We start from the raw sequence: 55,561 nt of genomic DNA on the forward strand, positions 1-55,561 counted from the left end.
GAGCAGTTGACTTTTAATCAATTGGTCGCAGGTTCGAATCCTGCACGACCCACCAAATTCAACATTTATCTCAGATGTTGAGCGTGAAGTATAACGTTGCATCAGCAACGATCCACCAATGTAAAAAGGCGCCCTAAAGGCGCCTTTTTGCTATGCGTCATTCTCCACAATCAACTCCATGTTCGCACTACGCTTACCGTGACTCCATAGCGCACGAACCGGTAGCCCGGGAAGATGCGAGCATCGTCCCCGGGGAATACAAAATTCATCACGACATTTCGCTTGCGATCGGCTATCTTGTTTAGCATATAAAACATAGTGACCGTATTAAGGCGATACAAAGCGATATTTACGGTTTCAAAGTTAAGCCAGTAAAACGAGATTGCATGATGAGCGTAATGTTTGATCCTGAAACGGCGATTTATCCTTTCCCGCCAAAACCACAACCGTTGAACCGTGACGAAAAAGTGTTTTACCGCGAGAAAATTAAACGCCTGCTGCGTGAACGCGACGCCGTGATGGTGGCGCATTACTACACCGATCCTGAAATTCAGCAACTGGCCGAAGAGACCGGCGGCTGTATTGCCGACTCGCTGGAAATGGCGCGTTTTGGCGCGCGTCACCCGGCCTCCACGCTGCTGGTTGCCGGAGTACGTTTTATGGGCGAAACGGCCAAAATTCTTAGTCCGGAAAAGACCATTCTGATGCCGACGCTGAATGCGGAGTGTTCTCTGGATCTCGGCTGTCCCATTGATGACTTTAATGCATTTTGCGATGCTCATCCGGATCGCACCGTGGTGGTCTATGCCAATACGTCAGCGGCGGTAAAAGCGCGCGCCGACTGGGTAGTGACTTCCAGCATCGCCGTGGAATTGATTGAACATCTCGATAGCCTCGGACAAAAGATACTTTGGGCGCCGGACCGCCATCTTGGCCGCTATGTACAGCGCCAGACCGGGGCCGACGTGCTGTGCTGGCAGGGCGCCTGCATCGTCCATGATGAATTTAAAACCCAGGCGCTGGCGCGCATGAAGGGGCTCTACCCCGACGCGGCGATCCTGGTGCATCCTGAATCACCGCAGGCGATTGTCGACATGGCGGATGCGGTAGGATCAACCAGCCAATTAATTGCTGCGGCGAAAAGCCTGCCGCAGCGTCAGCTTATCGTGGCCACCGATCGCGGGATCTTCTATAAAATGCAGCAGGCGGTACCGGAAAAAGAGCTGCTGGAAGCGCCTACGGCAGGTGAGGGCGCAACCTGTCGTAGCTGCGCCCATTGTCCGTGGATGGCGATGAACGGCCTGAAAGCGATAGCGGAAGGGTTAGAGCAGGGCGGCATTGAACACGAAATTCACGTTGACGCCAAACTGCGTGCCGGGGCATTAATTCCGCTTAACCGTATGCTGGAATTTGCGGCTACACTACGGGGATAACTCATTACCGCGTCGCGTTACGCTTAGGGGATAAAATGGATTTTTTCAGTACGCAGAATATTTTAGTGCATATACCGATCGGCGCCGGCGGCTACGATCTGTCGTGGATTGAGGCGGTGGGGACCATCGCCGGCCTGTTGTGCATCTGGCTGGCGAGCCTGGAAAAGATCAGCAACTATGCCTTCGGCTTAGTGAACGTGACGCTTTTTGCGATCATCTTCTTCCAGATCCAGCTGTACGCCAGCCTGCTGCTGCAGCTGTTTTTCTTCGCGGCGAACGTTTACGGTTGGTACGCGTGGTCAAGGCAGACCAGCGATAACGAAGCGGAACTGAAAATTCGCTGGCTGCCGTTGCCAAAAGCGCTGGCCTGGCTGGCGGGCTGCGTAGTGGCTATCGGTCTGATGACGGTGTTTATTAACCCGGTGTTTGCCTTCCTGACCCGTATCGCCGTCAGCCTGATGCAAATGCTCGGGCTGCAGGTGGCGATGCCGACGCTGGAACCCGATGCTTTCCCATTCTGGGATTCCTGCATGATGGTGCTGTCGATTGCCGCTATGGTATTGATGACGCGTAAATACGTTGAGAACTGGCTGCTGTGGGTGATCATCAACGTCATTAGCGTGGTGATATTCGCTCTACAGGGCGTGTATGCGATGTCGCTGGAATATTTGCTGCTGACGTTCATTGCCCTGAATGGCAGCCGGATGTGGATTAACAGCGCGCGTGAGCGGGGTTCTCACGCGCTTTCACGTTAATGGTGATGATGATGCTCATGTCCGGAATGCGCCAGATTCAGGTGGCATTCCGGGCCGCTGCAGGGGCGGTACTCCATCTGTACCGTCACATGCTCAATTTCATATTTATGCTCAATAAAATGCTGGATGCTATCAAGTAGCGCATCGTGATCGTGCGGCGGCACGACCTGTACGTGCAGCGTCATCACCGGTTTTTCCCCCACCAGCCAGACGTGAACGTGGTGAACGTCGCGGACTTCAGGAATTGAGCGGCGTAGATCGCGGCCTAATGCTTCGACATCCAGCGAGCGCGGCGCGCCCTCCAACAACTCATTCATACTCTCCTGCAGCAGTCGCCAGGCGCTGCGCAGTACTAAACACGACACCAGCACCGAGAGGATCGGGTCAATCGGCGTCCAGCCGGTCATCAGAATGACGATAGCGGCCACGATGGCGCCGACGGAACCCAATAGATCTCCCAGCACATGCAGTGCCGCCGCGCGGACGTTAAGATTACTTTCGGCGCTGCCGCGGTGCAGGATCCAGAAGGCGAGGATATTGGCCAGCAGTCCGGCGACGGCGATGACCATCATGGTTTTTCCCGCCACCGGCTGCGGATGGTTAAAACGCTGTACCGCTTCCCAGAAGATGAAAATGGTAATGACCACCAGGGCGATGGCGTTGACGAAGGCGGCGAGAGTAGTTAAACGCAGCCAACCAAAAGTGTGGCGGCTATTTGGCGGCCGGCTGGCGAAGCGCACCGCCAGCAGAGCGAACAGGAGGGCGGCGGAGTCGGTGAGCATATGTCCGGCATCGGCGAGCAGGGCCAGGGAACCGGAAATGACGCCGCCGATGGCCTCAATAATCATAAAACCGGCGGTTACGATAAAAGCCCAAAGCAGCCGGTTGGCGTTACTGTTTTCGCCAGCAGGGGTCGGTGAATGTGCATGCGCCATGATGTCATCCCTTAATAGTTATCATTATTACACTATGACATCTTACCGAAATTCAGCGAACAAAGGGATCAAGGTGAGCACTGCCACCTCGATCCCTTATCTCATCCTTTGAATTATTGCGAGGTGCCATCCGTTTTGCTGGCATCGTTGTTCATGCCATTGCCGCTTTCCATTTTTTTATCCGTGTCCGGACAGCGTCCATCTTTGCACATGCTGTTTTTATGGACCTCGTCGCTCGACATCCCGTCATGATTCATCGTCGAACCATCAGGATGAAGCATGGTGCCGCCGGAGTTAATTTTGTCGTTATCGACATTATTTGGCGCCACGTTTTCACGGGCATCGGGCGCAACCTGTCCGGCATCAGCGGCGGAATTGGCCTGACCGTTGTTCGATTGCGCGCCGCTATCGGCGGCCAACGCGGCGCCGCTGGCTAAGCTTAAGGTGGCGGTGAGAAGTAGAGCTGTGAGTTTATTCATATTCATCGGATACTCCTGCTTAGTCGATTTGTTGGCTAAACGCGGCCAACATAGATGTGCCAGGGATCTGCGGTGCTATGGTTTAACACTCCGCCTTAGCGTGAGGATTTAAAATATAATACTGAAAATAAACATTTAATTGGATGTTGCAGTTAAAAATTGTAGTTGGCTGGCAGGATTTCGCTACTTTATGGCGTATTTTTCCCTAATTCCAGGATTATTCCATCGTCAGTGTAAAATCACGTTTACACTTTTTGACCGAAGAGATAGATTGGAAGGATTGCATTTCATTGTATAAGTATGGCAACGCCTGGAAAGAAGATGAATTATCAGAACGACGATTTACGCATTAAAGAGATCAACGAATTATTACCTCCCGTTGCGCTCCTGGAAAAATTCCCCGCTACCGAAAATGCTGCTAATACCGTTGCACATGCTCGCAAAGCGATTCACAACATCCTCAAAGGCAACGACGATCGTCTGCTGGTGGTAATTGGTCCGTGCTCTATTCACGACCCTGCCGCGGCGAAAGAGTATGCCAGCCGTCTGCTGACACTGCGTGAAGCGCTTAAAGGCGAGCTGGAAATCGTTATGCGCGTCTATTTTGAAAAACCGCGCACCACCGTCGGTTGGAAGGGGCTAATTAACGATCCGCACATGGATAACAGCTTCCGCATTAACGACGGGCTGCGTATCGCGCGTAAGCTGCTGCTGGAAATCAACGACAGCGGTTTGCCAGCGGCTGGCGAGTTCCTTGACATGATCACCCCGCAATATGTGGCGGACCTGATGAGCTGGGGGGCAATCGGCGCGCGTACCACTGAATCCCAGGTGCATCGTGAACTCTCTTCCGGCCTCTCATGCCCGGTTGGCTTCAAAAATGGCACCGATGGCACCATCAAGGTCGCTATCGATGCGATCAACGCTGCTGGCGCGCCGCACTGTTTCTTATCGGTAACGAAGTGGGGCCATTCCGCTATTGTGAACACCAGCGGCAACAGCGATTGCCATATCATTCTGCGCGGCGGTAAAGAGCCGAACTATAGCGCTCAGCACGTTGCCGAAGTGAAAGTGGGTCTGGCAAAAGCCGGTCTGCCGGCGCAAATCATGATCGACTTCAGCCACGCTAACTCCAGCAAGCAGTTTAAAAAGCAGATGGAAGTCGGCGCCGATGTGTGCCAGCAGATTGCCGGCGGTGAAAACGCGATTATGGGCGTGATGATTGAAAGCCACCTGGTGGAAGGCAATCAGAGCCTGGAAAGCGGCGAACCGCTGACCTACGGCAAGAGCGTAACCGACGCCTGCATCGGCTGGGAAGATACCGAGACCATCCTGCGCCAGCTGGCGGATGCGGTTAAAGCGCGCCGCGGCTAGCCTGTACTTTGCCATTGTTGGCTGCGTTCGCGTTAGGCCTGCAATGGCTAAAAATAAAAAAGCGTGGGAAATCCCACGCTTTTTTTATGGCTGAAATTATTCAGTCGCTTATTACTTCGCTTTACCCTGGTTAGCGACAGCCGCGGCCTTCGCAGCGATTTCGTCAGCATTGCCCAGGTAGTAGTGTTTGATCGGCTTGAAGTTTTCATCGAACTCATACACCAGCGGTACGCCGGTCGGGATGTTCAGTTCGAGGATCTCGTCTTCGCCCATGTTGTCGAGGTATTTCACCAGCGCACGCAGGGAGTTACCGTGAGCGGCGATAATGACGCGCTCGCCGCTTTTCAGGCGCGGCAGAATGGTTTCGTTCCAGTAAGGTACGACACGGTCAATGGTCAGCGCCAGGCTCTCGGTGGTCGGCAGTTCCGCATCGGTCAGCTTCGCGTAACGCGGATCGTGGCCCGGATAACGTTCGTCATCTTTGGTCAGTTCCGGCGGGGTGACGGCAAAGCCGCGACGCCACTGTTTAACCTGCTCGTCGCCATACTTCTCAGCGGTTTCGGCTTTGTTCAGGCCCTGCAGCGCGCCGTAGTGACGTTCGTTCAGTTTCCAGGATTTCTCAACCGGCAGCCAGGCCTGATCCAGTTCGTCCAGCACGTTCCACAGGGTGTGGATGGCACGTTTCAGCACGGAGGTATAAGCAAAATCAAAGCTGAAGCCTTCTTCCTTCAGCAGTTTACCCGCCGCTTTCGCTTCGCTAACGCCTTTTTCAGACAGGTCAACGTCGTACCAACCGGTGAAACGGTTTTCGTTGTTCCATTGGCTCTCGCCGTGACGAACTAGTACCAGCTTAGTTACAGCCATTCTCTTACTCCTCCTACACGCAACCCGACTACTGTGGTGTATGTGTTTATTGATTGATAACTATTCTCATTATATTGCCGTGATTTGCCTCACGGCAATGCTTATCCCTAACCATAGCGAAAATAGTGACGCAGTGTAAGATGCTTGTAAAACACCGGTTAGTTTTTTGTCTTTTAGCGGTGCAAATTACAGCAAAAAGGCGAAAAAAAACCCTCCGTAGGGAGGGTTATGACGTTATCCGGCGATAAACTGATATTCCGTCAGGCTAACGTATTCGGCGCCGGGCCGTAATACGCAATCTGGCTGCGGCCAGTGCGGATGATTGGGGGAGTCCGGCAGGAACTCGCTTTCCAGCGCCAGCCCTTGCCAGTCGCCGTAAGGTTGACTGCCGCGCGATGGCGTGCCGCCGAGATAGTTACCGGAATAAAACTGCAGCGCCGGGGCCGAGGTGTACACCGTCAGCTGTAGCTTTTCATCCTGCGACCAGACATGCGCCGCCGGCTGGTGGGCGTCGCCTTTGGCCTGCAGCAGAAAGGCGTGATCGTAACCTTTCACTTTTTGCTGGTCAGCATCGGCAAGAAACTCTCCAGCAAGCACCTTCGGCGCGCGGAAATCAAAGCTGGTGTACTCCACGTCGCGCAAATCGCCATACGGAATACCGTCGCTCTCCACCGGCAGATACTGGTCGGCCAGGATCTGCAGGCGGTGGTGGCGCACGTCGCCCTGCGCGCCGTCGAGGTTAAAATAGACATGGTTAGTCATATTGACCGGGCAGGGCTTATCAACGGTAGCGCGGTACTCAATGGCGATACGATTATCGTCTGTCAGGCGATAGCGCGCGGTTGCCTGAAGATGACCCGGGAAGCCCTGATCGCCATCGGCGGAGTCAAGCGCAAACAGCACCTGGCTGTCGTCGTGGCTGACAATTTGCCAGCGGCGTTTGTCGAAGCCGTCCGGCCCGCCGTGGAGCTGGTGGCCGGCCTCGTTCGACGGGGTTAAATTCACGATCTCACCATCGAGCGTGAAGCGGCTGTTGGCGATACGGTTAGCGTAGCGGCCGACGGATGCGCCCAGAAATGCCGCCTGCTGGCGATATTGCTGCGGCGTGGCGCAGCCAAGCAACGCTTCGCGCAGGCTGCCATCGGCAAGAGGCACTTGCGCGGAGAGTAGCGTCGCGCCCCAGTCCATCACCGTTACGGTCATCCCGGCGTTATTACGCAGCGTTATCACGTTCCACGGCTGTCCGTCGGGCGCGAGTTCGCGAGTTGGCGTTAGCATTGGCCGGCTCCCTGGGATGGTTTGCAGACATAAAAAGTCTCTTTAATGCCGGTTTTCGCTTCATACTGAGCGGCTACCGCCTGCTGTACTTTTTCGACCAGTGCTTCCGGCATCAGGGCAACGATGCAGCCGCCAAAGCCGCCGCCGGTCATGCGCACGCCGCCCTGGTCGCCGATAACCGCTTTGACAATCTCAACCAGCGTATCAATTTGCGGTACGGTGATTTCAAAATCATCGCGCATGGAGGCGTGAGACTCCGCCATCAGTTGGCCCATGCGCTGCAGGTCGCCGTTTGCCAGCGCGCTCGCGGCTTCGACGGTACGGGCGTTTTCGGTTAACACATGGCGCACGCGTTTTGCCACAATCGGGTCCAGCTCGTGGGCCACGGCATTAAATTGCGCAAGCTCAACGTCACGCAGAGCGGGCTGCTGGAAGAAACGCGCGCCGGTTTCACACTGTTCGCGACGGGTGTTGTATTCACTGCCCACCAGCGTGCGTTTAAAGTTGCTGTTGATAATCACCACCGCGACGCCTTTCGGCATCGACACCGCTTTGGTGCCAAGGGTACGGCAGTCAATCAGCAGCGCATGATCTTTTTTACCCAGCGCCGAAATAAGCTGGTCCATAATGCCGCAATTACAGCCGACGAACTGGTTTTCCGCTTCCTGGCCGTTAAGGGCGATTTGCGCGCCGTCGAGCGGCAGATGATACAGTTGCTGGAACACGGTGCCGACGGCGACTTCCAGCGAAGCCGAGGAGCTTAAACCCGCGCCCTGCGGTACGTTGCCGCTGATGACCAGATCGGCGCCGCCGAAGTGGTTATTGCGCTTCTGCAGGTGTTTGACCACGCCGCGTACGTAGTTTGACCACTGTTGGGTATCGTGGCTAACGATAGGCGCATCGAGGGAAAACTCGTCGCGCTGATTATCGTAATCGGCGGCAATGACCCGCACGATACGGTCGGAACGCGGCGCGCAGCTGACAACGGTTTGATAGTCAATGGCGCACGGCAGCACGAAACCATCGTTGTAATCGGTATGTTCGCCAATCAGGTTGACGCGGCCCGGCGCCTGAATGACGTGACTGGCAGGGTAGCCAAACTGTTCAGCAAACAGCGCCTGGGTGTTCTCTTTCAGACTCATTATTCAACTCCTGATTCACGAAAATGGATATCGCTAACGGCACGTAACTTTTCGGCGGCTTGCTCCGCCGTGAGATCGCGCTGGGTTTCGGCTAGCATTTCGTAGCCGACCATAAATTTGCGCACCGTGGCGGAGCGCAACAGCGGCGGGTAAAAGTGAGCGTGCAACTGCCAGTGTTGATTATCTTCATTATTAAACGGCGCGCCGTGCCAGCCCATGGAGTAGGGGAAGGAGGTCTGGAACAGGTTGTCGTAACGACTGGTCAGCTTTTTCAGCACCAGCGCCAGGTCGTGGCGCTGGGCTGCGGTTAAATCGGTCAGACGCTGTATGTGCGTTTTTGGCAGCAGCAGCGTCTCAAATGGCCAGGCCGCCCAATACGGGACCACGGCCAGCCAGTGTTCGGTTTCTACAACGGTACGGCTGCCGTCGGCCAGTTCGCGTTGCACATAATCCACCAGCATCGGTGAACCCTGCTCAGCGAAATATTTCTTTTGCAGACGGTCTTCACGTTCCGCCTCATTGGGCAGGAAACTGTTGGCCCATACCTGGCCGTGAGGATGCGGGTTGGAGCAGCCCATCGCCGCACCTTTATTTTCGAAGACCTGGACCCAGGGGTAACTTTTCCCAAGGTCCGCGGTCTGCTCTTGCCACGTTTTAACCACGCCTTCCAGTGCTTCAATGCTCAGTTCCGGCAGCGTTTTGCTGTGGTCTGGCGAGAAGCAGATAACCCGACTGGTGCCGCGCGCGCTTTGACAGCGCATCAGCGGATCGTCGCTCTCCGGAGCGTCCGGCGTATCGGTCATCAATGCCGCAAAGTCGTTGGTAAACACGTAGGTGCCGGTGTAATTCGGGTTAGTGTCGCCGGTGACGCGGGTATTGCCCGGGCACAAGAAACAATCCGCATCGTGCGCGGGCAACGTTTGTTTTGCCGGCGTCTCCTGCGCCCCTTGCCAGGGGCGCTTGGCGCGATGCGGGGAAACCAAAATCCACTGCCCGGTTAACGGGTTATAACGACGGTGCGGATGGTCGACGGGGTTAAATTGCGTCATGGTATTTCCTTAGAGCCTTACCTTTAGGCTATTAGTCCGGATAACCCTGCGGATGACGGGACTGCCAGTGCCAGGTGTCCTGCGCCATTTCGTCAAGGTTGCGCGTCACGCGCCAGTTCAGCTCGCGGTCGGCTTTGGCGGCATCAGCCCAGTAGGCCGGGAGATCGCCATCGCGGCGCGGCGCGAAGTGATAATTAATCGGTTTACCGCAGGCTTTGCTGAAGGCGTTGACCACGTCCAGCACGCTGCTGCCGACGCCTGCGCCGAGGTTGTAGATATGTACGCCAGCTTTGTTCGCCAGTTTTTCCATGGCGGCGACGTGACCGTCGGCGAGGTCCATCACGTGGATGTAGTCGCGCACGCCGGTGCCGTCTTCGGTCGGATAGTCGTTACCGAATACCGCCAGTGATTCGCGACGGCCAACGGCAACCTGCGCGATATACGGCATCAGGTTGTTTGGAATGCCCTGCGGATCTTCGCCCATATCGCCTGATGGATGCGCGCCGACCGGGTTGAAGTAGCGCAGCAGCGCGATGCTCCAGTCTGGCTGGGCTTTCTGCAGGTCGGCGAGGATCTGCTCAACCATCAGTTTGCTTTTACCGTAGGGGCTTTGCGGGGTACCGGTCGGGAAGCTTTCAACATAAGGGATCTTCGGCTGGTCGCCGTAGACGGTCGCGGAGGAGCTGAAAATAAAGTTTTTAACGCCGGCTGCGCGCATAGCGGAAACTAATTTAAGTGTACCGGTGACGTTATTGTCGTAATATTCCAGCGGCTTGGCGACGGACTCGCCGACGGCTTTCAGGCCGGCAAAATGGATCACGGCTTCGATAGCGTGATCGTGCAGAATTTCCGTCATCAGCGCTTCATTACGAATATCGCCTTCGACAAAGGTGGCTTTCTTGCCGCCGAGACGTTCAATGACCGGCAATACGCTGCGTTTACTGTTGCAGAGATTGTCGAGAATAATCACATCATGTCCCTGCAGCAGCAGCTGTACGCAAGTATGACTTCCAATGTAACCGCTACCACCTGTGACCAGTACTTTCATGATTCGCTCCAATAGGCTTATCGTGTGAGAAGAAGATAGCATACCAAAGAAGGGAAAAGTGTGACACAGGCCAAAATGGTGGAATCGTTTACACTTGATGTGATATTAAGACTGATTTTATTTGATTCTTTATAAAACAGATACTTGTGGTGATTATTGGTTATTTCTCTGAAAAAATACAGGGATCCGCAGACCCCTGTATAGCGCTATTCTGCCAGCGGACCGAGGCGGTAAGTGTAACCGTCTCCACTGCGAATGAACTCCAGACGGTGGGTAATGCAGTCAGGGGCATCTTCGGCATGATGCGATACAAACAGCAGCTGCGTGGCCCCTTCGCCAATTAAAACATCAACAAAACGACGTACCAGTTGACGATTCAGCGGATCCAGTCCCTGTAACGGTTCATCGAGTATCAGCAGGGTCGGGTGTTTGACCAGCGCGCGAACGATCAGCGCCAACCGCTGCTGCCCCCACGACAGACTATGGAACGGCGCGTCGGCGGTGCGTTTATCAATGCCGAGAATATCCAGCCAGCGCTGGACCAGCTTGTGCTGCTTATCAGAGACCGCCTGATAAATGCCTATCGAATCAAAGTAGCCGGAAAGGATCACGTTACGCACGTTAGTGCTGACGCGGTATTCCAGATGCAGGCTGCTGCTGACATAGCCAATATGTTTTTTGATATCCCAGATGGTCTCGCCGCTGCCGCGACGGCGGCCAAACAACGTCAGGTCGTTGCTGTAACCCTGTGGATGGTCGCCGGTGATCAGGCTCAGCAATGTGGATTTGCCCGCGCCGTTGGGGCCGACAATCTGCCAGTGTTCGCCGGGGTTCACCGTCCAGCTTAGCTGGTTAATGATCGCTTTATCGTTATACGACACCGTGCCGTCGTTAAGGATAATAAGTGGAGTGTTCGCCGCTAAGTCGTGCCGGGCGGCGGGGGCATCCGGTTCTGGTAGCGTCATACCGGCAAGTTTTTCGCTATGCGCCAGTTGGGCAACCAGCGCCTGTTGTAATAACGCCTGTTTCTCGCCGGTTTCGCTCAGCGTGCAATCCGCCAGCACGCCGGCATATTCAATGAATTCTGGAATCTCATCGAAGCGGTTGAGTACCAGTACCAGGGTGATGCCTGCCTTATGTAGGCTGGCCAGCAGGTCTGCCAACTGTTGGCGCGAAGCGACATCCAGGCCATCAAACGGCTCGTCGAGAATCAGCAGGTCGGGGTCGCTCATCAGCGCCTGGCAGAGGAGCGTTTTGCGGGTTTCGCCCGTCGATAGATATTTAAAGCGCCGCGTCAGCAGGTGGCTAATACCAAACTGCTCCGCCAGCCGGGCACAGCGTTCCGGGTCGTGTCTTTCATCTTCGATGATTTCTGCGGTGGTGCGACCGGTATCTTCTTCGCCGGGACTGAGCATATCGGTGTTGTTACGTTGCCACTCGTCGCTGACCAGTTTCTGCAGCTGTTCGAAGGAGAGGCGAGTAGTACGCTGAAATGCGCTTTCGCGCTGCCCGTTTAACAGAGTCAGTTCACCGGCCAGCGCTCTGGCCAGCGCCGATTTACCGCTACCGTTACTGCCGACGAAAGCCCAGCTTTCGCCAGCGCGCAGCGTGAGGCGATCGATATGTAAGGTTTTTATATCGCTAAGGCGAAACGTGCCTTGCGAAATTTGCAATGATGACATTGTGTATCCCACTTTTTGCAGTGTTGTGCTTCAGGGATACGTCTTCACGGCAATAAAGTCAATGCCATTAGCATAAGGTTGCCAGAATGATGCGATCGGCATTGAAGTAGGCGATCGCCTGCGCGCCTTCCTGCAAACCGTCGGTTTGCGCCGTTGACAGCGTGGCGCACAGGTTTTGCCCATCCGGCAACGCCATGATGACTTCGCACCGCTCCGGCCCGCGTTCAATGTGGCTGATGTGCCCGGTAAGCTGGTTGTCTGCCTGCTGCGCCACGGCGTGGTCAAGCGTGATGCCGACCCACGGCGCTTTCAGCAACACCAGTACTTCCTGGCCTTCAGTGAGCCCGAGGCGGTCGGCGCTTTGAGCGGTAATGGCGACTTTAAAACGGGTCTGGCCGTCCGCCAGCAGCACGTCGACATGTTGCTGTACCTGCTGGTGGTCACGACCGGTGATGGTGCCGAACCACTGGTTGCGGGCGCTGGTTTGTAACGAGAAGCGGGAAATCGCCGCCAGCAAGCTGTCGAGGGGTAGGGCGTCATCGTCGCTTAGTACGTCGAAGGCTTTTTGTTGAATCTGCGCCAACAGATCGTATAACTGAATCAACCGCTGTCCATAGCGGGTCAGCACCGCGCCGCCGCCGCCTTTGCCGCCGGTGGCGCGGTCGACCAGCGATTGTTCGCTAAGCTGGTTCATTTCGTTGATCGCATCCCATGCGCTTTTATAGCTGATACCGGCGTTCTTCGCCCCCTGGCTAATTGAGCCAGTCCGATCAATCTGCTTGAGTAAGGCTATCCGGCGGGGATCGGCGAACAGGCGCTGTTGAAGCTTAAGCGTAAGAAGGATTTCGGCCTGCATAATCAATTCCTGACGTAAAAAGCGTATTGTGAACGATAGCGTCCATCTTGCAACAGCCATCTGCCGCAGCGGCGGTGAGGCACCGCACAAATGGGGCGTGTTTTTCCGGCTGAAATGGTTACAATGAAGTATTCGTACTATCTGGAGCCAACCATGTTAGAGCTGTTGAAAAGTCTGGTATTTGCTGTCGTCATGGTACCTGTGGTGATGGCGGTCATCCTCGGTCTGATTTACGGTCTCGGCGAAGTGTTCAACATTTTCTCCGGCGTCGGTCATAAAGACAGCAGCCAGCAAAATCACTGATTCCCCAACGCCCGGCTCGCCGGGCGTTTTCTTTTGTACCTATCCTGATTACCCCTAAATCGCGCTGGGAAATCCTGAGTATAGTCGTTATATTATTCGCTACATAACGAACACACAGGAGTTTCCAATGGCAGGTCAATGGTCGCGTTTTCTGACCGGAGCGGCTTTAACGCTCTGCGTTTCTGGTCATGCGCTGGCGCAGGACGGCAAAATTACCGTTTTTGCCGCGGCGTCGTTAACCAACGCTATGCAGGATATCGCGCAAGCCTATAAAAAAGCGCACCGTGTTGAAGTGGTCTCTTCCTTTGCTTCTTCCTCCACGCTGGCGCGCCAGATTGAAGCCGGCGCGCCCGCCGATTTGTTTATTTCTGCGGACCAGAAATGGATGGACTATGCCGTAGACAAAAAAACAATCGATAAGGCAACCCGCACCACGCTGCTGGGCAATAGCCTGGTGGTGGTCGCGCCGAAAGCCAGCGATCGCAGCGATATCACCATTAATGATAAAACCGACTGGGCCAGCCTGCTGCAAGGCGGGCGTCTGGCGGTCGGCGATCCGGATCACGTACCGGCGGGGATCTACGCGAAAGAAGCTCTGCAGAAACTGGGGGCCTGGGAGACACTGTCGCCGAAGCTCGCGCCGGCAGAAGACGTGCGCGGCGCGCTGGCGCTGGTGGAGCGCAACGAAGCGCCGCTGGGCATCGTCTACGGCTCTGATGCCGTCGCCAGCAAGGGGGTCAAAGTGGTGGGCACCTTCCCGGAGGATTCGCACAAAAAAGTCGAGTATCCGCTGGCTATCGTTGATGGGCATAAAAATGCTACCGTAACCGCGTTTTATGACTACCTCAAAGGCCCGGAAGCCTCGGCTATCTTTAAACGTTACGGATTCACCACACAGCAATGATTTTAAGCGATCCCGAATGGCAGGCGGTACTGCTGAGCCTGAAAGTTTCATCCCTGGCGGTGGTTTGCAGCTTACCTTTTGGGATCTTTTTCGCCTGGCTGCTGGTGCGCCGCCATTTTCCCGGCAAAGCGTTACTCGATAGCATTATACATTTACCGCTGGTGCTGCCGCCGGTGGTGGTCGGCTATCTGTTGCTGATTTCCATGGGGCGACGCGGCTTTATCGGCAGTTGGTTATACGACTGCTTTGGTCTGACCTTCGCCTTCAGCTGGCGGGGGGCGGTGCTAGCGGCGGCGGTAATGTCATTCCCGCTGATGGTGCGGGCGATACGCCTCGCGCTTGAAGGGGTGGACGTGAAGCTTGAACAGGCGGCGCGCACCCTGGGGGCTAATCGCTGGCGGGTATTTTTCACCATCACGCTGCCGTTGACCCTGCCGGGCATTATTGTCGGTACGGTGCTGGCTTTCGCCCGTTCGCTGGGAGAGTTTGGCGCGACGATCACCTTTGTCTCAAACATTCCTGGCGAAACGCGCACCATTCCTTCCGCGATGTATACCCTGATTCAAACGCCCGGCAGCGAAGGCGCCGCCGCGCGGTTATGCATCATCTCTATTGTTTTGGCGCTGGTATCGTTGCTGGTGTCTGAATGGCTGGCGCGCCTTAGCCGTAAGCGGATGGGAAAATAACTATGCTGGAGCTCGATTTTAGCCAGACGTTGGGCAACCACTGCCTCGAAGTGCATGAAACCCTTCCCGCCAGCGGCATTACCGCTATTTTCGGCGTCTCAGGCGCGGGAAAAACCTCGCTGATTAATGCTATCAGCGGGCTGACGCAGCCGCAGCAGGGGCGCATTGTGCTCAATGGCCGGGTGCTCAATGACGCGCGACAGCGCATCTGCCTGGCGCCGGAGAAGCGGCGTATCGGTTATGTGTTTCAGGACGCGCGGCTGTTTCCGCACTATAAAGTGCGCGGCAACCTGAAATATGGGATGGCCAAAAGCATGGCCGCGCAATTTGATAAGCTGGTGGCGTTATTGGGCATTGAGCACCTGCTGGAACGGCTGCCCGGTAGTTTGTCCGGCGGGGAAAAACAGCGGGTGGCGATTGGCCGCGCCCTGTTGACCGCGCCGGAATTGCTGCTGCTGGATGAGCCGCTGGCCTCGCTGGATATTCCGCGAAAGCGCGAATTACTCCCCTATTTACAGCGGCTGGCGCGCGAGATCCATATCCCGATGCTGTATGTCAGCCACTCGCTGGATGAAATTCAGCACCTGGCCGATAACGTGCTGGTGCTGGAAGCGGGAAAAGTGAAGGCGTTTGGCGATCTCGAAACGGTGTGGAGCAGCAGCGTGATGCATCCGTGGCTGCCGCAGGAGCAGCAGAGCACGATTCTTAACGTCTCGGTGATCGCGCAGCATCCGCAATATGCAATGACTGCGCTGGCGCTGGGCGATCAGCAACTATGGGTTAATCAGCTGGCGCGGGAGCCGGGCGAAGCGGCGCGTGTTCGTATTCAGGCGTCGGATGTGTCGCTGGTGCTGGAGCATCCGCGACAAACCAGTATCCGGAATATTCTGCGCGCGCAGGTTGTTGGCTGCGTGGAAACCAACGGCCAGATCGAGGTACAGCTTACGGTCAGCGGCAAAACGCTATGGGCGCGAATTAGCCCGTGGGCGCGGGATGACCTGGGTGTCAGCCCAGGCCAGTGGCTGTATGCGCAAATTAAGAGCGTATCGATCGCGGCCTGATTACAGCAGGTTACGATTGATAAAGTCGGCGATGCTGGTGGTTTCGTTTTCGCCGATCACCACGTTGGCCCGCGCTTTGACTTCTTCAACCGCGTTACCCATCGCCACGCCGGTCCCGACGGCTTCCAGCATGCTGAGGTCGTTGTAGTTATCGCCAAAGGCGATAACGTCCTGCATGGATAATCCTTGCGCGGCGACCCACTGCGCCAGGCGCTTGCCTTTACTATTGCCGGCGCGGGCAATATCCACCTGATCGTGCCACGACCATTCACATTCCAGGCCCAGCTTCTGGCCGACGGTCTGCGCGAAGGCCTGTAGTTTCGGGATATTTTCATCGGTGAGGGCGAATTTCCATACCGCTTGTACTTCACGCGCCGCCTGCGCCAGAGAATCCACCTGGGTGAAAACCGGGCGCTGTTCAACCGGCAGCGACTGCGCCCAGTTAGTGGTGCGGATCACATGGCCGGTCGGATGTTCATAAAGCATGGCGTCATCGACGTACATCAGACCGTGAATATCGTGTTCGGCGAGCATGTTGGTGAGGCTGAGGGCCTTATCCACCGGCATCGGATCGGCTTCGAGAACCTTTTTTGCATGATAATCATACAAATAGGTACCATTACAACAAATTGCAGGTGTATCGAGAGCCAGTGCCTGATAAAAAGGATGGATAGCGACGTGATGTCGGCCGGTTACGACGATCACCTGATATCCAGCCTCCCGGGCGCGAGCCAGCGCATCGAGCGACGCCGGAAGAATCGTTTTTTTCGAGGTCAGTAGGGTGCCGTCTAAATCGAGGGCGATCACGCGTGAGGTCATGTGTTGGTTCCGGTAAATGGTGAAAAAGGGTCTGCCATGATGGTACACGGCTTCGTCTCAGGGGCAAATTTTTCAGCATCTACCGTTAAAAGCGTCTATACCATTCATCGTTGCGCCGCGCGCCGGATGAAATGTATAACGATGTCCACGAGCAGTTTCACGAGCAGTGAGGAAAGGAGTAGTCATGAAACAAACCGTATATACCGCCAGCCCGGAGAGCCATCAGATTCACGTCTGGAGCCTCAATGCTGAGGGAAATCTGACATTGGTTCAGGTTGTTGATGCCCCGGGCCAGGTGCAGCCGATGGTGGTAAGCCCGAACAAAGAGTATCTCTATGTCGGCGTGCGTCCGGAGTTTCGCGTCCTGGCTTACCGCATTGCGCCAGATAATGGCGCGCTGACTTTCGCCGGCGAAGCCGCGCTGCCGGGTAGCCCGACGCATATCTCCACCGACCATCAGGGCCGTTTTGTTTTCAGCGCTTCCTACAATCAGGGCTGCGTGAGCGTGACGCCATTGATTGACGGCCTGCCGGGCGAAACGGTCACCGTCGTCGAGGGGCTGGAGGGCTGCCACTCGGCCAATATTTCACCGGACAACCGCACGCTATGGGTACCGGCGCTGAAGCAGGATCGTATTTGCCTGTTTAACCTGAGCGACGACGGCTATCTGGCCGCGCAGGAGCCGGCGGAAGTTACTACCGTGGAAGGCGCCGGTCCGCGGCATATGGTGTTCCATCCGAACCAGCAGTATGGCTACTGTGTGAACGAACTGAACAGCTCCGTTGACGTGTGGGAGCTTAAAGATCCGCACGGGAAAATTGAGTGCGTACAGACGCTGGATATGATGCCGCCAGATTTTACCGGCGTGCGTTGGGCTGCGGATATCCATATTACGCCGGATGGCCGTCATCTTTATGCCTGCGATCGTACCGCCAGCATTATCACCATCTTTAGCGTTTCTGAAGACGGTAGCGTACTGTCTATTGAAGGCTACCAGCCGACCGAAGCGCAGCCGCGCGGCTTTAATCTCGATCATAGCGGTAAGTATTTGATTGCCGCGGGGCAGAAATCGCATCATATCGCGGTTTATGAAATTGCCGGCGAGCAGGGGCTGTTAAAAGAGAAAGGGCGTTATGCTGTTGGTCAGGGCCCTATGTGGGTAGTGGTTAACGCGCATTAATTTGCTATTGATAGAAAAAAACCTCGCGCCGGCGAGGTTTTTTTATTCGGACTGACAGCTTTAAATATCATCCATCGTATAGCCGACGACAATTTCCAGCGTCTTGCGAATCACATCCGCGGTAACCACGTTATCGGTGGTTTCCAGCGCATTGATCAACCATAAAATAAGCGCCTTATTGCTCAGATGTCCATCTGAGCTGAGGATACTGTCGATTGCCAGCGACATTACCGCAGATTCATCGACTAATTTATCTCCGGCGCTGCGGAAATATTCTGAGAGCGCTGTATCCTGCAGTCCTGCGTAAATATCTGATTGCTGATGCATAGTCTGTCTCATCATATTCTCACTTGTTTATTAAACTTGTTCGGGGATCAGTGTATTTTTTTGCCCGTCGGTTCGACGTTACTATCCACAACAACGGCTCTGTTTTCCCACTGGCCGTTAATCTTTTTAATGACCGGCGCGTGATTGCCGCGCGTCGTGAGTCTGACGCTAATTTCATCGATAACGGCAATAATTGCATTCCTTCGCTGGCGGTTCGTTTCCGCTGCCTGCATTAACCGAAGTTTGACTAGCAGCGTCGGAATATTAATTGGCCGGTTTGTTTTAAGAAGAGATAAAACTGCTTCGCCAATAATCTCATCGCTAACCCGATCTGATTGACTGCTTTTCATCATCGTCCCTCTGCATGCCAGGTTGTTCCTGTAGGCCAGGTCAGGTGCAGGCCGACAGTCAGCGTTTACTCCTGACGCTCAAAAAGCAGGCCAATCAACGTTTGATAATGATTTTCTTCTTCCGGGGCTCGTGCGACGTCAAGACGGCTCAGTAACTTGGTGCAAAGCGCTTTGCGGTTTAAATGCCGCCCTTCGGTGAGAATGTCCATCACGATTTCGCCCAGCGTCTCCTGCTGAGAAGGTAACGATGCTTTGTTGAAATACTGGGCTATCGCGTTCGCTGTATCTGGAATGTAACCATTCTGCTGCATATGCGCTCCTTTAATTTCACTCATCTGTTAACTGTGAGTAAACTTATACAATAATTTGTAACTTGTACATAGTGTATTGCGCAATAAATCGTGCCTGGAGTATAGTTGATTGAAAATTATTGATAAATTTGTTGTTTTTTTTATTTTGTGTAAAATTGCAATGAGGGTTTTAAGCGTGACGGATTGTACAAGATTATGCGGCCTGGCGGCGTTGTGTGTTCAATTTTTGTTAATATAAATACTTGTTTAGCAAGACGTATCGAACAGTAACTGCTACTGTGAATGCTTATACCTCTCATCTGGAACCGCTATGCTCACCACCATCATTTATCGCAGCCATATCTGCGACGATGTCTCATTCAAATCGCTCGAGTCGATGGTTGCTGCGGCTAACGAGAGAAATGGTCAGGCGGATGTCACCGGTATTTTACTTTTTAACGGTACGCATTTTTTCCAACTCATTGAGGGACCGGAAGAAAACGTACAGCAAATTTATCGACATATTTGCGCCGACCCGCGTCATTACAATCTGGTGGAGCTTCTATGCGATTACGCGCCGGCTCGCCGCTTTGGTAAGGTCGGCATGGAGCTGTTTGATTTAAGGGAACACGATCGCGACGCGGTACTACAGAACGTGCTGGATAAGGGGACGACAAAATATCAGCTGACTTACGACGACCGGGCGCTGCATTTTTTCCGTACCTTTGTCGAAGCGACGGAAAAAGAGAATTATTATGAAATTCCGGCAGCTGATAGCTGGGATTTTACTGCTGATGAGAGCACGTTTTATCCGGCCGCACCCTGTATCGACGGCGCTGAATCATGCTGTTTTGCTTTTCAGCCGGTGGTTGACCCTTTTGCCTGCGAAATAATCTCTTGGGAAGCGCTGCTGCGTACCGTTGACGGAGAACCGCCCGCAGCCTATTTTGCCGGTTTGTCAGGCGATGAGATTTACGTCGCGGATCTGCAAAGTAAACGGGTTGCGCTGGCCATTGCCGGTAAGTTAGGCCTGCGTGAACGTACGCTGACCATCAATCTACTGCCGATGACGCTGGTGAAAGTGGCGGATGCGGTGCCATTCCTGCTAACGGAAATTCAGCGCAACGATTTGATTCCGGAACAAATTATTGTTGAATTCACCGAGAGTGAAGTGATTTCGCGAATGGATGAGTTTACCGATGCCGTACGCAAATTGAAGGGGGCGGGAATACGCGTCGCTATCGATCACTTTGGCGCCGGTTTTGCCGGGCTATCGCTGCTGGCGCAATATCAACCGGATCGAATTAAAATTGACCAACAGCTGATCCGCAACATCCATCGTGACGGGCCGCGTCAGGCTATCGTGCAGGCGATTATTAAATGCTGCCACTCGCTGGAAATTGCCGTATCGGTGGTTGGCGTTGAGCAGGCGGAGGAGTGGATGTGGCTGGAGGCGGCGGGTATTTCTCATTTCCAGGGAAATCTGTTTGCCAGCCCGCGACTGGGTGGTCTGCCGGCTATCGCCTGGCCAGGGAAAATATGATCCCTCCTGGGATAGCGTAAACATACTTTCATCCTTTTTCCCGCACGCTGTGAGCTGCAACCTGATATCTTTATCTGTACAAGAAAAGAGAGTTGTACAGTATGCCTAAATTCGTTAGTTTAGGCGCTAAAGTATCAGGTTGAGATAAGGCGGCTTATGGCTTTTTACAGTATCGGTGAAGTAGCCGAGCGTTGCGGAATCAATCCGGTCACCCTTCGAGCCTGGCAGCGGCGTTACGGTTTGCTGAAACCGCAGCGTAGCGAAGGCGGGCACCGTCAGTTTGATGAAGAAGATATTCAGCGAATCGAAGAAATTAAGCGCTGGATAGAACGTGGCGTTTCAGTGGGCAAGGTTAAAGCGCTGCTGGAAGGCCAGCTACCTGCCGCCCGTGACGAATCCGCACAGTTGCAGGAAGAGATGATGAGTATCCTGCGCTATATGCAGCCGGCAAAAATCCGCGCCAAAATCACCGCATTAAGCCATCAGCATCCCGTCGACACCCTGCTTGATAGCCTGTTCGCGCCGGTGCGCCAGCGGCTGAAGCTCGATCAAAACACTTCAATGGTCATCAGCAGCATGTTGGATGGCATATTGATTGATTGCGTGGCGCTGTTTTTAGCGGAATCGCGTAAAAAAAATGGCAAGGAGACGCTGCTGGTGGGGTGGGGGAATGAAGACCGCACCGGCCTATGGCTGGAAGCCTGGCGTCTTTCGCAACGCGGTTGGCATGTTAACGTGCTGGCGGAACCGTTAGAATCTCCCCGCCCGGAGCTGTTTCCTGGACAACATATTTTCGTCTGGACCGGGCGCCCCGCCTCGCCGCTGCAACTGGAGCTGCTGGGCCACTGGCAGGAACAGGGCTTTAGTATTCACTTCCACGGTAACGAATAAAAAACCTGCCTTGCAATTGAGGCAGGTTGCTGTTTGCTTACGTCGCGCGTGCTCACAGATGGATTTGACTCCAGGACTTAAATGTTTCGCTACGGCTGATATTAAAGAAATCGGTCCTGCCGCTGCAGCCCAGTTTTTTTATCAGATTCAAACGGATTTGATAAATTGTCTTAATATGCAAGTTTAGCGAGCGACCAATACTGGCAATGGCTTCGCCATTACTGATGAGCTGAATGACCTTCTTTTCTCGCTCGGTAAACTGTATCAGTTCGCCCGGAGAAGTATGCGATTTATAATAACGGGTCGGTTGATTGAGAAATGTTTTTAATTCAGCAGGGGTCGATCTGGCGGGAATGCGTAACATTGGCAGTTCGCTAAGGAAATTAAGATCGTTGCCTTCGGTTAATAAAATAAAAATCGTTTCCCGACGATTGTATTTGTGTTGCAACACCGAGAAATAGCTATCGCTGGTGAAGAAAACATGCTTTTTGCGAAAGCAACTTTCTGGCAGCGTGCGCAGAATAAGGCTGATGCCGCTCAGAAGATAGTGGTTGTCAATCCACAGGTCATAGCGTTCGGAACAAATGTGCGTGTGTTTACTGAACATTTTGGTCTCCACGAAGCGGATGGACGAATTAATGACGAATACCACAGCGCAGAATATCCAGCGCCTGTAAATAGATATCAGCAAGTATTTCATTACTTTCTATTTGTAACCGTTGATTAATCTCACTAATTAATTGAAGATCGTCAACGGTTTTATTTTCCTGTAATAAGCTATTTTCTATGTTTTTCAGCAATGCGCAGTTAGCTATAAACTGCACAGGGATCGTATTTTTGATATGCATAAGCCTGAATCTCCCACGCGATAAATAAAAGCCGCTGGCGTAAACGATTTGCACATCGTTTACGCCAAAACATTGCGGACAGGCAACGATAAAACAGGAACCACCTCAAAATAACCGCGGCGTTGGCGCAAAGTGCTGACCCGAGCGCGCGCGTAAAATCGAGCTACCCGTCAACTATAGACGCTCAGAGGAAAGTTGTACAAATTTCTATGGAATAATTTGTACAAATTAGTGGTTGGTTAATGTGGGTTTCATTATGTAGTTGATATATATGTTTTTTATTTTTATGTTTCTTGTACAGACAAGGCGGTAAATCTCTCTGAAAAACGACGAATGCTCTCTGCGCGGGGTTATACTTGTCTGCCAGGAAAGAGAAAAAGGAGGATATGCGATGAAACTATGGCCAATTCTGACCGGGGTTGCGGTATCGCTGGCGTTGGTCGCCTGTAAGACCCCCACGCCGCCTCACGGGGTAAAACCGATAAACCACTTTGACGCCAGCCGTTATCTGGGGCGCTGGTATGAAGTCGCGCGTCTGGAAAACCGTTTTGAACGAGGTCTGGAGCAGGTGACGGCAACCTACAGTATGCGTGACGACGGCGGCATTCGCGTACTCAATCGAGGATTTGACCCGCGCAACAAACGCTGGCGCGAGAGCGAGGGCAAAGCCTATTTCACCGGCGCTTCCACCACGGCGGCGCTGAAAGTCTCTTTCTTCGGCCCCTTCTATGGCGGATATAACGTGATCGCGCTCGACGAGGACTACCAATACGCGCTGGTAAGCGGTCCAAACCGCGACTATTTATGGCTGCTTTCGCGCACCCCGGATATTCCGTCCCACATTCGACAGCAGTACCTTGCCCTGGCCGCTGAGCTCGGTTTTGCGGTAAACAAACTGGTGTGGGTGCCGCAGGCGAAGGCTTAAACTATCGCCTGCCGCAGGGTGTGCGCCGCATCGTTGAGCACGGGCGCCGGCATACGGCCGATCAGCGCAAACTGGTAGCCGCCGTGGCGCCACCAGCGCAGGTTCATGCCCTGACGCTGCTCATTTTGCGGCGGTGAGGCGGATTGCCGGGCGTCGGGTGAAATACAAAGCGCGACCGGGCCGTAACCGGTATGCAGCCAGAGGATTTGCGTGATCGAGGTACTTTCGTAGCGCAGCATACGGACCATTTTCAGCTCCGCCTCAGGCAAGGCGAGCTGGCGTCGTTCTAGCAACAGTCCTGTATCCTGCGCCGAACGATGCAGGCCACGGTCGAGCATCGCGGGTGAATTATCAACATCGGCCACGGTTTCCGCGCTATATAGCGACATGTACTGGGCTTCAAGACGGCGAATATTCTCGTCATCGTCTTCCTGCGGCTCAGGCCGCCAGAAATAACTTGCTGCGCTACCGATAACCAACAGGCCCAATGAGGCGGCAATCAGCGCGCGACGGCTGAAGCGCGCCTGATTTTGCGCTTTACTTTTCGGCCCGGTGAGGTAGGCCGCCAGTTTCGCCTGCATCCGCGCCACGGGCGCTTCATCAAGCAGGGCGGCGAAAGCATGTTGATAAGGCTGATGATTATTCATTAACCTGGCGGTGCGGCTGGCGAGCTGCGGGTCGCGGGCAAAGGTTTCGCTAAAACGGCGGGCGTCCTCCGCGCACATTTCGCCATCAAGCCAGGCGACAATGGCCTCGTCCTGCCAGGGTGGGGAAAAGCGAATAGGGTTCATGAGCGTTTCTCCTGCGCCGTGGGCGAAATCGCCGGCGTTTTGGCCAGTGTTTCCCGCGCGGCGGCCAGCCGACTCATAATGGTGCCAATAGGTACCGATAGCGTCTCGGCGGCTTCCTGATAGCTAAACCCCTCGACATACACCAAAAAGACGGCATTACGCTGCGCCTCGGGCAGTTGATTAACCCGCAGCATAAGTTGCCGATAGCGCCACCGCGTATCGTCCTGTTCGCCCGGCTCGGGGGCGGCCAGCTCCTCACACTCGACAAACCCCTGGCCGAGGCGAACCTGGCGGGCGCGCAGCTCTGAAATCCAGATTGAGTGCAAAATGGCGAATAGCCACCTGTCGATGCGGGTGCCGGGGGTAAACTGCGCGCTCTTTTCGAGCGCGCGAAGGCAGGTGGCCTGCACCAGCTCCTCGGCGACGTCGCGGTTGTGCGAGAGTACGAGGCCGTAGCGCCACAGGCGAGAAAGATGGGCGGCAAGTTGGCTATCAACGATACGGTTAGCGATGTTCTTATCCTTATTGATTCTGGCGAATCACGACTATCAGGATTCCGGATGTCCGTTTATTGCCGACTGAAGATCGCGGTACTCTTCGCAGCTTTGGCCGCAAATGCCGGCGATGGCCGCCAGCTGCTGTTTGGCCAAATCGGGGCGTCCTTTGACCATCCACGCCTCGCCAAGGTATTCGCGGGCTTTCGCGTAGTCCGGTTTCAGCGCCAGCGCCCGCTGATAATAGCCAATTCCTTCATCGGTTCTGCCGAGCTTACGCGTGGCGTAGCCGCGGAAATTCCATGCCTCAGGCGTATTGGCGTTGTGCAGCGTATCCAGCAGGTTAAGTGCGGCCTGATATTCGCCTTTTTTCGCCAGATGCCAGGCATAATTGGTTTTATCCTCATCGCTAAGGCTACTGGTTTTCTGCGGGACGCATTTTTGGCTCACGCTGTCGTAGGCCTGACCGCTCGGGCAATCCGGGGTTTGTTTGCTCGGGCTGTTATCGCCCATGGCCAACGCCGCCGGGGTATATAACAAAAATAGCAGCGCCGGAACGACTAAGCGCCTGATGGGAGAAATTCGTGCGTTCATGGTGGCCTCCAGGTGAGCGAGAGACGCGATAAGGCATCGCGTTGTCGGTACTGAAGAGTAAACGCGCGAGCGGGAGGATTTATTCGCCGTTGGCGAAAATTATTAATTGGCGTTGTGGCAGGAGTACACGCGGATAAGAAAAGCCCGCGCTCGGGGAGAGCGTGGGCCGATAATATTACTGTTTCGGAGCGGCAACCACAAAACTGCCTACGCCGCGGTTGTTATATTCCCACATGCGGTTGAAGCCGTTGTCGTTAAGGTTACGCTGCGGGTTGCCTTTGTCATCCTGCGCGCCAACATTACCGCTGAAGGCGCGATTAGAACCGACCGCCGCCGCCCACGGTTGAGCAATGTTAAAGCCTTCATTGATGACGCTATCGCGAATCACCACCTGGCCATTGCTGTTGCCGTCGACGTCCAGCGCACGGCCCAGCTGCGCGACGTTATCGCCGGACGCGGTGAAGCGGCTATTGGTCGCCAGGAAGCCGTAGGTCACGCTTTTCAGCGTTGCCGGCGCGAAAACGTAGGCTTCTTTCTGCGTACGCGAGTTCACGACGCGGAAATCGGTATTATCGAATACCACCGCGCCGCGACCGGAAACGATATCCACATCGCCTTCAATATAGCTATTAGTTACCAGCGTACGGGTCTGACGGTTATCCTGCAGCCGGTTCTGCACGCCGCTATTGGTCACAAAGAAGGTGTTCTGGCGGCCAAGAATGTTGACCTTGTTGATCTGTACCTGGTCGCCATCGCTGCGCAAGGCCACTGCCTGATGGGTACCGGCATCGACGCTGTCGCCGAGATTGTTGGCGATGGTCAGGTTCTGCAGCTGCAGGCCATTATTCTGCGACCAGAAGACCGCGGAACACATCACGCCGACGGTGGCGGCGGATTTGCTCTGGCAGCTGTCGAACATATACCACGCGGGCTTGCCTGGCATGTATTTGCCGCCCGGATTGACCAGATGACGCCAGCTATTGCGGTCCATTTCGGAATCAATCGCTTCGCTGATTTTGACGTCGGCAGGGTTTTCACCGGTACCATAAATCGTCAGCGCGCCTGGCGCGGCAGGCACATAGACGGTACCCGCATATTCGCCTGGCATAACGGCGATGAACAGGCGACGGGCGGAGTGACGGGCAATCGCCGCATCGACCGCGGCCTGAATAGTCGTGTGGGTCACGCCCTGGGCACCCGCCGGGCCGACGATGAAATCAGGCTGCGCCGGCAGGCTGATAGCGGATGGCGTCCACGTGGCGGCATTCGGCGTCAGCGACTGAAAATAGGCCGCTTGAGTGAAGTTTTTCGCTTCATCGGCGCTAAGAATCGGCCGTGCGGTATTGCCCGGTGCAGTCTGCGTTGAGGGCTTTTGATCGGCAGGCGTCGAGCTACAGGCGGACAGCGTCACGCCGAAGGCCAGCGCCAGCGCCAGACGGGAAACGGAATATGTGTTCATGTTGCTCCGGGCGATAATATGCAAAGTTACATACCCTTTGTGCGTGACAGGGTATAAGTCCTTTAAAACCTGCTGTTTTATACTAACTTGAACGAAACGGGAAGATGCCAGTTCAAAAACTTCACTTCTTTACGCAACGCGAAGCGCTGACGGAACGTCTTTAGTCACAAAAAAATAACATTTACCCGCACTTTTATTGACATTACCGGCGTTATGAAAATAAATGTCTATACAACCCATGACAAGTTGAATGCTATGACTGAAGCCACCTCTGAACTCGTTATCTGGCGAAACGCGCGTCTCGCCACTTTGCATCCTGATTCTTCTCAACCATACGGCCTGCTGGAGCGCCATGCGCTGCTGGTGCGTAACGGCCGTATCGAGGCGATCGTCGACGACGCTGACGCCCCGGCGGGGCGTCGTATCGACCTCGAAGGCCGGCTGTTGACGCCGGGTCTCATTGACTGCCACACGCACCTGATTTTTGGCGGCAGCCGGGCGCAGGAGTGGGAGCAGCGGCTGAACGGCGTGTCGTATCAAACCATCAGCGCCAACGGCGGCGGCATTAACTCCACCGTGCGCGCCACGCGCGAAAGCAGCGAAGCTGAACTACTGGCGCTGGCGCAGCCGCGTCTGGAGCGCCTGCTGCGTGAAGGGGTGACAACGCTGGAGATTAAATCAGGCTACGGTCTCGATCTGCAAAACGAACGCAAAATGTTGCGGGTCGCCCGACAACTGGCTGACGACAATGGCGTGGAACTGTCGGCGACGCTGCTCTCCGCCCACGCCACGCCGCCGGAATATCATGGCGACGCCGATAGCTATATCTCGCTGGTCTGCGAGACCATACTGCCGACGCTGTGGCAAGAGGGGCTGTTTGAAAGCGTTGACGTCTTCTGTGAAAACGTCGGCTTTAGTCCACAGCAAACCGAGCGCGTATTTCAGGCCGCGCAGGCGCTGGGCATTCCGGTAAAAGGCCACGTTGAGCAGCTCTCGTCGCTGGGCGGCGCTCAACTGGTGAGCCGCTATCATGGGCTTTCCGCCGACCATATCGAGTATCTGACGGAAGAGGGCGTGGCTGCGATGCGCGAAAGCGGCACCGTGGCGGCCCTGCTCCCCGGCGCGTTCTACTTCCTCAATGAAACCCGCAAACCGCCGGTGGAACTGCTGCGCAAGTACCAGGTGCCGATGGCGGTGGCGACCGATTTCAACCCGGGCACCAGCCCCTTCGCTAGCCTGCATCTGGCGATGAACATGGCCTGCGTCAAGTTTGGTTTAACGCCGGAAGAGGCCTGGGCCGGGGTGACTCGCCATGCCGCGCGGGCGCTGGGGCGACAGGAGAGCCATGGTCAGCTGGCGGCGGGCTTTGTCGCAAACTTCGCTATCTGGGATGCCGAGCATCCGGTCGAGATGGTGTATGAGCCGGGGCGCGCGCCGCTCTGGGGGCGCGTGGTACGAGGAGAACTGCAATGATGCTGTGGCAAGCTACCCCCGCGAACCTTTGGCAGGGGCGTGATGATAGCGCGGAGGCGCCCAATGCGCTGCGCCTGTTCCAGACCATCGCCCGCGCGGAACGCTTCGCGCCGCAGGAGATGCCTGGCGATATCGCGCTGCTCGGCTTCGCCTGCGACGAAGGCGTACGGCGTAATAAAGGGCGCACCGGCGCCGGAGATGGCCCGGAAACGCTACGCCGGGCGTTGGCCAATATGGCCAGCCATCAGGGCCATGACCGCTGCGTGGATATGGGCACGATTAGCGTCGACGGTGAACAGTTAGAAGCCGCGCATCAGGCGCTGCGCGAGGCGGTGGCCGCCTGTCAACGCGCCGGCAAACGCACGCTGGTGCTGGGCGGCGGCCACGAGACGGCTTTCGGCCACGGCGCTGGGGTACTGGATGCCTTCCCGGGAGAAAAAGTGGGCATTATTAATCTCGATGCGCATCTGGATTTACGCTTTGCCGAATGCGCCAGTTCCGGGACGCCGTTCCGCCAGCTGGCGCTGGAGTGTGAAGCGCAGCAGCGAGGTTTTCACTATACCTGCATCGGGGTTAGCCGGGCGGCGAACACCCAGGCGCTATGGGATGAAGCGGCGCGCCGCCAGGTGGCTATCGTTGAGGATCTGGAGGTGCTGGCAGCCTTCGAAACACGCGTGTTGCCGGAGCTTGAGCGCAATATCGCGCAATTCGACCGTCTGTATCTGACTATCGATCTCGACGTGCTGCCGGCGCGCGAAATGCCGGCGGTTTCCGCGCCGGCGGCGCTGGGCGTGCCGCTGGCGACCCTGCTGCGGATCGTTGAGCCGTTGTGCCGCAGCGGTAAGCTACAGGCGGTGGATTTGGTCGAGTTTAATCCGCAATTTGACATCGACGGACAGGGCGCCCGCGCGGCGGCCCGTCTGGCATGGCAAATCGCCCATTGGTGGCGCTAGCGATCCGCGCTATTATTTTCGTTTCGCCGCTCCGCTTATTACGCATAAGGAAAGCCAGGCCATGTTTGCACAACAACCTCGTTCCGCGCCCGCGCCTTTCTATGAAAAGGTGAAGCAGGCGATCAGCGAAAAGATCCACCGCGGCGAGTGGCGCCCGCACGACCGAATTCCCTCGGAGGCTGAACTGGTCGCCCAGTTCGGCTTCAGCCGAATGACCATCAACCGCGCGCTGCGAGAGCTGACGGATGAAGGCTTGCTGGTGAGGCTACAGGGCGTCGGTACCTTCGTCGCTGAGCCGAAAGGGCAGTCGGCGCTATTTGAAGTGCGCAGCATTGCCGATGAGATTGCCTCCCGCCGTCACCAGCACCGCTGTGAGGTGCTGCTTTTAGAGGAGACCGAAGCGGATGTTATCCAGGCGGAGGCGCTCAACGTCGCCGAAGGCACGCGTATCTTTCATTCGCTGATGGTGCATTTTGAAAATGATGTCCCGGTACAAATTGAAGATCGCTGCGTCAATGCCGCGGTGGTGCCAGACTATCTATTACAGGATTACACCGCCACCACGCCGCATGATTATCTGTCGCTGATTGCGCCGTTAACCGAAGGCGAACATATCGTCGAGGCGGTGCAGGCGACGTCAGAAGAGTGCGCGCTGCTGCGCATCCTGCCGCACGATCCCTGCCTGCTTATTCGCCGCCGCACCTGGTCGACGACGCATATTGTCTCACACGCTCGCCTGCTGTTCCCCGGCGCGCGCTACCGTCTGCAGGGCCATTTCAGCTCGTAATTCTCCCTGGCGTCAGCAAAACGTGATTGCTGACGCAATATAACAAAATTGTATCATTTCTGTTAAATCCTGGCTTGCGTAGAGTTGTATAGACAAGTATATGTATCTACGTACACAACGTTAATTGTCAGGAGAAACCCCGATGTCGCAAAGCAAATATCGCCAGCTGGACGTACGTGCCCCGAGAGGCACGACGCTTACCGCCAAGAGCTGGTTGACCGAAGCGCCGCTGCGTATGTTAATGAACAACCTCGATCCCGATGTCGCCGAAAACCCGCATGAGCTGGTGGTCTATGGCGGTATCGGTCGCGCTGCGCGCAACTGGGAATGCTATGACGCTATCGTGAAGGCGCTGAAAAACCTGGAAAGCGATGAGACCCTGCTGGTGCAGTCCGGCAAACCGGTCGGCGTATTTAAAACGCATGAAAACTCGCCGCGCGTGCTGATCGCTAACTCCAACCTGGTCCCGCACTGGGCCACCTGGGAACACTTCAACGAACTGGATGCCAAAGGGTTGGCGATGTACGGCCAGATGACCGCCGGCAGCTGGATTTATATCGGTAGCCAGGGCATCGTGCAGGGCACCTATGAAACTTTCGTCGAAGCCGGTCGCCAGCACTATCAGGGCAGCCTGAAAGGCCGCTGGGTGTTAACCGCCGGTCTGGGCGGTATGGGCGGCGCGCAGCCGCTGGCCGCGACGCTGGCAGGCGCCTGCTCGCTGAACATTGAATGCCAGCAGAGCCGCATCGATTTCCGTCTGCGTACCCGCTACGTTGATGAACAGGCCACTTCTCTGGATGACGCCCTGGCGCGCATCAAAAAATACACCGCCGAAGGCCGCGCTATCTCCATCGCGCTGTGCGGCAACGCCGCGGATATCGTTCCGGAACTGGTGAAACGCGGCGTACGCCCGGATATGGTCACCGACCAGACCAGCGCCCACGACCCGCTGCACGGCTATCTGCCGAAAGGATGGAGCTGGGAGGAGTATCAGCAGAAAGCCGAATCCGATCCGCAAGGCACTATCCTGGCGGCGAAACGCTCGATGGCAGACCACGTTCAGGCGATGCTGGCCTTTAATGAAATGGGCGTACCGACCTTCGACTACGGCAACAACATCCGCCAGATGGCGCAGGAAATGGGCGTCAGCAACGCCTTCGATTTCCCGGGCTTCGTGCCGGCGTATATCCGTCCGCTGTTCTGCCGCGGTATCGGCCCGTTCCGTTGGGTAGCGCTGTCCGGCGATCCGCAGGATATCTACAAAACCGACGCGAAAGTGAAAGAGATCATTAAAGATGATAAGCATCTGCACCACTGGCTGGATATGGCGCGCGAGCGCATCAGCTTCCAGGGACTGCCGGCGCGTATCTGCTGGGTAGGTCTGGAGTGGCGGCAGAAGCTGGGGCTGGCCTTTAACGAAATGGTGCGTAGCGGCGAAGTCTCCGCGCCGATCGTGATTGGCCGCGATCACCTTGATTCCGGCTCCGTCGCCAGCCCGAACCGCGAAACCGAAGCCATGCGCGACGGCTCGGATGCGGTATCTGACTGGCCGTTGCTCAACGCACTGCTTAACACCGCCAGCGGCGCGACCTGGGTGTCGCTGCACCACGGCGGCGGCGTAGGCATGGGCTTCTCGCAGCACTCCGGTATGGTTATCGTCTGTGATGGTACCGATGAAGCGGCAGCGCGTATCGCTCGCGTCCTGCATAACGACCCGGCGACCGGCGTAATGCGTCATGCCGACGCGGGTTACGATATCGCCATTGAATGCGCGGTGGAACAGGGTCTGAATCTTCCGATGGTTGCGGCAACGCAGGGGAATGCTAAATGAAATCTTTAACGCTAATTCCGGGGCAACTGAACCTGTCGCAGCTCCGCGACGTTTACAGCCACCCGCTGAACATTACCCTTGATAGCAGCGCGTTTGCGGCAATTGATGAGAGCGTGGCCTGCGTTAACGCCATCCTCGCCGAAGGGCGGACCGCCTACGGTATCAACACCGGTTTTGGCCTGCTGGCGCAGACCCGTATCTCGACGGAAGATCTGGAGAACCTGCAGCGTTCGCTGGTGCTATCCCATGCGGCAGGCGTTGGCGAGCCGCTGGACGATGACCTGGCGCGCCTGATTATGGTGCTGAAGATTAACAGCCTGTCCCGCGGTTTCTCCGGGATCCGCCTGAGCGTGATCCAGGCGCTGATTGGCCTGGTCAATGCCGGCGTGACGCCGTGGATCCCGGCGAAAGGTTCCGTCGGCGCCTCCGGCGACCTCGCGCCGCTGGCGCATATGTCGCTGACGCTGCTTGGCGAAGGCAAAGCGCGGGTACGCGGCGGCGAATGGCTGCCGGCGACGGAAGCGTTACGTCAGGCGGGGCTGGAGCCGATTACCCTGGCGGCGAAAGAAGGTCTGGCGCTGCTGAACGGCACCCAGGCGTCGACGGCCTTTGCGCTGCGCGGCCTGTTCGAAGCCGAAGATCTGTTCGCCTCCGCGGTCGTTTGCGGAGCGTTAACCACCGAAGCGGCGCTGGGTTCGCGTCGTCCGTTCGATGCGCGTATTCACGAGGTGCGCGGCCAGCGTGGCCAGATTGATGCGGCGGCGCTGTATCGCCACCTGTTGACCGATGACAGCGCGATTTCGCAGTCGCACCATAACTGCGCCAAGGTGCAGGATCCGTACTCTCTGCGCTGTCAGCCGCAGGTGATGGGCGCCTGCCTGACGCAGATCCGCCAGGCGGCGGAAGTACTGTTAGCCGAAGCGAACGCGGTCTCCGATAACCCGCTGGTCTTTGCCGCCGAAAATGACGTCATCTCCGGCGGTAACTTCCATGCCGAACCGGTAGCGATGGCGGCGGATAATATCGCACTGGCGATCGCGGAAATCGGCTCGCTCTCCGAGCGTCGTATCGCGCTGATGATGGACAGCCATATGTCGCAGCTGCCGCCGTTCCTCGTGAAAAATGGCGGCGTCAACTCCGGCTTTATGATTGCTCAGGTCACGGCGGCGGCTTTAGCCAGTGAAAACAAAGCGCTGTCGCACCCGCATAGCGTTGACAGCCTGCCAACTTCTGCGAACCAGGAAGACCACGTCTCGATGGCGCCGGCTGCCGGTCGTCGCCTGTGGGCGATGGCGGAAAACACCCGCGGGGTGCTGGCCGTCGAGTGGCTGGCGGCGGCGCAGGGGCTGGATATGCGCGAAGGGCTGACCACCAGTCCGCTGCTGGAAGAGGCGCGTCACCTGCTGCGCGAACGCGTGCCGCATTATACCCAAGACCGTTTCTTCGCTCCTGATATTGAAAATGCCACCGAGCTTTTGGCCGCACGTCACCTGACGCGTCTGCTGCCTGCCGTATTGCCTGGCCTGAATTAATCACCGTTGTTCTCTGTACCCGCGTCGGGGGGATGTCATCCCCCCGGCCGTCCTACATCGCATATTTGTCGTCATATAAAAAAACCAGGACACCTGTATATGCAACAACAACACAAACCGCATCTGCTGCGCGGGCTGAATGCCCGACACATTCGTTTTATTGCGCTCGGTTCCGCTATCGGCACCGGGCTGTTCTACGGTTCGGCCTCCGCCATTAAGGCGGCGGGTCCGGCGGTGCTGCTGGCCTATCTGATCGGCGGCGCGGCGGTCTTTATGGTCATGCGCGCGCTGGGTGAAATGGCGGTGCGCAATCCGGTTTCCGGCTCCTTCGGCAGCTACGCTCGCCAGTATCTCGGGCCGCTGGCCGGATTTATTACCGGCTGGACCTACACCTTTGAAATGGTGATCGTGGCGCTGGCCGACGTCACCGCGTTCGGTATCTATATGGGGTTGTGGTATCCCGATGTGCCGCGCTGGATCTGGATCCTCAGCATCATCTTCTTTATTGGCGCGATGAACCTGTGCAACGTGCGGGTGTTCGGCGAGATGGAGTTCTGGCTGTCGCTGATTAAAGTGGTAGCGATTATCGCCATGATGGCGGCGGGCGCGGGGATTATTTTCTTTGGCTTTGGCCATAGTTTCCCGGCCACCGGGCTGGAAAATCTGTGGAGCCACGGCGGCTTTGCGCCAAATGGCTGGCAGGGGATCATCGCCTCGCTTGGCATCGTGATGTTCGCTTTCGGCGGTGTAGAGATTATCGGCGTCACGGCGGCGGAAGCGCAGAACCCGAAGAAGGTCATCCCGCAGGCCATCAACACCATTCCGCTGCGTATTATTCTGTTTTACGTCTGCACCCTGGCGGTGCTGATGGCGATCTTCCCGTGGAATAGTTTTGGCGAGCAGGGCAGTCCGTTTGTGCTGATCTTTGATGGCCTCGGGATCCCGGCGGCGGCGACCGTGCTGAATATCATCGTGATTAGCGCCAGTATCTCGGCGATTAACAGCGATATTTTTGGCGCCGGGCGCATGATGTACGGTATGTCGAAAGAGGGGCTTGCGCCGAAGTGCTTCCAGCGGATCGCCAGCAACGGCGTACCCTGGATGACGGTCGTGGTGATGGGCGTGGCGCTGCTGGTGGCGGTGGTGCTTAACTATCTGATGCCGGAACAGGTCTTTGTCCTGATTGCCTCGCTGGCGGCGTTCGCCACCGTCTGGGTGTGGTTGATGATCCTGCTCTCTCATTTCTCGATGCGCCGCGGTTTGTCGGCCGAAGAGCGCAGTAAGATCGAATTCCCGATCCCCTTCTGGCCGGTTGGCCCGCTGTTGACGCTACTGTTTATGGGGCTGGTAATCGCCGTGCTGGGAATGGTGGAAGAGACGCGCGTGGCGCTGTTAGCCGGGCTGGTGTGGCTGGGGCTGCTGACGGTGGTGTGGTACGCGCGCGTGCGTAAAACCGCGCTGCAGGTGGCCACGGAACAGTAAGGTCAATCTCCCCGGTGGCGCTGCGCTTACCGGGGCTACGTTTGGACCGTAGATACTGTTATCGGTTTGCAACGGTTTTGGTCGGGGAAAACATGTGCTTTGTGTTAATTCCGACACATTGCGCTCCCAATATTTCTTCTGCGTTATGTCCCTCATGGCGCAGGGAGCGCACAGGGGGCGGCCAGTCGCCGCCGCCCCCTGTACCCCCGGGCTCTGGCCGCCAAAATCGCCACTTCGTGGTACCTTCGACTTATCCCTGCAGGCTTCGGGTCGGGCCGAGGCAGCGTCCTTGCAAAACACGGCCCTCAGCCCGCATCCATGCGGGCTGCCCCGGCCTTCCGGGAACGTCTCAGCGATTTTGAGGCCGCCAACAACGGCAGTTTCAGCAAGCATGGTGAATAAATTAAAGGCAGGCCGCACGGACCGTAGGTCGGGTAAGCGCAGCGCCACCCGACAATATACCGGTGCCGCGGGTTGCCCGGATAAGGCGCAAGCCGCTATCCGGGGGGATAATTAACTGAACAGGGCGGTGATGGAAGCGCTGGCGAGCGAATGGAAATGGACATTAAAGCCGACCATCGCGCCGCTCGCCTCGGCATCGACATCAATCTTATCGATATCCAGCGCGTGCACGGTAAAAATGTAGCGGTGGGTTTCACCCTTCGGCGGCGCCGCGCCGCCGTAGCCGGCCTTACCAAAATCGGTGCGGGTCTGAATGGCCTCTTCCGGTAGCTCCGCCTGACCGGAACCGGCCCCCTGCGGTAAAACCCGGGTATCGGCAGGCAGGTTGGCTACCACCCAGTGCCACCAGCCGGAGCCGGTCGGCGCATCCGGGTCGTAGCAGGTGACGACAAAGCTTTTGGTTCCCGCGGGGACGTCGTCCCACATCAGATGCGGCGAAAGATTATCGCCATCGTACCCCATACCGTTGAATACGTGACGATTAGGCAGCTTGCCGCCGTCTTGCAGATCGTGACTGGTCAGTTTCATGCTTCATCCTCATTGATAATGCGCTGATTAACAAAGAAGTGTAGCTTTCCCGACGGCGCAATTCCGCTGTTTATTCGCTAAAAAATGTTTCTTCTTGTACCGCCATATTGACCGCACGGGTCAGGCGAGTCAGCTGTTGTGGGCTGATGATGTACGGCGGCATCAGATAAATCAGCCGGCCAAACGGGCGGATCCATACCCCTTGCTCAACGAAAAATCGCTGCAGAGCGGCCATGTTGACCGGATGACGGGTTTCAACCACGCCAATCGCGCCGAGTACGCGCACGTCGGCGACCCATTCTGACTCTTGCGCCGGAGCCAGTTCGGCCTTCAGTTGGGCTTCAATCGCCGCTACTTGCTGTTGCCATTCGCCGTTCTCCAGCAGGCGCAGGCTTTCGCTTGCCACCGCGCAGGCCAGCGGATTACCCATAAAGGTGGGGCCGTGCATAAAGCAACCGGCTTCGCCATTGCTGATGGTTTCAGCTACCGTTCGGGTGGTGATGGCGGCGGAAAGGGTCATGGTACCGCCGGTCAGCGCCTTACCCAGACAAAGAATATCGGCGGAGATACCGGCATGCTCGCAGGCGAACAGTTTGCCGGTACGGCCAAAGCCGGTGGCAATCTCATCGGCGATCAGCAAAATCCCTTCCCGGTCGCACATTTTACGCACTCGCTTTAGCCACTCTGGATGGTACATGCGCATCCCGCCGGCGCCCTGGACTACCGGTTCGAGGATCACCGCGGCGATTTCGTGGCGATGCGCGGCCATCAGGCGGGCAAACGGCACCATATCCATCTCGTCCCACTCGCCGTCGAAGCGGCTTTGCGGCGCGGGGGCAAACAGGTTATCCGGCAGGTAGCCTTGCCACAGGCTGTGCATTGAATTCTGCGGATCGCAGACCGACATCGCGCCGAAGGTGTCGCCGTGATAGCCGTTGCGGAAGGTCAGGAAACGACGGCGCGGCTGGCCCTTAGCCTGCCAGTACTGCAGCGCCATTTTCATCGCCACTTCTACCGCCACCGAACCGGAATCGGCGAGGAAAACGCACTCCAGCGATTCCGGCGTCATCGCCACCAGTTGGCGACAGAGCGCCACCGCCGACGGATGGGTGATCCCGCCGAACATCACGTGCGACATCTGGTCGATCTGCGCTTTCATCGCCGCATTCAGGCGCGGGTGATTGTAGCCGTGGATCGCCGCCCACCAGGAGGACATGCCGTCAATCAGTTGTTCGCCGCCGGCGAGGGACAGCTCGCAACCGTGGGCGGAAACCACCGGGTAGACCGGCAGGGGGGAAGTCATAGAGGTGTAGGGGTGCCAGATGTGGCGCCGATCGAAAGCGAGATCGTCCAGTGTCATAAGCGACTTGTAAACCATTTTGAAAACATTTAGGTTTACGAGTATAAACCGAACCGCAAATTAACAAAACCTTTTGGAGAGGCCAATGGCTCACCACGCACGCTGGACAATGTCGCAAGTTACTGAGTTATTTAATAAACCACTCATCGATCTGCTCTTTGAAGCGCAGCAAATCCACCGCCAGCATTTTGACCCGCGTCAGGTGCAGGTCAGTACGTTGCTGTCGATTAAAACCGGCGCTTGTCCGGAAGACTGTAAATATTGCCCGCAAAGCGCACGCTACAAAACCGGTCTTGAATCCGAGCGCCTGATGGAAGTCGAGCAGGTGCTGGAATCAGCGCGTCAGGCGAAAAACGCCGGCTCGACCCGCTTCTGCATGGGCGCGGCGTGGAAGAATCCCAATGACCGCGATATGCCGTATCTGGAGCAGATGGTCAAAGGTGTGAAGGCGCTTGGGCTAGAGTCGTGCATGACGCTCGGTACCCTTACCGATAGTCAGGCACAGCGCCTGGCCGGCGCGGGGCTTGATTACTACAACCATAACCTCGACACCTCACCGGAATTTTACGGCAACATCATCACCACCCGTACCTATCAGGAACGTCTGGATACGCTGGATAAGGTACGCGATGCCGGGATTAAAGTGTGCTCCGGTGGGATCGTCGGGTTGGGGGAAACCGTGAACGATCGCGCCGGGCTGCTGCTGCAGTTGGCTAATCTGCCAACGCCGCCGGAAAGCGTGCCAATCAATATGCTGGTGAAGGTTAAGGGTACGCCGCTGGCGGATAACGACGATGTCGACGCCTTCGATTTCATCCGCACGATCGCCATTGCGCGCATCATGATGCCAACCTCCTACGTGCGTCTCTCCGCCGGGCGCGAGCAGATGAACGAGCAGACCCAGGCGATGTGCTTTATGGCCGGGGCTAACTCGATTTTCTATGGCTGCAAGCTGCTGACGACGCCTAACCCGGAAGAAGATAAAGACCTGCAGCTGTTCCGCAAGCTGGGGATCAATCCGCAGCAGACGGCGGTGCTGGAAGGTGATAATGAGCAGCAGCAGCGCCTGGAGCAGGCCTTACTCACCCCCGACACTGAGGAATACTACAACGCGGCGGCGCTATGAGCTGGCAGCAACGAATCGATCGGGCACTGGATGAACGGCGGGCGGCGGAGGCTTTTCGCCGCCGCCTGCCGGTAAGCCACGGCGCCGGACGCTGGCTGGAGCGTGAAGGGGAGCGCTGGCTCAACTTCTCCAGTAATGACTACCTCGGCCTGAGCCAGCATGGCGCGATTATCGCCGCCTGGCAGCAGGGGGCGGAACGTTATGGCGTCGGTTCCGGTGGGTCGGGCCACGTTAGCGGCTATAGCGAGGCGCATCGCGCGCTGGAAGAGGAACTTGCCGACTGGCTGGGCTATCCGCGCGCGTTGCTGTTTATCTCCGGCTTTGCCGCGAATCAGGCGTTGATTGCCGCGCTGGCGGAAAAAGACGATCGGATTGTGGCCGATCGCCTGAGCCATGCCTCCCTGCTGGAGGCGGCAAGCCTCAGCCCGGCGCAGCTGCGCCGCTTTACCCACAATGACCCGCAACAGCTAGCTCAACTGCTGGCGAAACCGCTGGACGGCCAGCAGTTAGTCGTTACCGAAGGGATTTTCAGCATGGACGGCGACAGCGCGCCGCTGGCTGACATTCAGGCGGCAGCCCGCAGCGCCGGAGCATTATTACTGGTTGATGATGCTCACGGAATCGGGGCGATTGGCGATGAAGGGCGCGGAAGCTGTCATACGCAGGCGGTTCGTCCGGAGCTGCTGGTGGTCACCTTCGGCAAGGCGTTTGGGGTGAGCGGCGCGGCGGTACTGTGCAATGAATCGATGGCCGACTATCTGCTGCAGTTTGCCCGTCATCTCATCTACAGCACCGCGATGCCGCCGGCGCAGGCGGTAGCGCTGAGCGCGGCGTTGCGGATCATTCGTAGCGATGAGGGCCAGCAGCGGCGGGAATTCTTGAGCGCCCGCATCCGTCAGTTCCGCGCTGGAATGGGCGATGTTTCGCTGGGGCTGACCGATTCCCGGAGCGCGATTCAGCCGCTGATCGTTGGCGATAACGCGCGAGCGCTAGCCCTGGCATCCAGCCTACGCGAGGCCGGCTGTTGGGCTACCGCCATTCGTCCGCCGACGGTTCCCGCCGGCGGCGCGCGTCTGCGCCTGACTCTGACTGCCGCTCATCAGGCCGAGGACATTGCGCGTTTACTGGAGGTGCTTCATGGCCACGGTGAATAAGCAGGCTGTGGCCGCGGCGTTTGGTCGCGCGGCCAGCGGCTATACGCAACATGATGAGCTGCAGCGCCGCAGCGCTGAATTGCTGCTGCGCCAGTTGGCGAGGAGCGATTTTGCCCGAGTGCTGGACGCTGGCTGCGGGCCCGGCAGCATGAGCCGTTACTGGCGCGAAGCGGGAAGCGAAGTTACCGCGCTGGATCTCTCCGCCGGGATGCTGGCGCAGGCGCAACGCAACGGCGCCGCGCAGCATTATCTACAGGGCGATATCGAAGCGCTGCCGCTGCCGGATGCCTGCTTCGATCTGGCATGGAGTAACCTGGCGGTGCAGTGGTGTGACGAGCTAAGCGCGGCAATCGGCGAGCTGTACCGGGTGGTGCGGCCCGGCGGACGGGTGGCGTTCACCACGTTGCTCGCCGGATCGCTACCAGAGCTCAATCAAGCGTGGCGGGCGGTCGATGAACATCCCCATGCCAACCGTTTTCTCAGCGAAAAGGCGGTAAGGGCGGCGCTGAGCGGCCTGCGCGCCGAAGGCGTCGTGCATCAGATTAGCTTACCGTTCGCCGATGCGCTAAGCGCCATGCGCTCGCTAAAGGGCATTGGCGCTACCCACTTACATCAGGGGCGGGCGTCTGCGCCGCTTAGCCGCGGCAAGCTGCGCGAACTGCAGCTCGCCTGGCCGCAACAGCAGGGCCAGTGCCCGCTGACGTATCATCTTTTTACAGGAGTCATTGAACGTGACTAAACGTTTCTTCGTCACCGGAACCGATACTGAAGTCGGTAAAACCGTCGCCAGTAGCGCGCTGTTGCAGGCGGCGAATCAGCTGGGATTTAACACCGCGGGCTATAAACCGGTGGCTTCCGGGAGCGACCTGACCGCACAAGGGTTACGCAATGAAGATGCGCTGGCCCTGCAGCGTAATAGCCGGGTGGCGCTGCGCTATGAACAGGTTAACCCTTATACTTTTGCCGAGCCGACCTCGCCGCATATTATTAGCGCCGATGAAGGGCGACCGATTGCCGCGACGACGCTTTCCAGCGGTTTACGCGAACTGGAGCGCCTGGCCGACTGGGTGCTGGTGGAAGGGGCGGGCGGCTGGTTTACGCCGCTCTCGGAAACCCTGACCTTCGCCGACTGGGCGCAGCAGGAGCAATTGCCGGTGATTTTAGTGGTCGGCGTCAAACTTGGCTGTATCAATCACGCGATGCTCACCGCCCAGGCGGTATGCGAAGCCGGGCTGCCGCTCGTGGGCTGGATCGCCAACGATATCCAGCCGCCGGGTAAACGCCATCGCGAATATCTGCAAACCTTAACGCGGGTATTGCCAGCGCCGCTGCTGGGGGAAATTCCCTGGCTTGCCGACGCATCGCAGCGTCAGGATCTCGCGCAGTACCTGGATCTGAGCCCCCTGCAATAACCCCGCATAAACCTGCGAGACGGCTCTATTTTTTGTTGACAGGACGATGAAATGTGGTCCAGAAAACGCAAAAAATCCAGCCGTCTTTAGCTGATAAATATCAAAAAAAATTCGATAATTTTTTTTAGCCACGGGCTTTGGTCCGATGAGACTTTTCTGCCGGGTGGCAGACCTCGCGGCCTGCAGGCAGTTATCCACTATTCCTGTGGATAACCTTGTGTATTAGAGTTAGAAAACTTGCGGTAAGCTAGAGAGTACGCGGCCTGCGAGCAAATTGGCGCGAAACCCGTCTTTTGGTAAATTATGTTTTATTTCAGCAAGTTAAATAAAAGCAATGGCTGTCAGAAAAGTGTCACCGGCTGCCATAAAAGATTCATTACCTTGCTTGACAAATGTTAAATGATAAATGTTTCTGGGGATAACCACACAGGCTGGTGGATTATTCCGCAAAGCGCGCATTTTACGCCCGCCGTCAGAGTACAACGCGTCCGTTTACCGCCATACAATAATGCGATACTGTTTTTATATCCAGTATTATTTATTGGCAAAAGTCAAACTGAAGGGTAGAATTAAACACCTGCTGGCCAATCCCATCTTCAGGTCCTGAAATATGAGCAAACCGTTCAAGCTGCACTCCGCATTCCGTCCTTCCGGCGATCAGCCCGAAGCCATCCGCCGTCTGGAAGAGGGGCTGGAAGATGGCCTTGCGCATCAAACCCTGCTTGGGGTAACCGGTTCGGGGAAAACCTTCACCATCGCCAACGTTATCGCTGACTTACAGCGCCCGACGATGGTGCTGGCGCCGAACAAAACCCTGGCGGCGCAGCTGTATGGCGAGATGAAAGAGTTCTTTCCCGAGAATGCGGTGGAGTATTTTGTCTCCTACTACGATTATTACCAGCCTGAAGCCTACGTACCGAGCTCGGATACCTTTATCGAAAAAGACGCCTCGGTGAACGAACACATTGAGCAGATGCGTCTGTCGGCCACCAAAGCGTTGCTCGAACGGCGCGATGTAGTGGTGGTGGCTTCGGTTTCCGCCATCTACGGTCTTGGCGACCCGGATCTGTATCTGAAGATGATGCTGCACCTGACCACCGGCATGCTGATCGACCAGCGGGCGATCCTGCGTCGACTGGCGGAACTGCAATACACCCGCAACGATCAGGCCTTCCAGCGCGGCACTTTCCGCGTCCGCGGCGAGGTTATCGATGTCTTCCCGGCGGAATCCGATGATATCGCGCTGCGTATTGAACTGTTTGACGAAGAGGTCGAGCGGCTATCGCTGTTTGACCCGCTGACCGGCCACGTCGAATCGTCCATTCCACGCTATACCATCTATCCGAAGACCCACTACGTTACGCCGCGCGAGCGTATCGTACAGGCGATGGAAGAGATCAAAGACGAGCTGGCTGACCGCCGCAAGGTCCTGCTGGCGAACAATAAACTGCTTGAAGAGCAGCGGCTGAGCCAGCGCACTCAGTTCGACCTCGAAATGATGAACGAGCTGGGCTACTGCTCGGGGATTGAAAACTACTCGCGCTTTCTCTCCGGGCGCGGGCCGGGCGAGCCGCCGCCGACGCTGTTCGACTACCTGCCGGCGGATGGCCTGCTGGTTATCGATGAATCGCACGTGACTATCCCGCAAATCGGCGGTATGTACCGTGGCGACCGGGCGCGTAAAGAGACGCTGGTGGAATATGGCTTTCGCCTGCCGTCAGCGCTGGATAACCGGCCGATGAAGTTCGAAGAGTTTGAAGCGCTGGCGCCGCAGACCATCTACGTTTCAGCGACGCCGGGTCCCTATGAGCTGGAAAAATCCGGCGATGAGGTGGTAGACCAGGTCGTTCGCCCAACGGGCCTACTGGATCCGGTTATCGAAGTGCGGCCGGTGGCGACGCAGGTCGACGATCTGTTATCAGAAATCCGTACCCGTGCGGCGATCAATGAGCGTGTACTGGTGACGACGCTGACCAAACGCATGGCGGAGGATTTAACCGAATACCTGGAAGAGCACGGTGAACGGGTGCGCTATCTGCACTCCGATATCGATACCGTCGAGCGTATGGAAATTATTCGCGATCTGCGTCTTGGCGAGTTCGACGTGCTGGTGGGTATCAACCTGCTGCGCGAAGGGCTGGATATGCCGGAAGTATCGCTGGTGGCGATACTTGATGCCGATAAAGAGGGCTTCCTGCGTTCCGAGCGCTCGCTTATCCAGACCATCGGCCGCGCGGCGCGTAACGTGAACGGTAAGGCGATTCTTTACGGCGATAAAATCACGCCATCGATGGCGAAGGCGATCGGTGAAACCGAACGCCGCCGCGAGAAGCAGCAGCGTTATAACGAAGAGCACGGTATTGTGCCGCAGGGTCTTAATAAGAAAGTGGTCGATATTCTGGCGCTGGGTCAGAACATAGCGAAGACCAAAGCCAAAGGCCGTGGCAAAGCCCGTTCTCCGGTGGAAGCCGATAGCGTCGAACTGACACCGAAAGCGCTGCAGCAGAAAATCCACGAGCTGGAAGGGCAAATGATGCAGCATGCCCAGAACCTTGAGTTCGAAGAAGCCGCGCAGATCCGCGATCAATTGCATCAGCTACGCGAACTGTTTATTGCGGCATCATAAGGGCGATAGGGGAGCCGTGCAAAAATGACGGCAATTTGCAATTGCCGTCACGCTATTATCGTAGGATCTTAATGTTGGCTTAATTTTCTTCAGCGACACTATCCTCAGTTTAATGAGGATAGCGCCATGCAAAAACTGACCAACCGTGAATATCTGGCCATTGCGACCGCCTTTGTGATAGTGGTCGCCTTCTTACATCAATGGGTATTAACCTTCTGACGCGCGCTGCGCGGGAATAGCACCCAGGCGCGGACGCCAGGTCCGGGCTGACGGTTATGTAAAAAGAATTGCGCATCGTGCAGTTGCGCGATGCGGGTGACGATGCTTAAACCGAGGCCTATTCCGCCATAGCGGCTGTCCATGCGGACAAACGCTTTACTCAGCTCGCCGCTTTTGGCCTCATCAATGCCCGGCCCTTCATCTTCTACTGCCAGAATCGGCGTATTTCCCGGTTTTACCGAAATCTTAATCTTCGACCCCACGGGGCTATAGCGGTGCGCATTCTCCACCAGATTGCGTAAAATCACCCGCGCCAGGGTCGCATCTCCGGAAATGAGATCCTCGCCTGCGCCGCTTTCTATCTCCAGGGTCTGTTGGCGCGCTTCGAGCATCGTTGCCAACTCATCCTGCAGAGGCTCCACCACATCTTCGTGCAAATGCACCTGCTGGTAACTCCCGGCGGAAAACGACTGGCCGACGCGCGCCAGTTGTAGCAGCTGCGAAATGCTGTTGGTCATCTGATCGAGACGTTGAATTAAGGGATCAACGCTGACGCCGTGTACCTTTGCCAGCAGCTCCAGATGCAAGCGCAGCCCGGCAAGAGGGGTACGCAGTTCGTGGGCGACGTCGGCGGTAAACAGACGCTCCCGTTCGAGCGTCAGGGTCAGCCGCGACACCAGTTGATTAATCGCCATGGTCACTGCGGTCACTTCCGGCACCGACTCCTGCAAAATAATGGGTTGCAGATTATCCGGCGTCCGGCTTTCCAGCTCGCTCTGCAGATTGGATAGCGGACGGGTGATTTTCTTCACCGCCATCAGGCTGATATATAGCGCCAGACCGATGATCAGCAGGCTTGGCACCAGCAGGCTGGCGACCGCTTCGCGTACCTCATGTTCGACGTGCCTTTGATTGTTATGACCCTCAATGGCGCTGGCAACCAGCAGCTGGATTTGCTCTTTGCTCTCATGCCATAGCCAAAATACGCTAATCAGCTGGCAGACCACCAGAATCGCGCCGATGGTCAGCAGCAGACGGTGGCGCATGGTCCAGGTTTCGGTCGCAAACAGTGCCATAGCGTTATTCTGACTCCGTATTATTCACCAGCATGTAGCCAAAGCCGCGGACGGTGCGGATCCGCGCTTTACCAATCTTGTCGCGCAGATTATGGATATGCACTTCGAGGGTATTGGTGGCCGGTTCGTTATCCCAGCTGTAGATATCATTGTAGAGAATTTCGCGATGTACCGGGCTGCCGGCCTTCATCATCAGGCGCGAGAGCAGAGCATACTCTTTTGGCGTCAGCTCCAGCGATTCGCCGGCCAGCCACACCTGACGACGGGTAACATTAAGGCGCAGGTTGCCGACGGTCAGCTCATTATCGCCCTGATTATTATGGCGACGCAGCAGCGCGCGAATGCGGGCGTTGAGCTCTTCAAGCGCGAAAGGTTTCACCAGGTAATCGTCAGCGCCGGTATCCAGCCCGCTGATGCGGTCGCCCACGGTATCGCGGGCGGTGAGGATTAACACCGGTTGGGTGAATTTCTCCCGGCGCATACGCGCCAGGAAATGCAGACCGTCTTCATCCGGCAGGCCCAGGTCGAGCACCACCAGACTGTAATGGTTGCTGGCTAACGACAGCGCGGCTTCATGCGCGGTGGCGACGCCATCGCAGACATAGCCTTCGCTTTGCATGGCCAGAATTAACCCTTGTAACAGGAGCGCATCGTCTTCAATGACTAAGATTTTCATCTGCCGGTCTCTCTACATGGCGTTAAAAGGTCGTCTTTTGCCTGATACTCGCGGGTGTCTACCCCGAGCAGGCCAAGCAGGGTAGAGAACAGATTATCTTGTGAATAATCGTTCGTCTTCGCCTGCTGTTGCAAACACTGGCTGGATACGCCATAGCGTTGCTGATAATCCGGCGACAACCACAGCAGCATCGGCACGTGTTTTTGCGTATCCGGCGCTATGGAGTACGGCAGGCCATGCAGATACACGCCATCTTCACCCAGCGATTCGCCGTGGTCAGACAAATACACCAGACTGGTGGTGAATCTATCTTGTTTTGATTGCAGCAATTTTATCGCTTTATCAACCACATAGTCGACGTACAAAATGGTGTTGTCGTAGGTATTGGTCAACTGTTGTTGCGTACAACTTTGGATTTCATTGGTATCGCAGGTCGGGGTGAATTTTTTGAATTCAGCCGGGTAGCGATTGTAATAGGTCGGGCCATGACTACCAATGGTGTGCAGAACGATAATGCCATCCTGCTGTAAATTATCGATATAGCTATCAAGATTATGGAACAGCACGTCATCGTAGCACTCGCCATCAATGCACTCGCCGCTGAGGTTCAGGTTGGTGACGTTCTGATGCGGCACGCGGTCACAGGCGCCTTTACAGCCGCCATCGTTGTCGTTCCATAGCACCTGAACACCGGCGCGCTGCAAAATATCCAGAACGCCTTCCTGATGGTGCGCCAGTTCTTCATCGTAATGCGCGCGCGGCATATTGGAGAACATGCAGGGGACGGAAACCGCGGTTGCGGTGCCGCAGGAGGTGGTTTTCGGGAAGTACACCACGTCGTCCTGCTTCAGGCGCGGGTTAGTTTCGCGATCGTAGCCGCCCAGCGAGAAATTCTCGGCGCGCGAGGTTTCTCCCAGCACCACGATGGTCAGATTTTTACGCGCGCCGTTATGCATCACCGCTTTCTGTTTGGCATCTTCGCCGATCTTCACCAGCGGCAGGTTGTCCATCCGGTTATGCGCATACCACGAGTTCAGCGCCACAATGCTGTTGGAAGGGCTTAAAGATTTCACCAGCTCCTTATTGTTACGGAATACCGAGGCGTAATCTTTGTAGAACAGCGCCGCCACCAGCACAATGAGCAGCGCTGAAACGGCGATATTGAGCAGGCGCATCGCTGCGCCGCGCCAGAAAGAGGCCGGTTTGCGAACTTTAATCCACCAGGCAACCAGAACCATCAATAGCCCGGAGAGACCCAGCACGATGACCATTTGCGTCGACAGCAGGGCAAAACTTTCCGCAGGCGTCGTATCGAAGATATTGGCGATCATCGAACGGTCGATCACCACGCCGAAGGTCCAGATAAAGTACTGCGCCGAGGCGCTCAGCAGAATAAACAGGCTGATGACTACCCGGTCGAGCTTTAAGAACGAGGCGAGGGTGGTGATGATGTTCATCACGCTAATTGCCACGATCGGCATGCTAAGGAAAACCAGCCAGTTATGGAGATTGTTTACCGGCAGTAGCGGGAAAACCTGGCGATAAAAGGCCAGGTTAAGAAAGATACCGATATAACAGGCAAAGAGAGTCAAATAAGCCGTGCGGCTGAGTACCGGCCGACGTAAAGAAATAAACGACATAACGAATACCCGTAGTAGGAGATGTTCGTTATGTTGACAGCGATATTTTAAGACAACCTTAAGATTTTAATCTGAGGCGTCATCTTGTTTAAAATAGTGCCGCTTGAGGATTAACCTAATGCCTGAATAGCCTGCTCCAGCGCCTGGCGTAGCAGCACGCGGTCATGACGATAGGTGACATCGCTGGCGTCCAGCGCGGTCTGAATCACCAGTCGTTCTTCCATACCCTTAACATCGGCTTTCGGCCCGACGATGGCGGCATCAATCACTTTTTTGCCGACGTAATGTTCCAGAATAGTCATCCTGTCCGCCAGCGTTAGATTGGCGGCAGGACTATGTTCCTTACCCAGGTTATCGATAAACACCATGGGCGCCGGGGTCCGCCGCAGCGCCTGGGCCATTTCGTCGAGCAGTAAAATGGGCAGCAGGCTGGTGTAGAAGCTCCCTGGTCCAATTAGGATCAGATCGGCCTCGGCGATGGCCTCAACCGCTTCGCGAGTCGCCGGAACCGGTGGGCTGAGCATCAGTTCCTGCGGGATGTGATCCAGCTGATCGATATTCACTTCGCCATACACTTCATGGCCTTCATGATCGAGCGCCACCAGATCGACCGGTTGCTCCGACATCGGAATCAGGAAAGCATCCACTTTAAGCAGGTTTCTGATCAAATTGATCGCCTCTAAAGGCCGCACACTCAGGTGATCCAGCGCCTTTAACATCAGATTTCCGAGGTTATGCCCGGAAAGCTCGCCATTACCGCCAAAACGATATTCAAACATCGCGGAAGCGACGCTGGGTTCGGCGATTAATTGATTAATGCAGTTGCGCATATCGCCCCAGGCGATCCCCCCTTCCGAGCGGCGAATTCGCCCCGTTGATCCGCCGTTATCGGTGGTGGTCACGATGCCGGTCAGGCGTGAGCCGAGCGACGAGAGCGACGACATCACCCGCCCCAAACCGTGGCCTCCGCCAAGGGCGACGACGCGGTCCAGATCGGCGAAAGTGCGATTGCGCATACGAATTCCTTCTGTTCAATGTTCGGGTTTAGCGTCTCCGATCTACCCCTAAAAGATAATGCCCGGTTTCCGTCAAACTGACCGATATCAATGTTAAAGTGTGATTTTTGGCTATTCTGTACTGAAAATGCAAGATATTAGCGATATATAGATGATTATATAGCGAAAATGAAAATGGCGAAACCATCGTTAAAGCGCTACTATCGGCATAACCAACTAACACTCTAGCCTTGGTACCTGTGTCGCAAGATATGGTGCTCTGGCCGCGGCAGCCGCGCTGTCGCCAGGGCGTGGAAAGAAATGACCGCGCCTCCCGTACTTGGAAAGGTGTATATGGCCTCACAGCTTACTGATGCATTTGCGCGTAAGTTTTATTACTTGCGCCTGTCGATTACCGACGTGTGTAACTTTCGTTGCACCTACTGCCTGCCGGACGGCTACAAGCCCGGCGCCGTGACCAACAAGGGTTTTCTTAGCGTAGACGAAGTGCGCCGCGTGACGCGCGCTTTTTCCGCCCTTGGCACGGAAAAAGTCCGCCTCACCGGCGGCGAACCCTCGTTACGTCGCGACTTTACCGAGATTATTGCCGCCGTGCGTGAAAACAGCGCGATTCGTCAGATCGCGGTGACCACCAACGGTTATCGCCTGGCGCGTGATGTCGAACGCTGGCGTGATGCCGGGCTGACGGCGATTAACGTCAGCGTCGATAGCCTCGACGCTCGCCAGTTCCATGCCATCACCGGTCAGGATAAATTTCAGCAGGTGATGGACGGTATTGACGCCGCCTTTGCCGCCGGCTTTGAAAAGGTTAAGGTCAACACCGTGCTGATGCGTGATGTCAACCACCACCAGCTCGACACTTTCCTCGCGTGGATCAAACCTCGCCGTATTCAGCTGCGTTTTATTGAATTAATGGAAACCGGCGAGGGCAGCGACCTGTTCCGCCGTCACCACATTTCCGGCATGGTGCTGCGCGATGAACTGCTGCGCCGCGGTTGGATCCACCAGATCCGTCAACGAAGCGATGGCCCGGCACAGGTCTTTTGTCACCCGGATTACGCCGGTGAAATCGGCTTGATCATGCCGTATGAAAAAGACTTCTGCGCCACCTGTAACCGTCTTCGCGTCTCATCCGTTGGCAAACTGCACCTGTGTCTGTTCGGCGAAGGCGGCGTAGATCTGCGCGACCTGATGGCCGAGGACGAGCAGCAGGCCGCGCTGGAAGCGCGGATAGCCGAAGCCTTAACCCATAAAAAGCAGACCCATTTCCTGCATCAGGGCAACACCGGTATTACGCAGAACCTGTCGTATATTGGCGGATAATCGTTTTCGAAAGGAGCATTCAGATGAGCCAGGCTAGCGCTGAGTTTATCCCGACCCGTATTGCTATTCTTACCGTTTCCAACCGCCGCGGCGAAGAGGACGATACCTCCGGCCACTGGCTGCGCGATGCGCTGCACGAAGCGGGACATACCCTCGTCGATAAGGCTATTGTGAAAGAGAACCGCTACGCGATTCGCGCCCAGGTTTCGGCGTGGATTGCCAGCGATGAGGTGCAGGTGGTGTTGATCACCGGTGGTACCGGTTTTACCGATGGCGATCAGGCGCCGGAAGCGCTGCTGCCGCTGTTTGACCGCGAGGTCGAAGGTTTTGGCGAAGTGTTCCGTATGCTCTCGTTTGAAGAGATAGGCACCTCGACGCTGCAGTCCCGCGCCGTTGCTGGCGTTGCCAACCGCACGCTGATTTTCGCGATGCCGGGCTCGACCAAGGCCTGCGCCACCGCGTGGGAAAATATTATCGCGCCACAGCTGGATGCGCGCACTCGCCCGTGCAACTTCATTCCTCATTTAAAGAAATAGTTTATGTCACAACTGACCCACATTAACGCCGCGGGCGAAGCCCACATGGTTGACGTCTCCGGCAAAGCGGAAACGGTACGCGAAGCGCGCGCTGAGGCTTACGTCGAAATGCAGGCCGCAACGCTTGCGATGATTATCGACGGCAGCCACCATAAAGGCGATGTATTCGCCACCGCGCGTATCGCCGGGATTCAGGCCGCGAAACGTACCTGGGAGCTGATCCCGCTGTGTCATCCGCTGATGCTCAGCAAAGTAGAAGTGAACCTGCAGGCGCAGCCGGAGCATAACCGCGTGCGCATTGAGTCACTCTGCCGCCTGACCGGTAAAACCGGCGTAGAAATGGAAGCGCTGACCGCGGCCTCGGTTGCCGCGCTGACCATCTACGACATGTGTAAAGCGGTACAGAAAGATATGGTTATTGGCCCGGTACGTCTGCTGGCGAAAAGCGGCGGCAAGTCCGGCGATTTTAAGGTGGAGGAAGCCCATGATTAACGTCCTGTTTTTTGCCCAGGTGCGCGAACTGGTTGGCACCGATACCCTGACTCTCGACGCCAGCGAATTGCCGACCGTTGAAGCCGTGCGTCAGCAGCTTGCCGCGCGCGGAGACCGCTGGGCGCTGGCACTGGAAGAAGGAAAATTGCTGGCGGCGGTCAACCAGACGCTGACCTCGTTTGACCATCCGGTCGCGAGCGGCGACGAAGTGGCGTTTTTCCCGCCGGTCACCGGGGGCTAAGATGACGCAGACTCGTATCGTGGTAAGCCCGGCGCGCTTTTGTGTCGGCGATGAGTATCCGTGGCTGGCCGAGCGCGATGAAGACGGCGCGGTGGTCACCTTCACCGGCAAAGTACGTAATCACAATCTCGGCGACAGCGTGAAAGCGCTGACGCTGGAGCACTATCCGGGCATGACCGAAAAATCGCTGGCGGAAATCGTTGAACAGGCGCGGGAACGTTGGCCGCTTGGCCGGGTGACGGTTATCCATCGCATTGGCGAAATGTGGCCGGGCGAAGAGATTGTTTTTGTTGGTGTGACCAGCGCCCACCGCGGCAGCGCCTTCGCCGCCGGCGAGTTCATCATGGATTACCTGAAAACCCGCGCGCCGTTCTGGAAACGCGAGGCGACGCCGGATGGCGAACGCTGGGTCGATGCCCGCGACAGCGATCATCAGGCGGCAGAGCGCTGGTAGTGTGATACGCTTACTGAGAGAAACTTGTTAATCAGGAGATAGTCATGGACAGATTCCCTCGTTCCGATTCCATTGTTCAGAGCCGCAGCGGCCTGCAGACCTACATGGCGCAGGTTTACGGCTGGATGACGGTCGGGTTGTTGTTAACCGCGTTTATCGCGTGGTTTGCGGCGAATACCCCGGCGGTCATGATGTTCGTCTTTTCAAGCAAAATCACTTTCTTCGGGCTGATCATCGCCCAGCTGGCGCTGGTGTTTGTGCTCTCGGGGATGGTGCAGCGCTTAAGCGCGGGTATGGCGACGACGCTGTTTATGCTTTATTCGGCGTTAACAGGGCTAACGTTAGCGAGCATCTTTATTGTTTATACCTATTCGTCTATCGCCAGCACTTTTGTGGTGACCGGCGGGATGTTCGGGGCGATGAGCCTGTATGGTTACACCACTAAGCGCGATCTGAGCGGCTTCGGCAGCATGCTGTTTATGGGGCTGATTGGTATCGTGCTGGCGTCGCTGGTTAACCTGTGGCTGAAGAGCGAAGCGCTGATGTGGGCGGTAACCTACATTGGTGTGCTGGTGTTTGTCGGCCTGACCGCCTACGACACCCAGAAGCTGAAAAACATCGGCGAGCAGATTGATACCCGCGATAGCGCCACGCTGCGTAAATACTCGATTCTCGGCGCCTTAACGCTGTATCTGGACTTCATCAACCTGTTCCTGATGCTGCTGCGTATCTTCGGCAACCGCCGTTAATATCATCCCGGATAGCGGCGCGATGCGCCTTATCCGGGCTACCAATCCAGGCAATCCGCAAAAATGTCGCCCGGTAAGCGCAACCGGGCCGTTTCATCCACGGGCCAGCTTGCGCTCATTCTTCTGCCGCAGCTTTTTCGCCCGACTTTCCAGCACCAGATAAGCGATGGTCGCCAGCAGCAGCGGCAGAAAATAGTACAGCGCGCGCCACGCCAGCAGCGCGGCAATTATCGCCCCCTTCGAAATCGACTCGCCGGAGAGCATGGCGATAAACACCGCCTCCAGCACGCCAATCCCGGCGGGAATATGAACGATAACGCCGGCGATACTGCTCACCAGCAGCACGCCCAGCACCAGAAAATAGCTAATCTCGCTGCCCAGTAGCAGCCAGATAATCGCCCCCATCACCATCCAGTTCGCCGCCGACAGCCCTATCTGTAGTAGAGCGAAACGAAAAGAGGGCAGCACCAGCCGCTGTCCCTTAATCGTCATGTGGCGGCGTTTGGCGAAGGCGCAGCCGAAAAGATAGATCAGGGTTAAAAGCAGCAGAACGCCGCCAATAATACGCAGCGTGGTTTGACTGATGTACAAGTGCGGCGGCAGCGTCACCAGATTCGCGGTAAAAATGATGCCGCCCAGCAGAATATAGCCCAACCAGTTGGTGGTGATGCTTAATGAGAAAATACGGGTGATGGTACTGCCGTGCAGCCCCAGCCGCGAGTACAGCCGATAGCGCATCCCGATCCCGCCGACCCAGGTGCTGAGCGTCAGGTTAAAGGCGTAGCAGATAAACGACACCAGCATCACCTGTTTTTTTGCCAGCTTGTGGCCGCACCAGGCTCGCCCGAGCAGATCGTAGCAGCCATAAATCAGGTAGCTGACGATAACCAACCCAACGGCGCTAAATAGCGCCAGACGATCGTAGCCGCGGATGACCTTCCAGACTTCCTGCCAGTCGACCTTTTGCGCGTAAATCACCAGCAATACGATGACGGCGATAAAAAAGAGCACGGTCAGCACTCTTTTCGCCATCCGCCAGCGGGGATGTGATTTGCTCATAGCGGATTGTCTCTGGTTTGCGTTTCTACCCGATCCTGGGTTTCAATTTCCGGCTGCACCGGCGGGCTGACCCTGGCTAATCGTGGGGTGTGCGCCGGTAGCCAACCGACCCAGGCGGGGAAGTGACGCAGAAAGTGGAACGCCAGCACGCTGACGCCGAGCCGCCACCAGTTGCGTTTTGGCAGCATGGACTTATCTATCTGCTGGCAATCCCTGGCGATGAGGCCGTTGAGGTTATCGCGCAGGGTCTGGTTGAACTCGCGGTCGTGGATAATCAGGTTGGCTTCCAGATTCAACGACAGGCTCAGCGGGTCGAGGTTACTGGAACCGACGGTTGCCCAGTGGTCGTCCGCCAACGCAACCTTGCCATGCAGCGGGCGTCGGCGGTATTCATACACCTGAACGCCGCCTTTAATCAGGTAGTGGTACAGCAGGTGGGCGCCAAACTTAACAATCGGAATATCCGGCTCGCCCTGGACAATCAGCTTCACCCGCACGCCGCGCCGCGCGGCATTACGCATCGCGTGCAGCAGACGGTAGCCGGGAAAGAAATAGGCATTGGCGATGATGACCTCGCGGCGGGCGCTGGTCAGCATTTTCAGATAGTGACGTTCAATATCGTCACGATGTTCATGGTTATCGCGCCAGATAAACAGCGCCTGCGCTTCGCCAGGGGTTTGGTTAATTTCCGGCTGATGCCGACGGCGTCGCCACCAGCGGCGGGCTGCCTCGCTGGTTGGCAGGTTCTCCAGTTCGAATTGGAGAATATCGAGCACCACCGGCCCTTCAACCTGCACGGCATAATCCTGTTTCGCCTCCGGTCCGTAATCGCTCATGTGCTCGGCAGAGTAGTTGATGCCGCCAACAAACGCGGTTGTGTCGTCAATCACCACGATTTTTCGATGCATGCGGCGGAATAAATTGGTACGCATACCCATTAGCCGGGGGCGCGGATCGTAGTAGCGGAAGACCACGCCAGCGGCGGTGAGTTCGCCGACAAACTCATCGCTAAGATCCGGCGAACCGTAGCCGTCGAGCAGCACTTCCACCTGAATACCCCGACGGGCGGCTTTCAGTAGCACCGCATGCAGTCGCCAGCCCACCTCATCTTCAAACCAGATAAAGGATTCAAGAATCACCTTGCGCTGCGCGCGGCCAATGGCGGCGAATAACGCCGGATAATACTGGTCGCCATTCTCCAGTAGGGTAATACGATTGCCTTCCTGCCAGCGACATTTCACAGATGTATCTCCACGCTCAGGGGCGCATGATCGGACAGGTGCCGCCAGTGTTTAAGCGCCAGCGCCTTCGGATGGCTGGCATGCGCATTCTTAACGTAAATACGATCGAGGCGCAGCAGCGGGAAAGCGACCGGAAAGGTGCGTAGCGGCCGCCCGCGGGCGCGAGTAAAAATCTCCTCAAGCCCTGCCTGCGCTTTTAAGGGCTGATTAGCCTGCTGGCGCCAGTCGTTGAAGTCGCCTGCCACCACCACCGGATCGCCTGCCGGTAGCGTATTGACCCACTCTGCCAGCATCGTTAACTGTGCCTGCCGCTGGTGCGCGCGAAGACCGAGATGCACGCAGATAACGTGGATCGTCATGTCGCTGTGCGGAGGTACGATGCGACAGTAAAGCAGGCCGCGTTTTTCGCCATTGCCGACCGAGATATCGCGATTTTCATAATATTCAATGGGAAAGCGCGACAGTACGGCATTGCCGTGATGGCCTTCCGGATAGATCGCGTTGCGCCCGTAGGCGTAATCGCTCCACATGGTGTCGGCAAGAAACTCGTAATGGGTGGTATCAGGCCAGTTTTCGATATGCAAAGGGTGCACTTCGTGCGCACCCATCACTTCCTGTAGGCAAACTATGTCGGCGCTGACGCTGCGAACGGCCTCGCGCAATTCGGGCAAAATAAAACGCCGATTAAACGCCGTAAAGCCCTTATGGGTGTTAATTGTCAGCACGTTCACCGAAATTCGCGACGTTGGCTCAGCCATAATTCTCCAGTTAATGTCACTTTCCTGAATAAAATAGTGTAGTAGACGTCACAAAAAGATGCGGTGATACGGAATTTTCCGTAAAGTGCGGTACTCTGAGTAACAGAGAAAAATCCTTCAGGAGAGAAGCCATGAAGTGGCAACAACGTGTACGCGTCGCAACGGGTCTTAGTTGCTGGCAGATTATGTTGCATCTACTGGTCGTGGCAGTACTGGTGATGGGTTGGCTGAGCGGCGCGCTGGTGCGCGTCGGATTAGGGCTGTGCGTACTGTACGGCGTCACGCTGCTGGCGATGCTGTTTTTGCAGCGTCACCATGAAGCGCGCTGGCGCGACGTGGGGGACTTCCTTGAGGAACTCACCACGACCTGGTACTTCGGCGCCGCCATGATAGTGCTCTGGTTGTTGTCGCGCGTGCTGCACAACAACCTGCTGCTGGCCCTCGCCGGGCTGGTCATACTGGCAGGCCCGGCGGTGGTATCGCTGCTGGCGAAAGATAAAAAGCTACGCAATCTTTCTTCGGAACATCGCATACGCCGCTGAGCCGGTGGTGGCCGCTATGACTAATAGCGGCCACAAACTTCCCCACACAATCTTCAGACTCGCATCCTTCAGATAAATTTGCTTGGTGATATCGGTAAAGTGCCGGATCGGGTTTATCCAGGTCAAATCCTGCAGCCACTGCGGCATGTTTTCTACCGGTGAAACGTAGCCGGATAGCAGAATCGCCGGCATCATAAAGACGAACACGCCGATAAATGCCTGCTGCTGGGTTGAACACAGCGAAGAAATCAATAAGCCAAAGCCCACCAGCGATAGACCGTAAATCAGCATGGTGAAATAGAACAGCAGCAGCGAGCCGGCAAACGGGATCTGATAAGCCCAGATACCTATCGCCAGCACGATAGTCGCCTGCATCGTGGCGACTATCAGCGCCGGAACGGCTTTGCCAACGAAGATTTGCCAGGTGGCGAGCGGTGAGACCAGCAGCTGATC

59 protein-coding genes and 1 riboswitch (1 of these 60 cut by a window edge) are annotated in these 55,561 nt (G+C 56.4%); of the genes, 29 read left to right on the forward strand and 30 right to left on the reverse strand.

Annotated elements, in window-relative coordinates:
• Nucleotides 1-170 precede the first annotated feature (170 nt).
• Nucleotides 171-308 carry a hypothetical protein gene (locus tag ABLU80_RS00005; protein WP_348849636.1) on the reverse strand — a complete coding sequence of 46 codons (138 nt, stop codon included), beginning with the start codon at nt 306-308 and terminating at the stop codon, nt 171-173.
• An 81-nt stretch (nt 309-389) separates the two neighbouring features.
• Between ABLU80_RS00005 and nadA the strand changes: the two genes are divergently transcribed.
• Together nadA and pnuC are read left to right on the forward strand one after the other, a co-directional pair.
• Nucleotides 390-1,433, forward strand: a complete 1,044-nt coding sequence (gene nadA, locus ABLU80_RS00010) for a quinolinate synthase NadA (protein WP_348849637.1) — start codon at nt 390-392, stop codon at nt 1,431-1,433.
• Between the two features lie 35 nt (nt 1,434-1,468).
• A complete protein-coding gene (gene pnuC / locus ABLU80_RS00015; RefSeq protein WP_063443639.1) occupies nt 1,469-2,188 on the forward strand; it encodes a nicotinamide riboside transporter PnuC in 720 nt (239 codons plus the stop codon).
• Here the strand turns inward: pnuC and zitB are convergent.
• Nucleotides 2,185-3,123, reverse strand: coding sequence for a CDF family zinc transporter ZitB (gene zitB / locus ABLU80_RS00020; RefSeq protein ID WP_015367655.1), 939 nt, complete (start codon nt 3,121-3,123; stop codon nt 2,185-2,187). The genes pnuC and zitB overlap by 4 nt on opposite strands.
• A gap of 113 nt (nt 3,124-3,236) precedes the next feature.
• Entirely contained in the window at nt 3,237-3,608 is a 372-nt protein-coding gene (locus ABLU80_RS00025) for a YbgS-like family protein (protein ID WP_015367654.1), read from the reverse strand.
• A gap of 315 nt (nt 3,609-3,923) precedes the next feature.
• Between ABLU80_RS00025 and aroG the strand changes: the two genes are divergently transcribed.
• A complete protein-coding gene (aroG, locus tag ABLU80_RS00030; protein WP_015367653.1) occupies nt 3,924-4,976 on the forward strand; it encodes a 3-deoxy-7-phosphoheptulonate synthase AroG in 1,053 nt (350 codons plus the stop codon).
• A 111-nt stretch (nt 4,977-5,087) separates the two neighbouring features.
• Here aroG and gpmA read toward each other — a convergent pair whose 3' ends face one another.
• From gpmA to modE, 7 genes are all read right to left on the reverse strand, one after another.
• A complete protein-coding gene (gene gpmA, locus ABLU80_RS00035) occupies nt 5,088-5,840 on the reverse strand; it encodes a 2,3-diphosphoglycerate-dependent phosphoglycerate mutase (protein ID WP_015367652.1) in 753 nt (250 codons plus the stop codon).
• A 234-nt stretch (nt 5,841-6,074) separates the two neighbouring features.
• Entirely contained in the window at nt 6,075-7,118 is a 1,044-nt protein-coding gene (gene galM / locus ABLU80_RS00040) for a galactose-1-epimerase (protein ID WP_063446618.1), read from the reverse strand.
• Nucleotides 7,112-8,260 (reverse strand): galactokinase, encoded by a 1,149-nt coding sequence (gene galK, locus ABLU80_RS00045; RefSeq protein ID WP_213796414.1) that lies wholly within the window; start codon nt 8,258-8,260, stop codon nt 7,112-7,114. Before galK ends, galM begins: the two co-directional genes overlap by 7 nt.
• Entirely contained in the window at nt 8,260-9,309 is a 1,050-nt protein-coding gene (gene galT / locus ABLU80_RS00050) for a galactose-1-phosphate uridylyltransferase (protein WP_230249944.1), read from the reverse strand. The genes galK and galT overlap by 1 nt, the downstream gene beginning before the upstream one ends.
• Nucleotides 9,310-9,340: 31 nt before the next feature.
• Nucleotides 9,341-10,357 (reverse strand): UDP-glucose 4-epimerase GalE, encoded by a 1,017-nt coding sequence (gene galE, locus ABLU80_RS00055; protein ID WP_015367648.1) that lies wholly within the window; start codon nt 10,355-10,357, stop codon nt 9,341-9,343.
• A gap of 206 nt (nt 10,358-10,563) precedes the next feature.
• Nucleotides 10,564-12,039, reverse strand: a complete 1,476-nt coding sequence (modF, locus tag ABLU80_RS00060) for a molybdate ABC transporter ATP-binding protein ModF (protein WP_047739948.1) — start codon at nt 12,037-12,039, stop codon at nt 10,564-10,566.
• Between the two features lie 67 nt (nt 12,040-12,106).
• Nucleotides 12,107-12,895, reverse strand: coding sequence for a molybdenum-dependent transcriptional regulator (modE, locus tag ABLU80_RS00065; protein WP_015367646.1), 789 nt, complete (start codon nt 12,893-12,895; stop codon nt 12,107-12,109).
• Between the two features lie 153 nt (nt 12,896-13,048).
• Here modE and ABLU80_RS00070 point away from each other — a divergent pair, with 153 nt between their 5' ends.
• The 4 genes from ABLU80_RS00070 (at nt 13,049) to modC (ending at nt 15,849) form a co-directional block, all read left to right on the forward strand.
• Entirely contained in the window at nt 13,049-13,198 is a 150-nt protein-coding gene (locus tag ABLU80_RS00070; RefSeq protein WP_015367645.1) for an AcrZ family multidrug efflux pump-associated protein, read from the forward strand.
• A gap of 127 nt (nt 13,199-13,325) precedes the next feature.
• The gene (gene modA, locus ABLU80_RS00075; RefSeq protein WP_213796416.1) at nt 13,326-14,102 is read left to right on the forward strand and encodes a molybdate ABC transporter substrate-binding protein; all 777 of its coding nucleotides are present in this window, start codon (nt 13,326-13,328) and stop codon (nt 14,100-14,102) included.
• The gene (modB, locus tag ABLU80_RS00080; RefSeq protein WP_348849565.1) at nt 14,099-14,788 is read left to right on the forward strand and encodes a molybdate ABC transporter permease subunit; all 690 of its coding nucleotides are present in this window, start codon (nt 14,099-14,101) and stop codon (nt 14,786-14,788) included. Before modA ends, modB begins: the two co-directional genes overlap by 4 nt.
• A 2-nt stretch (nt 14,789-14,790) precedes the next feature.
• Entirely contained in the window at nt 14,791-15,849 is a 1,059-nt protein-coding gene (modC, locus tag ABLU80_RS00085) for a molybdenum ABC transporter ATP-binding protein ModC (protein ID WP_348849566.1), read from the forward strand.
• Here modC and ABLU80_RS00090 read toward each other — a convergent pair whose 3' ends face one another.
• The gene (locus tag ABLU80_RS00090; protein ID WP_077203104.1) at nt 15,850-16,668 is read right to left on the reverse strand and encodes a pyridoxal phosphatase; all 819 of its coding nucleotides are present in this window, start codon (nt 16,666-16,668) and stop codon (nt 15,850-15,852) included.
• A gap of 184 nt (nt 16,669-16,852) precedes the next feature.
• On the opposite strand from ABLU80_RS00090, the gene pgl reads away from it, so the two are divergent.
• Nucleotides 16,853-17,848: a 6-phosphogluconolactonase gene (gene pgl / locus ABLU80_RS00095; protein WP_015367640.1), complete on the forward strand. Its 996-nt coding sequence runs from the start codon at nt 16,853-16,855 to the stop codon at nt 17,846-17,848.
• A gap of 60 nt (nt 17,849-17,908) precedes the next feature.
• Here pgl and ABLU80_RS00100 read toward each other — a convergent pair whose 3' ends face one another.
• The 3 genes from ABLU80_RS00100 to ycgZ all read right to left on the reverse strand — a co-directional run bounded on the left by ABLU80_RS00100 (nt 17,909) and on the right by ycgZ (nt 18,836).
• Entirely contained in the window at nt 17,909-18,175 is a 267-nt protein-coding gene (locus ABLU80_RS00100) for a biofilm development regulator YmgB/AriR family protein (protein ID WP_015367639.1), read from the reverse strand.
• Between the two features lie 47 nt (nt 18,176-18,222).
• Nucleotides 18,223-18,525 carry a hypothetical protein gene (locus tag ABLU80_RS00105; protein ID WP_026612370.1) on the reverse strand — a complete coding sequence of 101 codons (303 nt, stop codon included), beginning with the start codon at nt 18,523-18,525 and terminating at the stop codon, nt 18,223-18,225.
• Between the two features lie 65 nt (nt 18,526-18,590).
• On the reverse strand, nt 18,591-18,836 hold the full coding sequence (gene ycgZ / locus ABLU80_RS00110) for a regulatory protein YcgZ (protein WP_015367637.1): 246 nt from the start codon (nt 18,834-18,836) through the stop codon (nt 18,591-18,593).
• Between the two features lie 310 nt (nt 18,837-19,146).
• Here ycgZ and ABLU80_RS00115 point away from each other — a divergent pair, with 310 nt between their 5' ends.
• Nucleotides 19,147-20,358: a diguanylate phosphodiesterase gene (locus ABLU80_RS00115; RefSeq protein ID WP_262830744.1), complete on the forward strand. Its 1,212-nt coding sequence runs from the start codon at nt 19,147-19,149 to the stop codon at nt 20,356-20,358.
• A gap of 156 nt (nt 20,359-20,514) precedes the next feature.
• Complete coding sequence (locus tag ABLU80_RS00120) at nt 20,515-21,249, forward strand: MerR family transcriptional regulator (RefSeq protein WP_015704784.1); 735 nt, start codon at nt 20,515-20,517, stop codon at nt 21,247-21,249.
• Between the two features lie 52 nt (nt 21,250-21,301).
• Here the strand turns inward: ABLU80_RS00120 and ABLU80_RS00125 are convergent, their stop codons facing one another.
• Nucleotides 21,302-21,856 carry a helix-turn-helix transcriptional regulator gene (locus ABLU80_RS00125; RefSeq protein WP_047080614.1) on the reverse strand — a complete coding sequence of 185 codons (555 nt, stop codon included), beginning with the start codon at nt 21,854-21,856 and terminating at the stop codon, nt 21,302-21,304.
• 28 nt (nt 21,857-21,884) lie between these two features.
• Entirely contained in the window at nt 21,885-22,097 is a 213-nt protein-coding gene (locus tag ABLU80_RS00130; RefSeq protein ID WP_015367633.1) for a hypothetical protein, read from the reverse strand.
• A 391-nt stretch (nt 22,098-22,488) separates the two neighbouring features.
• Here ABLU80_RS00130 and blc point away from each other — a divergent pair, with 391 nt between their 5' ends.
• Nucleotides 22,489-23,022, forward strand: a complete 534-nt coding sequence (gene blc / locus ABLU80_RS00135) for an outer membrane lipoprotein Blc (RefSeq protein WP_047080615.1) — start codon at nt 22,489-22,491, stop codon at nt 23,020-23,022.
• On the opposite strand, the gene ABLU80_RS00140 is transcribed toward blc, so the two are convergent.
• From ABLU80_RS00140 to ABLU80_RS00155, 4 genes are all read right to left on the reverse strand, one after another.
• On the reverse strand, nt 23,019-23,813 hold the full coding sequence (locus tag ABLU80_RS00140; protein ID WP_047080616.1) for a membrane protein: 795 nt from the start codon (nt 23,811-23,813) through the stop codon (nt 23,019-23,021). The two genes, blc and ABLU80_RS00140, sit on opposite strands and share 4 nt — an antisense overlap.
• Nucleotides 23,810-24,343 carry a sigma-70 family RNA polymerase sigma factor gene (locus ABLU80_RS00145; RefSeq protein ID WP_306810379.1) on the reverse strand — a complete coding sequence of 178 codons (534 nt, stop codon included), beginning with the start codon at nt 24,341-24,343 and terminating at the stop codon, nt 23,810-23,812. The genes ABLU80_RS00140 and ABLU80_RS00145 overlap by 4 nt, the downstream gene beginning before the upstream one ends.
• 18 nt (nt 24,344-24,361) lie before the next feature.
• Nucleotides 24,362-24,901 carry a tetratricopeptide repeat protein gene (locus ABLU80_RS00150; RefSeq protein ID WP_348849567.1) on the reverse strand — a complete coding sequence of 180 codons (540 nt, stop codon included), beginning with the start codon at nt 24,899-24,901 and terminating at the stop codon, nt 24,362-24,364.
• A gap of 175 nt (nt 24,902-25,076) precedes the next feature.
• Nucleotides 25,077-26,360 (reverse strand): putative acyl-CoA thioester hydrolase, encoded by a 1,284-nt coding sequence (locus ABLU80_RS00155; RefSeq protein ID WP_032714113.1) that lies wholly within the window; start codon nt 26,358-26,360, stop codon nt 25,077-25,079.
• 213 nt (nt 26,361-26,573) lie between these two features.
• On the opposite strand from ABLU80_RS00155, the gene hutI reads away from it, so the two are divergent.
• The 6 genes from hutI (at nt 26,574) to ABLU80_RS00185 (ending at nt 34,418) form a co-directional block, all read left to right on the forward strand.
• The gene (gene hutI, locus ABLU80_RS00160) at nt 26,574-27,833 is read left to right on the forward strand and encodes an imidazolonepropionase (protein WP_162872122.1); all 1,260 of its coding nucleotides are present in this window, start codon (nt 26,574-26,576) and stop codon (nt 27,831-27,833) included.
• The gene (gene hutG / locus ABLU80_RS00165; RefSeq protein ID WP_015704790.1) at nt 27,830-28,786 is read left to right on the forward strand and encodes a formimidoylglutamase; all 957 of its coding nucleotides are present in this window, start codon (nt 27,830-27,832) and stop codon (nt 28,784-28,786) included. Before hutI ends, hutG begins: the two co-directional genes overlap by 4 nt.
• 61 nt (nt 28,787-28,847) lie before the next feature.
• Entirely contained in the window at nt 28,848-29,573 is a 726-nt protein-coding gene (locus ABLU80_RS00170; protein WP_015704791.1) for a histidine utilization repressor, read from the forward strand.
• A gap of 142 nt (nt 29,574-29,715) precedes the next feature.
• Nucleotides 29,716-31,404, forward strand: coding sequence for a urocanate hydratase (hutU, locus tag ABLU80_RS00175; RefSeq protein ID WP_032712917.1), 1,689 nt, complete (start codon nt 29,716-29,718; stop codon nt 31,402-31,404).
• Nucleotides 31,401-32,936 carry a histidine ammonia-lyase gene (gene hutH / locus ABLU80_RS00180; RefSeq protein WP_348849569.1) on the forward strand — a complete coding sequence of 512 codons (1,536 nt, stop codon included), beginning with the start codon at nt 31,401-31,403 and terminating at the stop codon, nt 32,934-32,936. Before hutU ends, hutH begins: the two co-directional genes overlap by 4 nt.
• A 99-nt stretch (nt 32,937-33,035) precedes the next feature.
• Nucleotides 33,036-34,418, forward strand: coding sequence for an amino acid permease (locus ABLU80_RS00185; RefSeq protein ID WP_015367620.1), 1,383 nt, complete (start codon nt 33,036-33,038; stop codon nt 34,416-34,418).
• Between the two features lie 513 nt (nt 34,419-34,931).
• On the opposite strand, the gene ABLU80_RS00190 is transcribed toward ABLU80_RS00185, so the two are convergent.
• Nucleotides 34,932-35,408: a kinase inhibitor gene (locus ABLU80_RS00190; protein ID WP_015704792.1), complete on the reverse strand. Its 477-nt coding sequence runs from the start codon at nt 35,406-35,408 to the stop codon at nt 34,932-34,934.
• 70 nt (nt 35,409-35,478) lie between these two features.
• On the reverse strand, nt 35,479-36,768 hold the full coding sequence (gene bioA, locus ABLU80_RS00195; RefSeq protein WP_348849570.1) for an adenosylmethionine--8-amino-7-oxononanoate transaminase: 1,290 nt from the start codon (nt 36,766-36,768) through the stop codon (nt 35,479-35,481).
• An 85-nt stretch (nt 36,769-36,853) separates the two neighbouring features.
• Between bioA and bioB the strand changes: the two genes are divergently transcribed.
• The 5 genes from bioB to uvrB all read left to right on the forward strand — a co-directional run bounded on the left by bioB (nt 36,854) and on the right by uvrB (nt 43,086).
• Entirely contained in the window at nt 36,854-37,894 is a 1,041-nt protein-coding gene (bioB, locus tag ABLU80_RS00200; protein ID WP_032714117.1) for a biotin synthase BioB, read from the forward strand.
• Nucleotides 37,891-39,048, forward strand: a complete 1,158-nt coding sequence (gene bioF / locus ABLU80_RS00205; RefSeq protein ID WP_046883541.1) for an 8-amino-7-oxononanoate synthase — start codon at nt 37,891-37,893, stop codon at nt 39,046-39,048. Before bioB ends, bioF begins: the two co-directional genes overlap by 4 nt.
• Nucleotides 39,032-39,787 carry a malonyl-ACP O-methyltransferase BioC gene (gene bioC, locus ABLU80_RS00210; RefSeq protein WP_032712952.1) on the forward strand — a complete coding sequence of 252 codons (756 nt, stop codon included), beginning with the start codon at nt 39,032-39,034 and terminating at the stop codon, nt 39,785-39,787. The genes bioF and bioC overlap by 17 nt, the downstream gene beginning before the upstream one ends.
• Entirely contained in the window at nt 39,780-40,460 is a 681-nt protein-coding gene (bioD, locus tag ABLU80_RS00215) for a dethiobiotin synthase (protein ID WP_047041834.1), read from the forward strand. The genes bioC and bioD overlap by 8 nt, the downstream gene beginning before the upstream one ends.
• Nucleotides 40,461-41,070: 610 nt before the next feature.
• A complete protein-coding gene (gene uvrB, locus ABLU80_RS00220) occupies nt 41,071-43,086 on the forward strand; it encodes an excinuclease ABC subunit UvrB (protein ID WP_015367612.1) in 2,016 nt (671 codons plus the stop codon).
• Between the two features lie 197 nt (nt 43,087-43,283).
• Here uvrB and pmrB read toward each other — a convergent pair whose 3' ends face one another.
• The 4 genes from pmrB to yvcK all read right to left on the reverse strand — a co-directional run bounded on the left by pmrB (nt 43,284) and on the right by yvcK (nt 47,713).
• A complete protein-coding gene (gene pmrB, locus ABLU80_RS00225; RefSeq protein WP_047037173.1) occupies nt 43,284-44,381 on the reverse strand; it encodes a two-component system sensor histidine kinase PmrB in 1,098 nt (365 codons plus the stop codon).
• A 4-nt stretch (nt 44,382-44,385) separates the two neighbouring features.
• Nucleotides 44,386-45,057, reverse strand: coding sequence for a two-component system response regulator PmrA (gene pmrA, locus ABLU80_RS00230; protein ID WP_032705592.1), 672 nt, complete (start codon nt 45,055-45,057; stop codon nt 44,386-44,388).
• Nucleotides 45,054-46,697, reverse strand: a complete 1,644-nt coding sequence (eptA, locus tag ABLU80_RS00235; RefSeq protein WP_015704802.1) for a phosphoethanolamine transferase EptA — start codon at nt 46,695-46,697, stop codon at nt 45,054-45,056. Before eptA ends, pmrA begins: the two co-directional genes overlap by 4 nt.
• A 110-nt stretch (nt 46,698-46,807) precedes the next feature.
• Nucleotides 46,808-47,713, reverse strand: a complete 906-nt coding sequence (gene yvcK / locus ABLU80_RS00240) for a uridine diphosphate-N-acetylglucosamine-binding protein YvcK (RefSeq protein WP_015704803.1) — start codon at nt 47,711-47,713, stop codon at nt 46,808-46,810.
• A 208-nt stretch (nt 47,714-47,921) separates the two neighbouring features.
• A riboswitch (molybdenum cofactor riboswitch) is annotated at nt 47,922-48,059 on the forward strand.
• Between yvcK and moaA the strand changes: the two genes are divergently transcribed.
• The 6 genes from moaA (at nt 48,047) to ABLU80_RS00270 (ending at nt 51,508) form a co-directional block, all read left to right on the forward strand.
• The gene (gene moaA / locus ABLU80_RS00245) at nt 48,047-49,036 is read left to right on the forward strand and encodes a GTP 3',8-cyclase MoaA (protein ID WP_015704804.1); all 990 of its coding nucleotides are present in this window, start codon (nt 48,047-48,049) and stop codon (nt 49,034-49,036) included. It overlaps the preceding riboswitch by 13 nt.
• A gap of 23 nt (nt 49,037-49,059) precedes the next feature.
• Nucleotides 49,060-49,572, forward strand: a complete 513-nt coding sequence (gene moaB / locus ABLU80_RS00250; protein ID WP_015367606.1) for a molybdenum cofactor biosynthesis protein B — start codon at nt 49,060-49,062, stop codon at nt 49,570-49,572.
• A 3-nt stretch (nt 49,573-49,575) separates the two neighbouring features.
• Nucleotides 49,576-50,064 (forward strand): cyclic pyranopterin monophosphate synthase MoaC, encoded by a 489-nt coding sequence (gene moaC / locus ABLU80_RS00255; RefSeq protein ID WP_015367605.1) that lies wholly within the window; start codon nt 49,576-49,578, stop codon nt 50,062-50,064.
• Complete coding sequence (moaD, locus tag ABLU80_RS00260) at nt 50,057-50,305, forward strand: molybdopterin synthase sulfur carrier subunit (protein WP_015367604.1); 249 nt, start codon at nt 50,057-50,059, stop codon at nt 50,303-50,305. Before moaC ends, moaD begins: the two co-directional genes overlap by 8 nt.
• Before the next feature lies 1 nt (nt 50,306).
• Nucleotides 50,307-50,759 (forward strand): molybdopterin synthase catalytic subunit MoaE, encoded by a 453-nt coding sequence (gene moaE, locus ABLU80_RS00265; RefSeq protein ID WP_015367603.1) that lies wholly within the window; start codon nt 50,307-50,309, stop codon nt 50,757-50,759.
• A 44-nt stretch (nt 50,760-50,803) separates the two neighbouring features.
• A complete protein-coding gene (locus ABLU80_RS00270) occupies nt 50,804-51,508 on the forward strand; it encodes a Bax inhibitor-1/YccA family protein (RefSeq protein WP_015367602.1) in 705 nt (234 codons plus the stop codon).
• Between the two features lie 93 nt (nt 51,509-51,601).
• Here the strand turns inward: ABLU80_RS00270 and ABLU80_RS00275 are convergent, their stop codons facing one another.
• From ABLU80_RS00275 to ABLU80_RS00285, 3 genes are read right to left on the reverse strand one after another with little or no spacing between them, the layout of a single operon-like run.
• Nucleotides 51,602-52,567 carry a lysylphosphatidylglycerol synthase domain-containing protein gene (locus tag ABLU80_RS00275; RefSeq protein WP_348849572.1) on the reverse strand — a complete coding sequence of 322 codons (966 nt, stop codon included), beginning with the start codon at nt 52,565-52,567 and terminating at the stop codon, nt 51,602-51,604.
• On the reverse strand, nt 52,564-53,808 hold the full coding sequence (clsB, locus tag ABLU80_RS00280) for a cardiolipin synthase ClsB (RefSeq protein ID WP_101704196.1): 1,245 nt from the start codon (nt 53,806-53,808) through the stop codon (nt 52,564-52,566). The genes ABLU80_RS00275 and clsB overlap by 4 nt, the downstream gene beginning before the upstream one ends.
• A complete protein-coding gene (locus ABLU80_RS00285; protein WP_047055642.1) occupies nt 53,805-54,566 on the reverse strand; it encodes an endonuclease/exonuclease/phosphatase family protein in 762 nt (253 codons plus the stop codon). Before ABLU80_RS00285 ends, clsB begins: the two co-directional genes overlap by 4 nt.
• A 131-nt stretch (nt 54,567-54,697) precedes the next feature.
• On the opposite strand from ABLU80_RS00285, the gene ABLU80_RS00290 reads away from it, so the two are divergent.
• Nucleotides 54,698-55,108 (forward strand): YbhQ family protein, encoded by a 411-nt coding sequence (locus ABLU80_RS00290; RefSeq protein ID WP_015704808.1) that lies wholly within the window; start codon nt 54,698-54,700, stop codon nt 55,106-55,108.
• Here ABLU80_RS00290 and ABLU80_RS00295 read toward each other — a convergent pair.
• A protein-coding gene (locus tag ABLU80_RS00295; RefSeq protein WP_047041829.1) for an ABC transporter permease crosses the window boundary here: on the reverse strand, nt 55,070-55,561 show its final stretch. The gene runs 615 nt beyond the window's last position; the window shows 492 of its 1,107 coding nt (coding positions 616-1,107); the start codon falls outside the window, past its right edge — the gene reads right to left on this strand; the stop codon is at nt 55,070-55,072. The genes ABLU80_RS00290 and ABLU80_RS00295 overlap by 39 nt on opposite strands.

The organism is Klebsiella sp. CN_Kp104, from assembly GCF_040064515.1.
In the GTDB taxonomy this organism is placed as follows: Bacteria; Pseudomonadota; Gammaproteobacteria; order Enterobacterales; family Enterobacteriaceae; genus Klebsiella; species Klebsiella aerogenes.

Bases quoted from the DNA above. Each gene is read 5' to 3' on its own strand.
- ABLU80_RS00155 (WP_032714113.1), bottom strand. From the start codon at position 26,360: ATGAACACATATTCCGTTTCCCGTCTGGCGCTGGCGCTGGCCTTCGGC.
- hutU (WP_032712917.1), top strand. From the start codon at position 29,716: ATGTCGCAAAGCAAATATCGCCAGCTGGACGTACGTGCCCCGAGAGGC.
- moaE (WP_015367603.1), top strand. From the start codon at position 50,307: ATGACGCAGACTCGTATCGTGGTAAGCCCGGCGCGCTTTTGTGTCGGC.
- pmrA (WP_032705592.1), bottom strand. From the start codon at position 45,057: ATGAAAATCTTAGTCATTGAAGACGATGCGCTCCTGTTACAAGGGTTA.
- modA (WP_213796416.1), top strand. From the start codon at position 13,326: ATGGCAGGTCAATGGTCGCGTTTTCTGACCGGAGCGGCTTTAACGCTC.
- bioC (WP_032712952.1), top strand. From the start codon at position 39,032: ATGGCCACGGTGAATAAGCAGGCTGTGGCCGCGGCGTTTGGTCGCGCG.
- ABLU80_RS00275 (WP_348849572.1), bottom strand. From the start codon at position 52,567: ATGAGCAAATCACATCCCCGCTGGCGGATGGCGAAAAGAGTGCTGACC.
- modC (WP_348849566.1), top strand. From the start codon at position 14,791: ATGCTGGAGCTCGATTTTAGCCAGACGTTGGGCAACCACTGCCTCGAA.
- hutG (WP_015704790.1), top strand. From the start codon at position 27,830: ATGATGCTGTGGCAAGCTACCCCCGCGAACCTTTGGCAGGGGCGTGAT.
- galT (WP_230249944.1), bottom strand. From the start codon at position 9,309: ATGACGCAATTTAACCCCGTCGACCATCCGCACCGTCGTTATAACCCG.
- uvrB (WP_015367612.1), top strand. From the start codon at position 41,071: ATGAGCAAACCGTTCAAGCTGCACTCCGCATTCCGTCCTTCCGGCGAT.
- ycgZ (WP_015367637.1), bottom strand. From the start codon at position 18,836: ATGCAGCAGAATGGTTACATTCCAGATACAGCGAACGCGATAGCCCAG.
- galM (WP_063446618.1), bottom strand. From the start codon at position 7,118: ATGCTAACGCCAACTCGCGAACTCGCGCCCGACGGACAGCCGTGGAAC.
- galK (WP_213796414.1), bottom strand. From the start codon at position 8,260: ATGAGTCTGAAAGAGAACACCCAGGCGCTGTTTGCTGAACAGTTTGGC.
- ABLU80_RS00150 (WP_348849567.1), bottom strand. From the start codon at position 24,901: ATGAACGCACGAATTTCTCCCATCAGGCGCTTAGTCGTTCCGGCGCTG.
- moaA (WP_015704804.1), top strand. From the start codon at position 48,047: ATGGCCTCACAGCTTACTGATGCATTTGCGCGTAAGTTTTATTACTTG.
- ABLU80_RS00140 (WP_047080616.1), bottom strand. From the start codon at position 23,813: ATGAACCCTATTCGCTTTTCCCCACCCTGGCAGGACGAGGCCATTGTC.
- ABLU80_RS00025 (WP_015367654.1), bottom strand. From the start codon at position 3,608: ATGAATATGAATAAACTCACAGCTCTACTTCTCACCGCCACCTTAAGC.
- ABLU80_RS00185 (WP_015367620.1), top strand. From the start codon at position 33,036: ATGCAACAACAACACAAACCGCATCTGCTGCGCGGGCTGAATGCCCGA.
- blc (WP_047080615.1), top strand. From the start codon at position 22,489: ATGAAACTATGGCCAATTCTGACCGGGGTTGCGGTATCGCTGGCGTTG.
- zitB (WP_015367655.1), bottom strand. From the start codon at position 3,123: ATGGCGCATGCACATTCACCGACCCCTGCTGGCGAAAACAGTAACGCC.
- ABLU80_RS00270 (WP_015367602.1), top strand. From the start codon at position 50,804: ATGGACAGATTCCCTCGTTCCGATTCCATTGTTCAGAGCCGCAGCGGC.
- ABLU80_RS00285 (WP_047055642.1), bottom strand. From the start codon at position 54,566: ATGGCTGAGCCAACGTCGCGAATTTCGGTGAACGTGCTGACAATTAAC.
- ABLU80_RS00290 (WP_015704808.1), top strand. From the start codon at position 54,698: ATGAAGTGGCAACAACGTGTACGCGTCGCAACGGGTCTTAGTTGCTGG.
- moaC (WP_015367605.1), top strand. From the start codon at position 49,576: ATGTCACAACTGACCCACATTAACGCCGCGGGCGAAGCCCACATGGTT.
- modF (WP_047739948.1), bottom strand. From the start codon at position 12,039: ATGTCATCATTGCAAATTTCGCAAGGCACGTTTCGCCTTAGCGATATA.
- ABLU80_RS00120 (WP_015704784.1), top strand. From the start codon at position 20,515: ATGGCTTTTTACAGTATCGGTGAAGTAGCCGAGCGTTGCGGAATCAAT.
- gpmA (WP_015367652.1), bottom strand. From the start codon at position 5,840: ATGGCTGTAACTAAGCTGGTACTAGTTCGTCACGGCGAGAGCCAATGG.
- ABLU80_RS00070 (WP_015367645.1), top strand. From the start codon at position 13,049: ATGTTAGAGCTGTTGAAAAGTCTGGTATTTGCTGTCGTCATGGTACCT.
- pgl (WP_015367640.1), top strand. From the start codon at position 16,853: ATGAAACAAACCGTATATACCGCCAGCCCGGAGAGCCATCAGATTCAC.
- ABLU80_RS00105 (WP_026612370.1), bottom strand. From the start codon at position 18,525: ATGAAAAGCAGTCAATCAGATCGGGTTAGCGATGAGATTATTGGCGAA.
- bioF (WP_046883541.1), top strand. From the start codon at position 37,891: ATGAGCTGGCAGCAACGAATCGATCGGGCACTGGATGAACGGCGGGCG.
- hutH (WP_348849569.1), top strand. From the start codon at position 31,401: ATGAAATCTTTAACGCTAATTCCGGGGCAACTGAACCTGTCGCAGCTC.
- hutI (WP_162872122.1), top strand. From the start codon at position 26,574: ATGAAAATAAATGTCTATACAACCCATGACAAGTTGAATGCTATGACT.
- ABLU80_RS00125 (WP_047080614.1), bottom strand. From the start codon at position 21,856: ATGTTCAGTAAACACACGCACATTTGTTCCGAACGCTATGACCTGTGG.
- modE (WP_015367646.1), bottom strand. From the start codon at position 12,895: ATGCAGGCCGAAATCCTTCTTACGCTTAAGCTTCAACAGCGCCTGTTC.
- modB (WP_348849565.1), top strand. From the start codon at position 14,099: ATGATTTTAAGCGATCCCGAATGGCAGGCGGTACTGCTGAGCCTGAAA.
- nadA (WP_348849637.1), top strand. From the start codon at position 390: ATGAGCGTAATGTTTGATCCTGAAACGGCGATTTATCCTTTCCCGCCA.
- ABLU80_RS00130 (WP_015367633.1), bottom strand. From the start codon at position 22,097: ATGCATATCAAAAATACGATCCCTGTGCAGTTTATAGCTAACTGCGCA.
- eptA (WP_015704802.1), bottom strand. From the start codon at position 46,697: ATGTCGTTTATTTCTTTACGTCGGCCGGTACTCAGCCGCACGGCTTAT.
- pnuC (WP_063443639.1), top strand. From the start codon at position 1,469: ATGGATTTTTTCAGTACGCAGAATATTTTAGTGCATATACCGATCGGC.
- moaB (WP_015367606.1), top strand. From the start codon at position 49,060: ATGAGCCAGGCTAGCGCTGAGTTTATCCCGACCCGTATTGCTATTCTT.
- ABLU80_RS00115 (WP_262830744.1), top strand. From the start codon at position 19,147: ATGCTCACCACCATCATTTATCGCAGCCATATCTGCGACGATGTCTCA.
- ABLU80_RS00190 (WP_015704792.1), bottom strand. From the start codon at position 35,408: ATGAAACTGACCAGTCACGATCTGCAAGACGGCGGCAAGCTGCCTAAT.
- ABLU80_RS00090 (WP_077203104.1), bottom strand. From the start codon at position 16,668: ATGACCTCACGCGTGATCGCCCTCGATTTAGACGGCACCCTACTGACC.
- aroG (WP_015367653.1), top strand. From the start codon at position 3,924: ATGAATTATCAGAACGACGATTTACGCATTAAAGAGATCAACGAATTA.
- moaD (WP_015367604.1), top strand. From the start codon at position 50,057: ATGATTAACGTCCTGTTTTTTGCCCAGGTGCGCGAACTGGTTGGCACC.
- bioA (WP_348849570.1), bottom strand. From the start codon at position 36,768: ATGACACTGGACGATCTCGCTTTCGATCGGCGCCACATCTGGCACCCC.
- galE (WP_015367648.1), bottom strand. From the start codon at position 10,357: ATGAAAGTACTGGTCACAGGTGGTAGCGGTTACATTGGAAGTCATACT.
- ABLU80_RS00100 (WP_015367639.1), bottom strand. From the start codon at position 18,175: ATGCATCAGCAATCAGATATTTACGCAGGACTGCAGGATACAGCGCTC.
- bioB (WP_032714117.1), top strand. From the start codon at position 36,854: ATGGCTCACCACGCACGCTGGACAATGTCGCAAGTTACTGAGTTATTT.
- ABLU80_RS00005 (WP_348849636.1), bottom strand. From the start codon at position 308: ATGCTAAACAAGATAGCCGATCGCAAGCGAAATGTCGTGATGAATTTT.
- ABLU80_RS00170 (WP_015704791.1), top strand. From the start codon at position 28,848: ATGTTTGCACAACAACCTCGTTCCGCGCCCGCGCCTTTCTATGAAAAG.
- yvcK (WP_015704803.1), bottom strand. From the start codon at position 47,713: ATGCGCAATCGCACTTTCGCCGATCTGGACCGCGTCGTCGCCCTTGGC.
- pmrB (WP_047037173.1), bottom strand. From the start codon at position 44,381: ATGGCACTGTTTGCGACCGAAACCTGGACCATGCGCCACCGTCTGCTG.